The 55,415-nt window shown below is 71.1% G+C and carries 67 protein-coding genes and 1 pseudogene (1 of these 68 running past the window's edge); 25 read left to right on the top strand and 43 right to left on the bottom strand.

The genetic code is table 11. The features are described 5' to 3' along the window. From ABZ659_RS01500 to ABZ659_RS01710, 43 genes and pseudogenes are all read right to left on the bottom strand, one after another. A pseudogene (locus tag ABZ659_RS01500) lies at nt 1-419 on the bottom strand (hypothetical protein); the annotation flags it as partial. 259 nt (nt 420-678) lie between these two features. After that, nucleotides 679-1,137, bottom strand: a complete 459-nt coding sequence (locus ABZ659_RS01505) for a hypothetical protein (RefSeq protein ID WP_345961609.1) — start codon at nt 1,135-1,137, stop codon at nt 679-681. Further along, complete coding sequence (gene trpA / locus ABZ659_RS01510; RefSeq protein ID WP_360212799.1) at nt 1,130-1,966, bottom strand: tryptophan synthase subunit alpha; 837 nt, start codon at nt 1,964-1,966, stop codon at nt 1,130-1,132. Before trpA ends, ABZ659_RS01505 begins: the two co-directional genes overlap by 8 nt. Continuing rightward, nucleotides 1,963-2,502 (bottom strand): hypothetical protein, encoded by a 540-nt coding sequence (locus tag ABZ659_RS01515; protein ID WP_360212293.1) that lies wholly within the window; start codon nt 2,500-2,502, stop codon nt 1,963-1,965. The genes trpA and ABZ659_RS01515 overlap by 4 nt, the downstream gene beginning before the upstream one ends. Before the next feature lie 58 nt (nt 2,503-2,560). Continuing rightward, on the bottom strand, nt 2,561-3,319 hold the full coding sequence (locus ABZ659_RS01520) for a hypothetical protein (RefSeq protein ID WP_360212295.1): 759 nt from the start codon (nt 3,317-3,319) through the stop codon (nt 2,561-2,563). 31 nt (nt 3,320-3,350) lie between these two features. Next, nucleotides 3,351-4,103 (bottom strand): DUF317 domain-containing protein, encoded by a 753-nt coding sequence (locus tag ABZ659_RS01525; RefSeq protein ID WP_360212297.1) that lies wholly within the window; start codon nt 4,101-4,103, stop codon nt 3,351-3,353. A gap of 164 nt (nt 4,104-4,267) precedes the next feature. Beyond that, entirely contained in the window at nt 4,268-5,026 is a 759-nt protein-coding gene (locus ABZ659_RS01530) for a hypothetical protein (RefSeq protein WP_360212299.1), read from the bottom strand. After that, nucleotides 5,023-5,658: a hypothetical protein gene (locus ABZ659_RS01535; protein ID WP_360212301.1), complete on the bottom strand. Its 636-nt coding sequence runs from the start codon at nt 5,656-5,658 to the stop codon at nt 5,023-5,025. The genes ABZ659_RS01530 and ABZ659_RS01535 overlap by 4 nt, the downstream gene beginning before the upstream one ends. Then, nucleotides 5,655-6,113 (bottom strand): XF1762 family protein, encoded by a 459-nt coding sequence (locus tag ABZ659_RS01540; RefSeq protein WP_360212303.1) that lies wholly within the window; start codon nt 6,111-6,113, stop codon nt 5,655-5,657. Before ABZ659_RS01540 ends, ABZ659_RS01535 begins: the two co-directional genes overlap by 4 nt. Beyond that, nucleotides 6,110-7,900 carry a TraM recognition domain-containing protein gene (locus tag ABZ659_RS01545; RefSeq protein WP_360212305.1) on the bottom strand — a complete coding sequence of 597 codons (1,791 nt, stop codon included), beginning with the start codon at nt 7,898-7,900 and terminating at the stop codon, nt 6,110-6,112. The genes ABZ659_RS01540 and ABZ659_RS01545 overlap by 4 nt, the downstream gene beginning before the upstream one ends. A 32-nt stretch (nt 7,901-7,932) precedes the next feature. Further along, on the bottom strand, nt 7,933-8,709 hold the full coding sequence (locus ABZ659_RS01550) for a DUF317 domain-containing protein (protein ID WP_360212307.1): 777 nt from the start codon (nt 8,707-8,709) through the stop codon (nt 7,933-7,935). 2 nt (nt 8,710-8,711) lie between these two features. Then, nucleotides 8,712-9,071: a hypothetical protein gene (locus ABZ659_RS01555; protein ID WP_360212309.1), complete on the bottom strand. Its 360-nt coding sequence runs from the start codon at nt 9,069-9,071 to the stop codon at nt 8,712-8,714. Between the two features lie 239 nt (nt 9,072-9,310). Beyond that, nucleotides 9,311-10,132, bottom strand: coding sequence for a DUF317 domain-containing protein (locus tag ABZ659_RS01560; protein ID WP_360212311.1), 822 nt, complete (start codon nt 10,130-10,132; stop codon nt 9,311-9,313). Next, entirely contained in the window at nt 10,123-10,476 is a 354-nt protein-coding gene (locus ABZ659_RS01565; RefSeq protein WP_164379520.1) for a hypothetical protein, read from the bottom strand. The genes ABZ659_RS01560 and ABZ659_RS01565 overlap by 10 nt, the downstream gene beginning before the upstream one ends. 26 nt (nt 10,477-10,502) lie before the next feature. After that, nucleotides 10,503-11,306, bottom strand: a complete 804-nt coding sequence (locus ABZ659_RS01570) for a DUF317 domain-containing protein (RefSeq protein WP_360212313.1) — start codon at nt 11,304-11,306, stop codon at nt 10,503-10,505. Then, nucleotides 11,303-11,686 carry a hypothetical protein gene (locus ABZ659_RS01575; RefSeq protein WP_052836952.1) on the bottom strand — a complete coding sequence of 128 codons (384 nt, stop codon included), beginning with the start codon at nt 11,684-11,686 and terminating at the stop codon, nt 11,303-11,305. Before ABZ659_RS01575 ends, ABZ659_RS01570 begins: the two co-directional genes overlap by 4 nt. A 276-nt stretch (nt 11,687-11,962) precedes the next feature. Further along, nucleotides 11,963-12,370: a hypothetical protein gene (locus tag ABZ659_RS01580; protein ID WP_054100340.1), complete on the bottom strand. Its 408-nt coding sequence runs from the start codon at nt 12,368-12,370 to the stop codon at nt 11,963-11,965. 17 nt (nt 12,371-12,387) lie between these two features. Further along, nucleotides 12,388-13,047: a hypothetical protein gene (locus ABZ659_RS01585; protein ID WP_360212318.1), complete on the bottom strand. Its 660-nt coding sequence runs from the start codon at nt 13,045-13,047 to the stop codon at nt 12,388-12,390. Further along, the gene (locus ABZ659_RS01590; protein ID WP_360212320.1) at nt 13,044-13,802 is read right to left on the bottom strand and encodes a hypothetical protein; all 759 of its coding nucleotides are present in this window, start codon (nt 13,800-13,802) and stop codon (nt 13,044-13,046) included. Before ABZ659_RS01590 ends, ABZ659_RS01585 begins: the two co-directional genes overlap by 4 nt. Nucleotides 13,803-13,827: 25 nt before the next feature. Continuing rightward, nucleotides 13,828-14,532 (bottom strand): hypothetical protein, encoded by a 705-nt coding sequence (locus ABZ659_RS01595; RefSeq protein WP_360212322.1) that lies wholly within the window; start codon nt 14,530-14,532, stop codon nt 13,828-13,830. A gap of 13 nt (nt 14,533-14,545) precedes the next feature. After that, nucleotides 14,546-15,394 carry a relaxase/mobilization nuclease gene (locus ABZ659_RS01600; protein ID WP_360212801.1) on the bottom strand — a complete coding sequence of 283 codons (849 nt, stop codon included), beginning with the start codon at nt 15,392-15,394 and terminating at the stop codon, nt 14,546-14,548. Then, nucleotides 15,391-16,191: a hypothetical protein gene (locus ABZ659_RS01605; RefSeq protein WP_360212324.1), complete on the bottom strand. Its 801-nt coding sequence runs from the start codon at nt 16,189-16,191 to the stop codon at nt 15,391-15,393. Before ABZ659_RS01605 ends, ABZ659_RS01600 begins: the two co-directional genes overlap by 4 nt. Beyond that, nucleotides 16,188-16,625: a hypothetical protein gene (locus tag ABZ659_RS01610; protein ID WP_193458587.1), complete on the bottom strand. Its 438-nt coding sequence runs from the start codon at nt 16,623-16,625 to the stop codon at nt 16,188-16,190. Before ABZ659_RS01610 ends, ABZ659_RS01605 begins: the two co-directional genes overlap by 4 nt. A gap of 100 nt (nt 16,626-16,725) precedes the next feature. Then, nucleotides 16,726-17,199 (bottom strand): hypothetical protein, encoded by a 474-nt coding sequence (locus tag ABZ659_RS01615; protein WP_360212326.1) that lies wholly within the window; start codon nt 17,197-17,199, stop codon nt 16,726-16,728. A 190-nt stretch (nt 17,200-17,389) separates the two neighbouring features. Then, nucleotides 17,390-19,180: a hypothetical protein gene (locus ABZ659_RS01620; protein WP_360212328.1), complete on the bottom strand. Its 1,791-nt coding sequence runs from the start codon at nt 19,178-19,180 to the stop codon at nt 17,390-17,392. Further along, nucleotides 19,177-20,319 (bottom strand): AAA family ATPase, encoded by a 1,143-nt coding sequence (locus ABZ659_RS01625; RefSeq protein ID WP_360212803.1) that lies wholly within the window; start codon nt 20,317-20,319, stop codon nt 19,177-19,179. The genes ABZ659_RS01620 and ABZ659_RS01625 overlap by 4 nt, the downstream gene beginning before the upstream one ends. A gap of 191 nt (nt 20,320-20,510) precedes the next feature. Continuing rightward, nucleotides 20,511-20,732 (bottom strand): hypothetical protein, encoded by a 222-nt coding sequence (locus tag ABZ659_RS01630; RefSeq protein WP_054100348.1) that lies wholly within the window; start codon nt 20,730-20,732, stop codon nt 20,511-20,513. Between the two features lie 37 nt (nt 20,733-20,769). Next, nucleotides 20,770-21,960 (bottom strand): hypothetical protein, encoded by a 1,191-nt coding sequence (locus tag ABZ659_RS01635; RefSeq protein WP_360212330.1) that lies wholly within the window; start codon nt 21,958-21,960, stop codon nt 20,770-20,772. After that, nucleotides 21,957-22,415, bottom strand: coding sequence for a hypothetical protein (locus ABZ659_RS01640; protein ID WP_360212332.1), 459 nt, complete (start codon nt 22,413-22,415; stop codon nt 21,957-21,959). Before ABZ659_RS01640 ends, ABZ659_RS01635 begins: the two co-directional genes overlap by 4 nt. A gap of 37 nt (nt 22,416-22,452) precedes the next feature. After that, complete coding sequence (locus tag ABZ659_RS01645) at nt 22,453-23,559, bottom strand: hypothetical protein (RefSeq protein WP_360212334.1); 1,107 nt, start codon at nt 23,557-23,559, stop codon at nt 22,453-22,455. Continuing rightward, the gene (locus ABZ659_RS01650) at nt 23,552-24,232 is read right to left on the bottom strand and encodes a glycosyltransferase (protein ID WP_360212805.1); all 681 of its coding nucleotides are present in this window, start codon (nt 24,230-24,232) and stop codon (nt 23,552-23,554) included. The genes ABZ659_RS01645 and ABZ659_RS01650 overlap by 8 nt, the downstream gene beginning before the upstream one ends. Before the next feature lie 12 nt (nt 24,233-24,244). Then, complete coding sequence (locus ABZ659_RS01655; protein WP_360212336.1) at nt 24,245-25,489, bottom strand: IS110 family transposase; 1,245 nt, start codon at nt 25,487-25,489, stop codon at nt 24,245-24,247. 616 nt (nt 25,490-26,105) lie between these two features. Beyond that, nucleotides 26,106-26,606 (bottom strand): hypothetical protein, encoded by a 501-nt coding sequence (locus ABZ659_RS01660; protein ID WP_360212807.1) that lies wholly within the window; start codon nt 26,604-26,606, stop codon nt 26,106-26,108. A gap of 139 nt (nt 26,607-26,745) precedes the next feature. Further along, entirely contained in the window at nt 26,746-27,822 is a 1,077-nt protein-coding gene (locus ABZ659_RS01665; protein WP_360212338.1) for a hypothetical protein, read from the bottom strand. A gap of 10 nt (nt 27,823-27,832) precedes the next feature. Next, the gene (locus ABZ659_RS01670; protein ID WP_332056875.1) at nt 27,833-28,399 is read right to left on the bottom strand and encodes a hypothetical protein; all 567 of its coding nucleotides are present in this window, start codon (nt 28,397-28,399) and stop codon (nt 27,833-27,835) included. A 184-nt stretch (nt 28,400-28,583) separates the two neighbouring features. After that, complete coding sequence (locus tag ABZ659_RS01675) at nt 28,584-29,201, bottom strand: hypothetical protein (protein ID WP_360212340.1); 618 nt, start codon at nt 29,199-29,201, stop codon at nt 28,584-28,586. A gap of 603 nt (nt 29,202-29,804) precedes the next feature. After that, nucleotides 29,805-31,319 carry an ATP-binding protein gene (locus tag ABZ659_RS01680; RefSeq protein WP_360212342.1) on the bottom strand — a complete coding sequence of 505 codons (1,515 nt, stop codon included), beginning with the start codon at nt 31,317-31,319 and terminating at the stop codon, nt 29,805-29,807. Between the two features lie 28 nt (nt 31,320-31,347). Continuing rightward, the gene (locus tag ABZ659_RS01685) at nt 31,348-31,809 is read right to left on the bottom strand and encodes a DUF6238 family protein (protein ID WP_054100368.1); all 462 of its coding nucleotides are present in this window, start codon (nt 31,807-31,809) and stop codon (nt 31,348-31,350) included. Between the two features lie 91 nt (nt 31,810-31,900). Further along, the gene (locus ABZ659_RS01690; RefSeq protein WP_360212344.1) at nt 31,901-33,373 is read right to left on the bottom strand and encodes an SCO6880 family protein; all 1,473 of its coding nucleotides are present in this window, start codon (nt 33,371-33,373) and stop codon (nt 31,901-31,903) included. A gap of 81 nt (nt 33,374-33,454) precedes the next feature. Then, complete coding sequence (locus tag ABZ659_RS01695) at nt 33,455-34,837, bottom strand: ATP-binding protein (protein ID WP_358481247.1); 1,383 nt, start codon at nt 34,835-34,837, stop codon at nt 33,455-33,457. A 36-nt stretch (nt 34,838-34,873) separates the two neighbouring features. Further along, the gene (locus ABZ659_RS01700; protein WP_127433486.1) at nt 34,874-35,566 is read right to left on the bottom strand and encodes a hypothetical protein; all 693 of its coding nucleotides are present in this window, start codon (nt 35,564-35,566) and stop codon (nt 34,874-34,876) included. Continuing rightward, nucleotides 35,566-35,880: a DUF6112 family protein gene (locus tag ABZ659_RS01705; protein WP_054100372.1), complete on the bottom strand. Its 315-nt coding sequence runs from the start codon at nt 35,878-35,880 to the stop codon at nt 35,566-35,568. Before ABZ659_RS01705 ends, ABZ659_RS01700 begins: the two co-directional genes overlap by 1 nt. A 138-nt stretch (nt 35,881-36,018) precedes the next feature. Continuing rightward, nucleotides 36,019-37,140: an NlpC/P60 family protein gene (locus ABZ659_RS01710; RefSeq protein WP_360212347.1), complete on the bottom strand. Its 1,122-nt coding sequence runs from the start codon at nt 37,138-37,140 to the stop codon at nt 36,019-36,021. A 513-nt stretch (nt 37,141-37,653) separates the two neighbouring features. On the opposite strand from ABZ659_RS01710, the gene ABZ659_RS01715 reads away from it, so the two are divergent. The 25 genes from ABZ659_RS01715 to ABZ659_RS01835 form a co-directional block, all read left to right on the top strand. After that, complete coding sequence (locus tag ABZ659_RS01715; RefSeq protein ID WP_054100374.1) at nt 37,654-38,409, top strand: site-specific DNA-methyltransferase; 756 nt, start codon at nt 37,654-37,656, stop codon at nt 38,407-38,409. A 251-nt stretch (nt 38,410-38,660) separates the two neighbouring features. Next, entirely contained in the window at nt 38,661-39,212 is a 552-nt protein-coding gene (locus ABZ659_RS01720) for a DUF4913 domain-containing protein (protein ID WP_179342576.1), read from the top strand. Beyond that, the gene (locus tag ABZ659_RS01725) at nt 39,209-39,694 is read left to right on the top strand and encodes a hypothetical protein (protein WP_054100375.1); all 486 of its coding nucleotides are present in this window, start codon (nt 39,209-39,211) and stop codon (nt 39,692-39,694) included. The genes ABZ659_RS01720 and ABZ659_RS01725 overlap by 4 nt, the downstream gene beginning before the upstream one ends. An 18-nt stretch (nt 39,695-39,712) precedes the next feature. Beyond that, complete coding sequence (locus tag ABZ659_RS01730) at nt 39,713-40,411, top strand: hypothetical protein (protein WP_360212350.1); 699 nt, start codon at nt 39,713-39,715, stop codon at nt 40,409-40,411. A 25-nt stretch (nt 40,412-40,436) separates the two neighbouring features. Next, a complete protein-coding gene (locus ABZ659_RS01735) occupies nt 40,437-41,180 on the top strand; it encodes a hypothetical protein (protein ID WP_360212352.1) in 744 nt (247 codons plus the stop codon). Between the two features lie 147 nt (nt 41,181-41,327). Next, nucleotides 41,328-41,681 carry an SH3 domain-containing protein gene (locus tag ABZ659_RS01740; RefSeq protein ID WP_233534681.1) on the top strand — a complete coding sequence of 118 codons (354 nt, stop codon included), beginning with the start codon at nt 41,328-41,330 and terminating at the stop codon, nt 41,679-41,681. A 100-nt stretch (nt 41,682-41,781) separates the two neighbouring features. Further along, nucleotides 41,782-42,264, top strand: a complete 483-nt coding sequence (locus ABZ659_RS01745) for a hypothetical protein (RefSeq protein ID WP_360212354.1) — start codon at nt 41,782-41,784, stop codon at nt 42,262-42,264. Next, nucleotides 42,261-42,704: a hypothetical protein gene (locus ABZ659_RS01750; protein WP_360212356.1), complete on the top strand. Its 444-nt coding sequence runs from the start codon at nt 42,261-42,263 to the stop codon at nt 42,702-42,704. Before ABZ659_RS01745 ends, ABZ659_RS01750 begins: the two co-directional genes overlap by 4 nt. A 10-nt stretch (nt 42,705-42,714) precedes the next feature. Further along, nucleotides 42,715-43,128, top strand: coding sequence for a hypothetical protein (locus ABZ659_RS01755; RefSeq protein ID WP_358311683.1), 414 nt, complete (start codon nt 42,715-42,717; stop codon nt 43,126-43,128). Nucleotides 43,129-43,175: 47 nt separating this feature from the next. Next, entirely contained in the window at nt 43,176-44,018 is an 843-nt protein-coding gene (locus ABZ659_RS01760) for a winged helix-turn-helix transcriptional regulator (protein ID WP_054100380.1), read from the top strand. Next, complete coding sequence (locus ABZ659_RS01765) at nt 44,015-44,530, top strand: regulator (RefSeq protein ID WP_127436006.1); 516 nt, start codon at nt 44,015-44,017, stop codon at nt 44,528-44,530. The genes ABZ659_RS01760 and ABZ659_RS01765 overlap by 4 nt, the downstream gene beginning before the upstream one ends. Continuing rightward, the gene (locus ABZ659_RS01770) at nt 44,527-45,762 is read left to right on the top strand and encodes an MFS transporter (RefSeq protein ID WP_360212359.1); all 1,236 of its coding nucleotides are present in this window, start codon (nt 44,527-44,529) and stop codon (nt 45,760-45,762) included. The genes ABZ659_RS01765 and ABZ659_RS01770 overlap by 4 nt, the downstream gene beginning before the upstream one ends. A gap of 29 nt (nt 45,763-45,791) precedes the next feature. After that, the gene (locus tag ABZ659_RS01775) at nt 45,792-46,094 is read left to right on the top strand and encodes a hypothetical protein (protein WP_054100383.1); all 303 of its coding nucleotides are present in this window, start codon (nt 45,792-45,794) and stop codon (nt 46,092-46,094) included. Nucleotides 46,095-46,145: 51 nt separating this feature from the next. Further along, nucleotides 46,146-47,390, top strand: coding sequence for an ATP-grasp domain-containing protein (locus tag ABZ659_RS01780; RefSeq protein WP_360212361.1), 1,245 nt, complete (start codon nt 46,146-46,148; stop codon nt 47,388-47,390). Continuing rightward, nucleotides 47,387-48,538, top strand: coding sequence for an MFS transporter (locus ABZ659_RS01785; protein WP_360212363.1), 1,152 nt, complete (start codon nt 47,387-47,389; stop codon nt 48,536-48,538). Before ABZ659_RS01780 ends, ABZ659_RS01785 begins: the two co-directional genes overlap by 4 nt. Next, on the top strand, nt 48,535-49,164 hold the full coding sequence (locus ABZ659_RS01790) for an HAD family phosphatase (protein ID WP_360212365.1): 630 nt from the start codon (nt 48,535-48,537) through the stop codon (nt 49,162-49,164). The genes ABZ659_RS01785 and ABZ659_RS01790 overlap by 4 nt, the downstream gene beginning before the upstream one ends. A gap of 27 nt (nt 49,165-49,191) precedes the next feature. Further along, entirely contained in the window at nt 49,192-50,058 is an 867-nt protein-coding gene (locus ABZ659_RS01795) for a DUF317 domain-containing protein (RefSeq protein WP_360212367.1), read from the top strand. A 28-nt stretch (nt 50,059-50,086) separates the two neighbouring features. Further along, a complete protein-coding gene (locus ABZ659_RS01800) occupies nt 50,087-50,575 on the top strand; it encodes a hypothetical protein (protein ID WP_054100684.1) in 489 nt (162 codons plus the stop codon). Nucleotides 50,576-50,622: 47 nt separating this feature from the next. Continuing rightward, nucleotides 50,623-51,423 (top strand): DUF317 domain-containing protein, encoded by an 801-nt coding sequence (locus ABZ659_RS01805; RefSeq protein WP_360212369.1) that lies wholly within the window; start codon nt 50,623-50,625, stop codon nt 51,421-51,423. A 33-nt stretch (nt 51,424-51,456) separates the two neighbouring features. Beyond that, complete coding sequence (locus ABZ659_RS01810; protein ID WP_360212371.1) at nt 51,457-52,479, top strand: SpaA isopeptide-forming pilin-related protein; 1,023 nt, start codon at nt 51,457-51,459, stop codon at nt 52,477-52,479. A 131-nt stretch (nt 52,480-52,610) separates the two neighbouring features. Beyond that, nucleotides 52,611-52,955: a DUF6233 domain-containing protein gene (locus ABZ659_RS01815; protein ID WP_054100391.1), complete on the top strand. Its 345-nt coding sequence runs from the start codon at nt 52,611-52,613 to the stop codon at nt 52,953-52,955. A gap of 78 nt (nt 52,956-53,033) precedes the next feature. Beyond that, a complete protein-coding gene (locus tag ABZ659_RS01820; protein ID WP_360212810.1) occupies nt 53,034-53,432 on the top strand; it encodes a hypothetical protein in 399 nt (132 codons plus the stop codon). 54 nt (nt 53,433-53,486) lie between these two features. Next, the gene (locus tag ABZ659_RS01825) at nt 53,487-54,638 is read left to right on the top strand and encodes a site-specific integrase (protein ID WP_360212373.1); all 1,152 of its coding nucleotides are present in this window, start codon (nt 53,487-53,489) and stop codon (nt 54,636-54,638) included. Further along, nucleotides 54,635-54,961, top strand: a complete 327-nt coding sequence (locus tag ABZ659_RS01830) for a helix-turn-helix transcriptional regulator (protein WP_360212375.1) — start codon at nt 54,635-54,637, stop codon at nt 54,959-54,961. Before ABZ659_RS01825 ends, ABZ659_RS01830 begins: the two co-directional genes overlap by 4 nt. A 179-nt stretch (nt 54,962-55,140) precedes the next feature. Beyond that, nucleotides 55,141-55,415, top strand: partial view of a hypothetical protein gene (locus ABZ659_RS01835; protein WP_360212377.1) — the 5' portion only. Its footprint extends 1,228 nt past the window's final position; the window shows 275 of its 1,503 coding nt (coding positions 1-275); its start codon is at nt 55,141-55,143; its stop codon lies off the right edge, out of view.

Genomic DNA, 55,415 nt, shown 5'->3' on the forward strand with positions numbered 1-55,415 from the left:
TCCCTGATACGCCGCCACTGCGCATTTCCATGGAACGGGCATCCCAGGCAACTCGACTTCGGGGTATCGGCGAGACCGAGGGAAGTCAGGTAGCGCGCGCAGTCGGCCCTGCTCCAGGACATGTCCAGAAGGGGATGCCGGTTACGCATGTACTTGACGTCCGCGTCCTTCGCGCGGTGGAATTCATCCGTGGAGATTCCTACCCACTGCTCGACGAAAACGCCCTTCGGGATGCGTGCCGGATAGGGGTAGCCGAGCAGTTCGCGGACCTTCTGCTTGATTGGCTTAACCTTATATTCGCCGGTGCACTGCCGCCGGGTCATCCCAGGTCGCCCGTCCTTGTTGAGGATGTGGAGCGGCATGGATGCGAACCGGTGATCCGGGTTCAGGGCGTCGTCGCGGATATTTCCGGCCGACACGCGCAGTACGGGTATCCCGGCGGGGGCGGCTATCTCTTCTTCCAGGCGGTCAAGGTGTGCATAAACCGCTGCGGGTTCCCATCCGGTGTCGGCGAAAATCGCATAGTCGACCCTGGGGAGAATGCCCTCGGCTGACAGGGCAAGGAGCGTGCTGGATTGAACTCCCGCACCGAGGGAGAGGGCGCGGAATCGGGGCTGATCTGAAATGGTCTGTCCTGGGTTTAGGGAAAGGGGAGGGAGTACTCGAATCGCGGTCGCGTCAGCGGCAGGGGGATTGCGGCCGGTCGCGGGATACGGCGTCGCAGAGGGCGGGGATGCGGTCGACGAGGTCGGTGGCCGACTCGATGAACTGCTGCGGTGTCGGCCCGATCAGAACCACCCGCCGTGATGTGGCGGCGGCCTGGCGGCGCTGGTTCTCCACGGCGCGGGCAAGAGCAGCCGTCAGTTCGGCGGCGGCGTCCTGGGCGGCCTTGGCGATCTGCGCGACGCGGTGAAGGAGCAGCAGGTCCGGAGGGGAGGGCCGCGTCGTCTGGCGGCTGAGGGTGAGAAACAGCCGCAAAGCGGTGCCGGCGAGGTCCTGGGCGTCAGTGAGGCGCGCGGCCAGTGTGGATGCGGATGCGCCTCGTTCGGCGGGCAGGAAATGCAGGGCCTGGTGCAGCGAGGCCGCGTCGGACGAGATGCGGGCGAGGACCGGGGCCGGGGCGGCGGGGTCAGGCACGGGTCTCCGTGGTGGCGTGCGGGTTCAGGGTTTGGGCGAACGCGGTAGTGATTGCCGGGGCCTGCTCGGGGGCGGTCATCAGGGCGCGGACGACGGGGGTGCCGATGACGACGGCGTCCACCAGTGGCGCGACGCGTTCCGCGAGGGCCGGGGTGGAGATCCCCACGCCCGATACGACGGGCAGGGGACTCGCGGCGCGCAGGCGTGTCGTGAAGTCGGCGAGAGCGGGCACGTCGAGCGGGCCGCGGTAGCCGGTGGGGGCGGTGCTGGCGGGTGCGTAGAGCCATCCCGATGCGCCGGCGGCCACGGTGGCGAGGCCGGTGTCAGTGAGGTGGCGGGGGACGAGGCGTGGGGTGGAGAGGTTCGTGGCCTTCGCTGCGGCCTGCCAGCGCTCTGCCTGGTTGTCGGGCAGGTCGACGACCATGGCGCCGGCGGCACCCGCGTCAGCGAGCAGCCGGGCCAGGCGTTCGGGGCCGTGCCGGCTGACGGGGTCCCAGTAGGTCATAACGACGGTCGGCCGAAGGCCAGCGGCGTGCTCGATCCCGCGCAGGGCGCGGGTGAGGAGGTGCCCGCGGCTCAGGGCGCGGCGGTAGGCGGCTTGGATGATGGGCCCGTCGAGGCCGGCGTCATGGTGGGCGAGGCCGATCTCGAACAGGTCGGCGCCGGCTCGGGCGATCTGGTCGAGCTGATGACGCTCGGCGCGGGCCGGATGCAGTCCGGCGGGGACGAACACGCCGAGCGCGCAGCGGGGTTGGGCGAGGAGAGCTTGGAGGGAGTCGGTGGTGGCCAGGAGATGTCTTTCTCGGAGAGCGCTGTCGCGGCAGGTCAGCGGTGGCGTGGGGCCGGTGAAGGCGGGGAGGTTACGAGGGTGGTGGCGCTCTGGCCCTGGGCGGCCCGGGCGCGGGGCGTGGTGTCCGTGGTGGGCTGGTGGCTGAAGGCGGGGGCCACGCGGTCGAGGGCCTGGGCGATCTGCTGGGCCTGGTCGTGAGCAGTAGCGAGCTGCTCGGCGACATCGGTGGGGAACCGGTCCCACTGGGCTCGGTACTGGTAGCGCTGGATGATCTCGGCGGCGTTGCGCAGCTGCTCGGCGACCTGCCGCAGGACGGCGGTTTTCTGTTCCGGGACGGTCGCGGTGTGTGTGGCTTGCAGAAGCGCGTCCAGGGCGGTGGGCAGCGACTCGTCGGGCGTGGGAAGGCCGTAGAGGGCGGCGTGCAGTGCTTGGGCGTAGACCGTCACGGGTCCGCCCCGACCGCGGCTGCGGTACTCGATGGGGGCTTGCCGGCGGGCGCCGAAGTTGACGGTCACGTCCCGGGGAGCGGCACCGGGGTGGAGCTGGTCGGCGAGGGCACGGGCGAGATCATGCACGGTGGGGGTGTCGGACGTGGAAGCTCCTCGGATGGCGGTGCCGGATGCGTTGGGGTGGTCAGCGGGTGCGGCGAGGGGCCGATGGTGTGGTTCGTGGACCGGTGGCGGGAGCTGAGCGGCGGCGGGTGCTGGCGGGGATGTCGGCTGGTGTGGGGATGCCCAGGTGGACACGCGCGCTGAGACCGTGGGTGTACGCGTGTGCCTCGGCAGCGGTGACGGCGCTGAGCAGTTGGCGCTCGTCCAGCCCGTCCCGAGTGCGGTAGGACGCGCCGTCTGCTGTGGGGACGAAGCCGTGTTGCTCCAGCAGCAACCGGGCGGCGGTGGTCGAGGCAGTCACGGCAACCGTGCCGTCCCTGACCTGGAAGTGCAGGTCTGGGCCGCCTGCCGGCTGGTCGGGACTCCAGCGGGTGGTCCAGGAAAGGTCGACGAGGTCGTGGGTGTGGGCCAAGAGCCCGTACATCGCCACGCCGGCGCGCTCGTGTACGTCCTGCGCGATGCCTGGAGGCAGCAGGTGGAGCCTGCGGCCGTGGTGTTCACGAGGGAGGAAGTCGGCGTCGGTGAGCAGCCGGTCGGCGTCGCGGATGGGGCGGTTGAGGATGACGAAGGTGTGGCCGTCGTCGGTGGACCCGATGAATACGTCGGGGATGCCCAGGAGTGACACGGTGGTCCAAGGGATTCGGAAGTGCAGGCCGGGAGAAATGGCAGTGCGCTCGCGGCAACGGACGGGTACGTGCAGCCGAGTCAGGGCGTCGTTGTGCCGGGTGAAGTAGCCGGCGAGGAGCAGGAGGTGCTCGGCCGGCCCAGTCGGCTCGTTCATCTGGGGATGACGGGTTTCGGTGAGGCCGGTGTCAGCGGCGGTGTACGACGCGGCCGAGCTGGGCGCCGGCGTGGTGGACGTGTGGGTTCACGGCGGCTCGGTGCACGGGGGTGATGAGCGCGTCGTCCAGGTTCTGCACGAGGTAGGGGACGTCACGGAAGGTGCGCTCGACTGGGGTGGTCGTCGCGAGGTGGGTGAAGAACTGGGCGACGAGCCGCTCGGGGGTGTCCTGGGTGAAGGAGGCGTCCCAGTGGGTGTCGAAGCCGTCGTACACGTGGTGCCGGAAGCGCCACGGGGTGTCTTCCGCCGGAGTGTGCTGCAGGTGGCAGTGGCCGTCGGGCGAGGTGAACGTGTCGTCCTCGCGGTGCCAGTGGTTCAGTTCGGCGATCTGTGCGAGGGGGGTGGTGGTGAGCGGGATCCGGTCGATGTGCCGGTCGTCGCCGAGCAGCTGGGGCAGAGCCTGGGTGACGGCGGCGATGGCCTCGATCGGGGTCTGCCGGGTGAAGCGGGCTTCCCAGTACGGCTCGTGGTGCGCGAGGGACCACCAGTGGCCGTGGGGATGCCGGGAGTTGAAGTTGACGAACAGGCTGCCGTCGGGGCTGTGGACGCTGATGCGTCCGCTTGCGCGATCGTGCTCGCTCGGCCAGCCGAAGAGGTGGACCAGCGGGCCGATCGCATCGGCGAGCCGGTCGATGCCCGCTCCCGCCAGATAACGCGGGGAGACCAGGACCCGGTCCTGGGGCGCGAAGGGCCTAACCGCCGGGCCTTGTACCGCAGGCGGCAATGGGCCAGGACTGATCGGGTGCAGCGCGTCGGTGCCGGTGTGCAGGAGACGTCTGGGACGCGTGCGGGCGGGGCCTCGTATCCGTCCACCCGGGCGCGGGGTGGATCCGGGTGTTGGGCGCGGTTGTGCGAGGTCATGGGCTGCTGTGGGCTCCGATGGGTCAGTTAACGGCTGCGGGCGGCCGTCTTCGCAGCGGTGGGTGCGGGCGCGGGCGTCGTGCCGGGCGCCCTGCGAGTGGGCGGGCTGCTGATGGCTGTGGCCAGCGCGGTGGTGCCGGCGGGAGTGAGGCGGACTCGGTCCTGGAGCGGGCCGCCCACATAGGCGGCAGGCGCGGACTTCGGAACGCGCTCCGCGAGCCCCTTTGCCTCCAACGCCCGCAGTGTGCCCAGGAGCACGCGCTCGTCGCGGTAGTGGACGTTTTGCCGTCCCAGGGAGCTGGTGACCACCACGTTCCCGCAGGCGATCTCCCACAGGGCGGTGTGGTGAGCGGCGGTCAGGGTGTGCTCAGGACCGTCGCCTGCTACCGTCCCCCCGCGGCGTCGGATTTCGTAGGCGAGGGTGTTGGCGCAGCCCATCGCGGCTTCGGGTGCCAAGGCGGTCAGAGTGCGTGCCATCGGGAACTGCTGGTCCGCGGAGGCACTGCTCAGGAAGGCGAGCTGCTCAAGGCGGACCACTGCGTCCGACAGGTCGGGACTGCGGAAGAGGCGTACGTCGGTGACCGCTTTGAGGGCGGTGCGGGTCGCAGAAGCGAGTCGCTGGGCAGAGGCGGCGTGGGCGTTGGGCTCGGATGGCGGATGGGCCCGCAGGAGACGGTCGAGCATGTCGTTGTGCTGCACGTACTTGTCTGCGAGCAGCAGCAGGCGCTCAACCGGCGTCGGCGGGGCGGCCACGTCGAACAGGAAGCCCTCGGGCGGCGTCGTCATCCGCGGCGCCGGGCAGCGAGCACGGGCGGTGTGGAGGGCGCCTTCTGCGGGCTGGGCCTTTGGGCCTCGGCGATGAGTTGCCGGTCTTCAGCGCGCGCCGAGAATGAGGCGAGGCGTCGGGAGAGCCGTCGCGCTACGGCGCGATAAGTGGTGGCCGCTTGCTGCATCTCGACACCGGCACGGCGAAGCTGATCACGGCTGGTCGCCGGGGTGGGATCGGCGTCCTCGTACAGCAGGATCTCGGTGCGGTGATGGATGGCGAGGTTGCACAGGGTGGCGGCCAGTGAGATCTGGGAGCAGGCGCCGGCGAGGAGCGCCAGGTTGTCGGCCCCGTCCTTCAATGCGGGGTACTGGCTGACCGACAGGTCGTGCACCTGCCGCGTGCACTTCATCGCAAGCTCGTGCACCCGCAGGCTCAGGGGTGCGATCTCTCGGACGGGCTTGGCGATCTCGCCCTCCCGGATGCGTGCCGCCTCCACGGACAGCTCCTTCAGGGCGGGGGCCACCTCGCCGAGAAGGCGGGTGTGTTCGGTCAGGTCGACGGTGTGCAGGACAACTCCGGGAGGACGCGGGGCGGTACGGGGCAAGGTGAGATGTTCGGTCCGTTGCTGTGCAGGAACGGGCTCGGTCACAGGGCTTCCCACAGCAGGCGGGTGACGTGGTCGTTGCCGTGGCCGGCTCGTGGGCGGGACGGGGTGTGCCATCCGGCGCGGGGCGGCCGGCTGGCGATCACGCGCCACCCGGCGCCGCGCAGTGATGCGCCGCTCTCGCCGTCCTGCGTGTAGGTGACCAGCCGTCGGTAGCCGAGGGCCTTCGCCGCCCGCCACGCGGCGCCGCAGAGCAGTGAGTTGGCGTTGCGGGCGCCGTCGCTGGCGGTCCGGGTGACTTCGAGGGTGGCGCCGTCGTCCAGGTGACGGGCCACCGGCCGGCCGACGATGGCCACGGCGCGCAGCTTGCCGGTCCCGTCGGCGGCGCCGACCGCGAAGATCTGTCCTGCGGGCGGCGGGTGGTGACGGTGCCAGGCGCGCACGAAGTCCTTCGCCTCACGGGAGCGGACCGGCACCAGGTACAGCGGTATGTCGCTCACGCGGCCGTCCCGAAGTCGGACTGTGTCGGCGCGTGCTTCGCGACGGCGCGAGCCGTGATCGCCTTCGACGCGCGGGCGGACGCCGCGGACAGTTCCCCGGCTCCTGGCTCTCGGTACCACGGTCGCAGGTCGAGCATGGCGGCGCGCATGCCGGTGGCGAAGCACAGGGCGGTGCCCTTGGGCAGGGCGCGGATCGCGTCGGCGGGCAGGATCCGTTCCTGCCGCATCGACACCGACGTGCTCTTGCCGGACTCCGAGTGCGACGTCGATGTGGTCTCGACGTCGTGGTCGCCGATCAAGCGGGAGAGCTTGTCCGCGAAGTCGGGGTCGTCGATGCCGGAGCCGATGACCTTGACGGTCGAGGCGGACCACATGGCGTCCATGCCCGCGTCTCCCCAGACCTTCTGGCCCTGGCGGTAGGACTGGAGGATGGTGATCGGGATGATTCCGCGGGAGCCGAGGTGGGAGTACAGGTCCGGCAGGTCGCTGATCTTGCACACGTTGGCGGCCTCGTCGAGGATCGCCAGCATGGGCGGGTCCAGGCGTCCGCCGGCCCGTTCGGCCTGGGCGGTGGCCGCGCGCATGACGGAGTCCGCGCACGCGGCGATCAGCGCCGAGGCCCCGCCTCCCCCGTCCTTGCTCAGCAGGAACAGCGTGTCGGTGGAGGTGACGAACTCCGACGGGCGGAACTCGGGAACGTCCTTCTGCGGGGTGACCCAGGCGGCGATCTCGTTGTTCAGCAGTGCGGCGGCGTACTGGCGGGCAGTCTCGTAGATGCCGTCGCGCGTCTCCGGGGGTCCCTCGACGGTGCCCTTGAGCTGTGCTGCGACGGCGGCGAAGTCGTGGTCGCGGAGGATGTCGAGCGGGGTGCGGTCGGCGGGGAAGGCGAGCCACTGCATGATGTCGGTGATGGGCCGCTCATCGAGCGCTGCGGCCAGCAGCAGTTGGGACAGGATGTTGCTGCCGGCCTTGGACCAGAAGTCGCCCTGCTGGGAGGCGTCCACCGAGGCGGCGAGGAAATGTCCGGCGAGCCGGTTCGCCCCGTCCAGGGTTGTCGCGCTGGCGAGGGGGTTCCACCACATCTCGCGTGCGGCATGCGCGATCTGCTGCGGATCCATGGTCCACACCTGCCCGACGCGGGAGCGGGCCTCGTATGTGGCAGTGAATGCGTCGCCTGCGGCCTTGTTCGAGGTCAGCAGGACGGGGCCGGGCGCGGCGAGCATCGAGGGGATGGCGAGCGAAGTCGTCTTGCCCGAGCGGGGCGCCATGATGGCGACGGCCACATCCTCGTAGCCCATGCGCACCTCGTGCCGGGTGTTCTGCAGATTGCCCAGGAGGATGCCGGTGTCGCGGGCTTCGATGTGCTTGGCGTCCTTCAGGCTCGGGCGCAGCGAGCGGGCCTTGTCGGTGATCGCCTTGGCCATCAAGGGCTCGATGTCCCTGGCCTTGGCCATGCCGGTGATCTTCTTCCGGCCGCCGCCGCGGTTCTTGCGCCGGACCCACAGCGCGACCGCCGTCACCCCGAGAGCCAGGAGAAGCAGAACGGGAACGATGCGTGCCCCGATGAGCAGGGCGTTCTCCCCGGCCTCGGGCCAGACCTGCTCGGGGTGGAGCAAGGCGTTGGTCGGCTGGTAGGGGGCCCAGCTGCCTCCGGCGAGGGAGGCGGTGAGGTTGCCGCACAGCCAGGCCAGGTGGGACAGGGGGACGACGACGGCGAGCACGCCGAGCAGGAGGCGCAGGACGAGGTCGTATCCGTCGGTGTTGCTGCTGGAGGAGGAGGGGGGCAAGGGCTAGGTGCTTCCAGGCGGGGACGGAGGGATCAGCGCAGGCGGTGGCGCTCGGCCTGCGGCCGTTGCGGAGGAGGCGTACTCGTCGCCGGCGGGCCGGATCGGCGTGCGGCGAGGGAGCGGACGCGTTCTTCCAGGGCGCCGGCGACCTGCTGGGCGGGTACTTCCCGGTGCGAGAGGGTGATGAGGTCCGGGTTGCGAGTCGGGAGGCTGGAGGGGCCTGCGGTGCGCGCCACCGGTCGGGGGTCGGTGAGCGCGGCGGTGAACGCGGTGATCAGGTGCGGTGGGGTGTGCTCGCTGAAGTGGGCTTGCCACAGGAGAGCCCGGAAGTCGCGGAGGGCGGTGTCGACCCACCAGGCCCCGGTTGTCTCGTCGGCCTCGACGCGGACGGTGCCGTCGGGTGAGGCCAGCCGGTGGTGGCTGTAGGCCGGAGACCAGCCCGCTTTCAGAAGCGGCTCCTGCGGATCCCAGTTGTCTCCTTGATCGGCAGTGGGATCAGTCAGCACGTCGGTGAACGCAGCGATCATCTCGACGGGGGTGCGGGCATCGAAGCTGGCGAACCAGGCGGGCCGGTCCGGCGCGGCGGCGTGCTGCAGAGTCCACCACCGTCCGTCGGGGTCAGGCTCCAGCCGCAGGAGTGCCTTCTGGTCGGGGCTGGAAAGCAGGACGCGGGGCATCAGGGGGTCGTGACCGTAGCTCCAGCTGCAGGCACGGTGGAGGGGGACGGTGACCCAGGCGGGGTCACCGCCGCCGGCCAGGTGGCGCGGGGCGATGTAGTCGATGTCGACGTTGACGGGGACCTCGGGCATGGTCACCGCCCCCTCGCGCCGTGTCCGCTGCGCCGGGACGTCAGGGCGGGAAGCTGCGGGCGCTTCGGCCGGGACGGTGCTCGGCGTGCGGCGGCCTGGATGTCGAGGACGACGCGGCCGTGGCAGGCCCAGTCGTCCAGGTAGCTCCAGCACTCCGCGTGATGCTCGTCCAGCGCGTCGACATACGCTGCGCTGCCCGGTCCGGTGCCCTCGGGGAGCTGGGCCCTGGTCTCTTGCCACCGGGCGTCTAGGGCGTCGAGGTGGCTCAGTGCCTCCTCCAGGATGGTCAGCTGCCCGGGCCAGCTGTCCCGCGTGAGGTGTGCGGGCAGGTGCAGGAGCTGGAGCCGGGCGGTGGCCAGCAATTGGCGGGCACCGGGGCGGGTACTGGCGAACGCTGCGGCGGTGTCTGCGTCACGGACGGCGGCCCGGCGGCCGTAGGCGTCCTGGTCGAAGGGCCAGCCGTCCAGGTCCGTGTTGAACGCGGTGAAGGCGTCCCAGGACGCCAGGATCCGTTCACTGTGGCGCAGGTAGCGGTTGAGGCGCCGCAGCGAGGTGCGGCGGCCGTGGTTCGTGGTGCGGGAGATGAGAGCATCCTTTGAGGTCAGCGGCGGGCGGCCGGCTGGACGGCCGTCGTGGGCGCCGGGGGTGTCGCGGGGGCGGTCTGCTGACGGCGCACGGCGCGGGCCTGTGCGCGGAGCGTCTTCACCCGGGCGGTGTGCGCGTCGACTACCTGCTGCGGGCGCAGCGGGCTCGGCTCCCGGACGGCGCTGTAGTGGGCGGTGCGGTCGAACATGCCGCGCTGCAGCGGGCTCTGGTCGGCCAGCGCGCCCAGGAAGGCACCGACGAGGCGATCGGGAACGTGCTCGTCGAGGAAGGCGTGCCAGATCCGCGGGCCCGGGAATGATTCGTCGCTACTTGTCCTGACCTCGATGTGCCAGGACGGCCGTTCATGGAACTCACTCGTGGGGCGGTGTTCGATGCGGCACAGCGAGTTCGGAGAGAGCACTGTCTTGGCATCGTCGTGCTGCCAGCCTGCGCTGGTCACGGGCTGCCAGGGGTCCGGTTGCGATGAGGGCGGTGTGATGAGGGCGTCGGTGAGGCCGGCGAGGACCTCGGCCGGCACGAGTTCACCGAACTCGGCGTACCAGCCGTGTTCGTTGTCGCCGTGGGCGGCCCGCAGCCGCCACCAGGCGGAGGTGGCGGTCTGCGGGTCGAACTGCAGGCGGTAGCGGTGATCGGGGCTGGCCATCACGATCTCGGCGCTGAGCGGGTCGGAGACCGTGGCCCATCCGGCCGCGGCCAGGCCGTGGGTGACGTGACGGGCGTCGCCCGGGCCGGCGAGGTGGCGGGGGCTGGTGTCGAAGGGGATCTGCCCGGCGTGCTGGTCGGCGAAGGCGTCGAGCTGGCGCTCGCTCACCGGCACCGGCTGCACCCCTGCTCGCTCTCGGCGTCGTCGTACAGCGCGCGCAGTTCGTCCAGGACGTAGTGGAGGGTGTGCTGGTCGGTCTGTTCCCAGGCGGCGGAGCGCAGCTCGGCGATCAGGAGGTTGACGTGCGCGGTGCGTGGGATGGCCTGGTGTTCCTGGATGGTGCGGGCGAGGGCACGCAGGGTGTCGGCGAGCTGGACGGGCAGGCCCGTGTACTCGTCGAGGAGCGGCTCAACGAGGGCGAGGGCTTCATCGGGGTCGGGATTCTCGCGCAGGTACTCGGTGACGTCCGACAGCGTTTCGGTCAGGGCGCGCAGGGTTTCCGGGGTGGGGGCAGGCATCGGGCTCCTTCAGATGGGGATGGAGGTCAGCGGCGGGTCCGGGCACCGCCGGCCGGGGCGTAGGGCCGGGCGGTGGTGCGGGGCCGGGCGCTTCGGGCGCTGTTGCGGGCCCAGGTGGCGGCGCGGGCAGCTGTAATCCGGGCCTGCTGCCAGGCGCTGAGCTGGGAGGGCTTGACGGAGACCGACCAGGTCCGGATCTGGGCGCTGTGCGGGACACGTCCGCGTGGGCGCATCACCGGGTCCGGGCCGGCAAGTTCGGTGGAGAAGGCTTGGATCAGGTGCATCGGCGTGTTCGGCGTGAAGTGGGCAGTCCAGCCGTTGCCCTGCTTGTCCTGCGCTCCGGTCCACCACATCGCCGAGCCATCGACGCCCTGGCGGTACTGCATCCACGCGGTGCCGTCGGGGCTGCTCGCCGAATAGTCTTGGCCCTCGAACCGCGTGTGCCAGTTCTGCTCCTGCAGAGGTGCCCAGACGTTGGGGGCGTGTGCGGAGCGGGGGCGGGTGAGGGCGTCGGTAAGACCGGCGACGATCTCCACCGGCGTCTGCCGGCCCAGGTGCGCAGACCATTCACCGGTCGCGCCGCCTGCCCGGCCGTGGATGGTCCATCCGCCCGGCAGGATGTAGGGGTCGTAAGCGACGCGGACGGTGCGGTCCGGGCTCTCCATGAGCAGCGGGCCGCCCTTATTGGACTTCTCCCGCCAGCCCGAGGCGCGCAGGAACTCCGAGACGTGCCGGACGTCACCGCCGCCTGCCAGGGCACGGGGCTGGACCAGGTAGTGCTGCTCGGCCTGCTCGCCCGGCCCCCAGCCCTGCCACTGCTTCTTCTTCACCGGCGCCGCCGTACGACGAGCGGGGCAGGAGCCGGAGGCTTCGCCGCGCTGGTGGCCGGTCGAGTACCGAGGTGCTGGAGGAGGTCCTGGTGCTCGTCCAGGTCCAGGCTGATGTCGTGCAGTTCGTTGGCGGCACGGCCCAAGGCGAGCCATACCTCCGCTGGCAGGGCGCCTCGTTCTGCCTCGCTCTTGGCGAAGTGGCTGCCGGTGATGACGAGGTGAGTGACGCCGCCGAGGACTCCGTTGTCCGGGTCGAGGACACGGGCGATGACCTGCGCTGCCTGGGGCGGGGGAAGCTGAGAGAGGTGGTCGGAGAGCTGGCCGAGCTGGCGAGTGATCTCGTCGGCCAGTCTCACCGGGTAGGGCGCGGGGTGGGACATGCTCCTCCGGGTGCGTGGACGGTCAGTGGTGGTGGCGCTGCCCGACGCGTTGCGCTTCGGTGGGGACGGCTTCCGGGCGGGCGCCGGCCATTGGGGAGGCTCGGTCGGGGCCGGCCGTGATGCAGGCGCGTAGATAGCGGCGGAACAGGGCGGTTGCGAGCCGGGGTTTGAGCCGATGGCTGATCGGTGCGGGTGTGCGTTGTGCTACGGGTTTCTCCGTGGAGTTGGGAGGCGGGGAGGTGGGCGGCCCCAGCGTGGTGCCGGGGCCGCCCGGGCTTACGGGGTGCGGCGGGCCGGTGCGGGGCGCGAGGGGGAACTGGCGGGCGCCGGTTGCTGCGGGGCGGGGCGGGCCGCGCGCGCCCGGAGGCGGTGCACGGCCTGCTGGTAGAGGGCCTCGTCGAAGACCTCGGGGTCGCAGTTGACCGTGTATCCGGCCAGGAGCAGGGCGGGGATGGCGCGGTTCGCCAGGTGTTTCTGCTCCTCGGCACCGAGGTGGTCGGGCACGGTGTGCCAGATGTAGAGCGGCTCGCCTGTGGGGTATTCGTGGCGTTCGAGGCCGAGCTGTTCCAGCAGGTCGTGGAGGCCGGCGGGGGCGCCGGTGGGGGTGTCGGCGTGGATGGTGGTCGTCAGGGCCTTGATGTAGATCTCGACGTCTGTGCCGTACTCGTCGGCCAGATTGGCCATACGTTTCTTCTCCGGGGTCAGCGGCGGCGGGAAACCGGGGACTGTGCACAGCCCGCTGCCGGTGTCGGGGCCGGTGCGGTCGCTGGCCGCTGCGCCGGGCGGGCGGCGTGGTTGCGGGCGCGCAGGATGACGCGGGCGGCTTCGCTCAGGGAGTTGGCCGTGCTGCCGAGCCGTGCGATGGGCTCGGGTTCATCGCCGGGCGCGGCGCCGTGGAGATCGCTGGCGGAGATCCAGGCGCGGACGATCACTTCTCTGGTCAGGGGCAGCAGCCCGTGCACGGGGGCCGCGACCTCGGTCAGGACCTCGGCCACCTCGCTGCTGGTCTCGGCGGCCGAGACCCGCTCGGCGAGTTGGGTGAGGTAGCGCATGGCTGCGTCACGGTCGCCGTCGGGGGTGGCCAGCATGTTCAGGGCGGGGTCGAGGTGGACGCTGTGGTCGGCGGCGAGCAGGGCGTGCGAGGCGGTGGTCGCCTTCAGGCGCTGCTGCTCGATGGGCAGGCCGTGCGGAAGACGGTGGTAGTCACCGCGGGGTCCGGGAGAGGTGAGGAAGCCGCCGGTCCGCTGAAGGATGTCTGCTGCTTGCTCGGTGCCGCCGATGGCCACGACCAGGCCGGTACGGGGGTCCTTGGTGATGGTGACGTACTCCAGGACCCAGAAGTCGGGCTCCGTCTGGTTCATCGCGTCCTGGCGGTGGGTGTGCGGGCGCCGGCGGGGGCCGGCGGCATGGAGGCCGGGGCGGAGGTGGGCGCGTGGCGTCCGGCGGGGTGCTGGAGGGCGGTGCCGATGCCGAGCGCGTCGAGCTGCGGGCCGATCTCGCGCAGCGCGCGGGCCTGGGCCTGGGTGTCGTCGCCACTCAGGCGGTAGATGCCGCTGTGCGGGTCCTGGATGAAGCCGTGGGCGGCGAGGATGGTGCCGGCCCTGTCGTCGGCGGGGGCGGTGGCGACGCTGCCGTCCGGCTGCCAGGTCAGGACGATCCGGTCCGGCTGGGAGGGCTGGATGCCGTCCAGGGCGTTGTGCCGGACCTGTGCGAGCGCACGGTCGTAGCGGACGAGGAGATCGCCGGCGACCTGCTCGGCACTCAGGAACGGGTCGTCGGTCAGGGCGATGCCGTTGGGCTCGGGGACGCCGCGGTACGCCTCGTCCGGCAGGGCGTGCGGGGCGACGGCGGCGAGGAGGAAGCCGTCGCGTCCGTCGTGCCGGTCCAGGAGGATGAGCTGGGCGCCGTCGGGGCGGCTGAGGACGGCTGCCTGCTGCAGGGGGTGTTCGGCCAGGGAGGCGGCGACCAGGTCCAGGTCCCAGATGCGGTCGGTGAGTTCGACGAGGTCGTCCTTGGCGTCGCCCGTCAGGTGGGTGCTGGTCCAGGTGTCGGGGAGTTCGCCGGCGAGGACGTCGGCGTAAGACGCAAGGCGCTCGGATATGTCGTGGTCGTGCATGGTGTCCTTGGGCAGTTGAAGGGGCTCAGCGGCGCAGGCGGGTGGCACCGACGGGTGGCGGTGCCGGGGACGGCAGTGCACGCGGCGGGGGCGGGCAGGCGCACACCGCGGAGCGTTCGGGCTCATGGTCGGGAACCTGCTCGGTGCAGGCGCGGCGGCCGGGGTGAGGGGCGTGCCGGTCGGCCAGCCGTCCGCGGGTGTGCGCGAGGTCGGAGCGGATGACGCGGACGTATGCGTCGGCGAGGTAACGCAGGCGCCCGGCGGTGTACGGATCGCTCGCGTCGCCGAGCCCGTCGAAGAACTCCGCCAGGGCGCCGAGGGTTTCCTCGAACCCAGCGAGGATGCCGTCGTGTGGCGCGGTGAGTTCGGTGAGTATGTCGGCTGCCTCGGCGGTGTCGGTGGCCTCGCGCAGGCGTTCGGCGAGGTGGGAGACCGAGGCGCCGAGCGTGGGATAGGCCGCGGGGCGGGCGTCCGTGTCGAAGCGCTCGTCGCAGTCGACGTGGTACCCGACAGCCCGCAGGCGCCCTACGGCATCGATGGCGAGACGGGACTCCTCGTCCTCGGTCAGGCCGGCGGGTGCGCGGTGGTAGCTCTCGTGGAGGCGGACGACCGCGACGAATCCCGCGCGCTGGAGAAGGCTGTGCGCCTCAGCGTCGCCCCCGCAGGCGAGGAGTTCGCCGGAGTGCGGGTCACGGCGGATGTCCAGCAAGCGGCCGGTAGTGCGGGGCAAAGAGACGTTTCTCCTACAAAGATCGGTGGGCGGTGCGCCGGGCCGCGGCCGGTGCGGCGGCGGCCCGGGGCTGGGCCAGATGGGCCGCAGTGGCGTCCAGGTCCTGCTGAATCGCATGAAGGCGGCGGGCGATCAGCTCCAGACGGTGCGCCGTGTCCGTGCCGGCAGCCCCCGGTTGCCGGGCGATCCGGTACGCGGTGTGCTCGACCAGACCGCGGACCGTGGCCAGCGGGCCGGCCTGTTCGTCGGCGAGCTGCGCGAGGACGCCCGCGAGCTGCGCCGACGCGGTCGGGACCGTACGGGCAGCGGACCACTGCGTGGTGCCGGTGCGGACGGGGATCAGGTTCAGGTCCTGCTCGATGCGGCGCGCTTCGTCCGCAAGCCGTCGCAGGATGTCGGCGGGAGGGGTGCGCCAGGTGCCGTCGAGGTGGATCAGGTTGGCGATCAGATCCAGACGTCCGGGCTGGCCCTGGACAGCGATCCACCGCCACCCGTGCTCTGCGGCGCCGGGCACCTCGATACCAGCGGCCCGCGCGAACCGGTGGGCGGTTTCCGACCACTCGGGACCTGTCAGCTCCCGGTCGTCCGGATGGAGCCGGACGTCGAGATGGAGGATCGCGTGCCGGTCGTCGTCCGGGCTGGCAGCGAACGGATGCTCCAGGTACGGGTCTTCGAGGTGCTCGGCCCACTCAACGGACGTCCAGGTCCTCTGCTCGTCGTCCGGGGTGTAGTAGTCCAGGCCCGGCCAGTGGGCGACCACGGTGTACTCCGTCAGGCCCTCGTTCGGGGAAAGGGGCCGCCCGAGCGCCTCGGCCAGCGGCTCGCGCGGCGAGTGGGCCCTTGGGTGCAGGCGGGGGATTATGACGGCACCCCGCTCGACGTGCGGGTGGGTGACCGGTGCTGATGAAGGTCGCGGGCTGCACAGAGCAGCGAGCGCTCGCGGACCAGGTCGGCGTGGACCGAGATGTCTCCTGGCGGAAGACAGTCGATCGCCCTGTCGATGGCGCTCAGCCCCTCGTCGTACCGGCCCAGCCGGCGCAGGGCACCCGCCACGCGGAAGAGGACGATCGGGTCGGTGCCGGTGCCGGTGCCGGTGGCGAGGGCGGGCCGGGAGCTGAGGGCCAGGAGACGCTCCGCACCCTGGTTCAGGTCCTGGCCGAGCCACAGTCCGTGCAGCAGGACGTGCAGGGTCTTGGTGTGCTCCTTGGCCTCGGTGAGGACTTCGTCCATGACCGTCAGGCCCTCGGGGCGGGACTGGCCCAGCAGCGCGAAGGCGTACAGGGCGCGGGTGTAGCAGTCCAGCGGCTGACGTGCGGTCTGCGCGAGCTGTTCGACGAGGCGCTGGAGGGTGGGGCAGCGGAAGTCGAACCGCAGGGCGCTCAGGTACAGATGCGCCAAGGTGCGGGTGGTGATCGGATCGCGGTTCGTTGCGAGGACATCCTCCGGGGACAGCAGGCCCAGGACGCTGCGGCCGGCTGACCGTGCCGCCCAGGCGGCGTCCGCGCACACCTCGGCTGAGGTTTTCCAGTCGGCTCGGATGCCGTGGAGGTCTTCGGCCAGGTGCAGCGGCCAGGACGGATCGTCCGCAGTTGCGGTGGCTCGGGCCCTGGCCTTGTGGAGCGCAGCGGCACGGTCGGGGCGGTTCGTGGGGGGAGTCACCGGCCGCCCCTGGTGTCTGCGGTGTGCACGAGCTGGCCCAGGGCGGTGGTGGTGTACCAGCAGCAGTCGATCAGCTCGTCGCGGCCGGCGAACCGCGTAAGGAGGGCGTCTTCCATGGCCCGCAGGTAGATCAGGCAGTCCGGGCAGCGGCGCGAGAGGTGCACGAGGTAGCGGGGGTGAGCGGTGACGTAGGACTGGGCACCCCCGGTGGGGTCACGCAGTCGCCATCCGTCCTCGTCGGTGGGGGTGTGCCAGGAGGGGGCGACGATGCGCATGGAGTCTCCCCACAGTTCTCCGCCGGCCACCCCCTTGAGGACGACGACAGTGTCTCCGGCCTGAAAGTGGGCGTGAGTGATATCTCGGGTGGGAGTGAGCGGGTCGGGGGTGCGGGCGGTGACGGGGGTGGGCTGATGGTCCCAGGACGGAGGGAGCACGCGGTTCCTTCCACGCGATGGCTGGCGGGGTGGGAGCATCAATAGTCCGGAGGAACGCCGGTTTGGCTAACCGGCGTTTCCCGGCTATGTTGCCCCGCCGTCAGCGGAACGGATTCTCCGTCCCGCGGTCCGCCTCGGTGACTGCGTCGAGGAGTTCGAGCAGGTCAGTGCCTTCGGCGTCACGCTGGTCGATCCACCAACCGGCACGGGTTATGGAGCGGGCCTTCTCCTCCAGCTCCGCCCAATCCGCCTCGTCCCAACTGCCCTCGACGACCAGGGCGGTGTGCGCGGCCATCATCAGCTGATGGCGGGAGCGCTCACCCCAGTCCAGGGCCTTGGCCGGGCCCTCCAGCTGCGGCATGTCGAACTGCTTGGCCCAGGTGGCGGCTGCCTCTAGCTCCTCGGCGCGCTTCTCCGCGAGCCACTTTTCCTTGGACTCGGAGTCGGCGTCGCGCGCCGCCTTCCAGCAGTCGGTGCAGTCCTTCGACGCGAGCCAACGGGCGAAGCCGGCCCGCTTGTCGGCGGGGCGGTTGGACAGGTCGTGATCTACCCGGTGGGAGCAGGCGTGCTCCACGGTCCAGTGCGTACTTACCCCCGGGGAATTCCGTTTGATGGGCGTTACGTTCGAGGTCGGGCTGCTGGTCTGGGGCTTCAAATCGAGTGCCTTTCGTTGACGGTTGGGGTTGCACGAGTCATGCGGTGGACGGGGGTGGTCTGGAGTGCTTGGCGGTGGTCTCGGGGACGCTTCCGCCTTCTGCGTCGTCTCAGCGGGTCCTGCGGATGGCGTCTGTGGCCGCCTTGGCGATGGCGGCGGGAGCGCTGGAGGGCTGGGGCAGGTGCAGCAAGGTGGTCCCGGGCAAGTGGCGGGATTCCGCGGTGAGGGTGAGCTGGAGTACGGCGCAGCCGGCGGTCGTGAGCTGCTTGACGCGGGTGACGGCTTGAGCGGTTTCGTCGCTGCCGTAGTGGGCGTCGGTGACGATCACGAGGAGGCGGCCGGCGCCGGGGCGGCTGAGTTCGAGGCCGTGGTCGAGTGCGTCGATGGCGTGGGCGAGGTTGTGGTGGCCGCCGGTGGCATCGAACGTCGTCACGCGCTCTGGTGCTCGGTGGGTGGGGCGGGTCAGTGCGGTCAGGTGCCTGTCGTAGGCGATGGTGGCGGTACGGGAGTCGGGGTCGGTCAGGGCTGCGGCGCGTGCCACGATCCAGGCAGCGGAGGCGACGGGCTTGCAGGCGGCACGCATGGAGCCGGAGACGTCGACGGCGATCCCCACACGCAGCGGTGGGGTGGGGGAGTTCCGGCGGCGGGTGTGGGTGAACGGTTCCGCGGTGGGGACCGACCCGGCCGCGCGCTGAGCGTCGCGGGCGAGGGCCGCGCGCATGTTGAGGCGGCCGGGCGGGGTGGGGCTGGTGGTCCGTTCCTCGGTCCGCTCGCGGTAGGCGGCGGCACGCAGGGCGCGGCTCAGGCGCGCGGCGGCACTCTGCTCGGCGGCGGTGGGCCTGCGGGTGCCGGTGACGGGGTTGCCGGAGGGTGCCGGTGTGCCGTCGGGGTGGACGGTGGTGCTACGGGCGTTGAAGACCGACTTGGCGGTGGCGGCGGCTTTGCGTCGCTGGCGGGCCCGCTGGGCGCGGTCCTGAGCCTGCGCTTTGGAGCGCGACGCCATGGCGTTGGCCGCTGCGTCCTGTGCCGCGAGGTCGGCCGCGTCGGTGGCTGCCGCGTGGTCCATGACGACCCCCACGGCGCCGGTCAGCAGATCGGAGAGGCCCTCCGGCACGGGCAGGGCGGGGGCCGCGGCATCCAGAGCGTCGCACCATTCTTGACCGTGCGCGAGCATGGTCGTGGCGTCGTGGTCGGCGCACTGGTGAGCTGCGGTCCAGATGCGGGTGAGGGAGGCCAGCAGGTCGGCGCCCAGCACCTTTTCGCACAGATCGGCGACAGCCCGGGTCTCGCCGGCGTCCAGGATGCCGACGTCCCGGCGGCCGAGGATCAGGGCGGCCACGGCGGCGGCCTGCTCGATGCCCTGGAAGGTGGGGTGCGCGATGTCGGGCATGACCAGGGTTCGGGCGCTGGTGCGCAGGTACGTGCGGTCCGTGGGCCGCGTGATCAGGTGCGCGCCTTCGACGCGGCTCTCCTCCAGCAGGAGCGCGGCCTCGACGACGCGGGGGTTGGCTCCGGCAGGCTGTGTCCAGACGGAGTGGGCGGCGTGCGCGGCCTCGTGGACGAATACGCCCCAGGCGGCGGGATACCGGTCCTCGTCGCCCACGATCCGCGGATGGATCTCGTGGGGCTTCAGGGGGGCGAACAGGCGGGCGTCGAACTCGACCTCGCCCAGCGTGGGGAAGTAGGCGGCCGGTGCGCCGCTGCGCGTGCCGGGGCGGCAGGTGACGAGGAGGTCCTGGCGGCCGGAGAGGGCGACCAGCCGGTCGCCGAGTTCGGCTCCCACGCGCAGCCACGCGGCCGGGGAGGAGCGGGGTTGGGCGGGCGGTGCGCCGTCGTCGTCCCAGCGCGCGAGGTCGGCGTCGTCGTCCGGCATGGACTGGATGTGGTGGTGGGCGCTCATCGCGGGCGGCCCCGGTGTGCGGAGCCGGTGCTGCCCGGAGGCTGCCGGGCGGCTGAGGCGGGGAGCTGCTTGCCGAGGGTGAGAGGTGCGATCTTCTTGATGCCGACAGCCTTCGTGACGGCGTCGGCGACGGCGTCGCGATCCTCCACAGGAGCGATGCCGACGAGGTTCGCGAGCGCGGCTTTGGTGCCGAGGACGGCCTCGGTCTTCTGGTAGCTGAGCAGTTCTCGCAGTTGGGGGGCCCAGCCCAGCTCGCCGAGTTCGACCTGCTGGGCGAGGTGTCGGGCGACCCGGACCACCCGGGCATCGATCCTCAAGGCCAGGGCGAGGTCGTAGTCCGTGCCGATCTGGATCTGCACGCTGAACCGGCTCGCGAGCGCCTCCGTCAACACCGCCCCGTGGACGCCGGGATTGTGGCCCGCCACCACGTAGAAGCCCGGCTCGGCCTTGATGGTCTCGCCCTTGTGGGCCTTGACCTGGATCTGCCTGCGACCGTCCATCGCGGGATACAGCGCCGCCAGGACCTTCGGTGAGATCAAGGTGGCATCGTCGATCAGCAGGGCGCGGCCCTCGGTCATCGCGGTGACCAGCGGACCGTACTGGAAGACGTAGGCTCCCGCGTCGTCCTGTGTGTACTCGCCGATCAAGTCGCCGACCGTGGTGTCGCCGTCACCGGCGACGGTGAGCAGGTCCGGGAACGCCGCCTCGACCAGACTCGTCTTGCCGGTGCCCGGAGGGCCGTAGAGCAGCACGGGCACGTCGGCGTCGCGCAAGCGGTTCAACGCCTCGACGTCGGGCAGATCGGCCAGCTCCCGGGGGTGGTAGAGCTGGCCCCCCGCGCGGCGGATCGGGCCGGTCTGCTTGGGCGCGGCTGCTGCGGTGTAGGTCGTACGGGTCGTGGCCGCCTGGGCGCGGGGAGAGTGGGTGCCCGGTGGGCTGATCACAGCCCTCTGCGCGGCTGCGGCAGTTTTCGCGTTCGCGCGGAACTGCGGTTGTCCGGTCCCGCTTTGGTCGGCCTCGCCGCGTCGCACCAGGGTGAGGGCGGCGTTGCGGACGGCGCCGTGGGAGTGGCCCAGCTGCCTGGCCATGTCCCCGATGGTCAGCCTGTCCGCCGGCCGGTCGGCCAGCAGTCGGGCCACCTTGGCCCGTAGTTCGCCGCCCTTGGTGCGCGCTGGTCTGGTAGGCCCGGGTGTGGTCAAAACGAGAACCCTTCAACAGGTGTGGGTGGGGGCGGGGTGGGCGATGCGCTAAAGAGGCCGGCCGCTCTCGGAGGGGATCACGGGCTGTGCCGACATCGGCGAGCGGGCCAACCGGGGCGTACCGTCGGCGCTCACCGGCCGGCCGAGGGCTCGGTCCAGGGGCACGGGACGGCCGGCGACGAGCAGCTGGCTGGTTGCCGGGCAGCCCCGTGCGCCTGCTCCGTACCGGGTTCCGTCGCTCGGCAGGCGCAGCCGGGCGTTTCTTCGAAGCCGTCCTGGAGCAGGATCCGCCGGGCGGCGGCGTTGTAGCCGGTGGTGGTGATCTCGCCGGTGATGGTGTGCCGGATCGGCATGAACGGCTCTGCTGCTGCTTCGGGCAATGCGGATCTCCTAACGGTGGCGGGCGGTCGTGCTGGCGCGGGGCGGCGGCGCCGGCGGTGTGGTGTCCACGGCCGGGCGAGGGCGGGCGCGCAGCACGGGGGTGCGGTGCGGAGGCAGGACGGTGACGGTCGCACCGAGGTCCTCGGCTGCCTCTTCGACTTCGCGGGTGAGGAACTCGATCTGCCGGCCCAGCGCGGAGAGGCGGGCGGCGATCTGGCGGCCCTGCACGGTCTCCAGGGCGCTGGCGAACTGGCTGGTCGTCTCCAGAAGTTCTTGCAGGCGGACCATCGGGCCGGCGGCGTAGCCGCGCTGGACAGTTCCCAGGAGAGCGCTCGAGGCGTCACCGGCACTGTGGCCTTCGACGACGTCGCGGATGAGGTCCTGCAGGGACAGCTCCGGGGCCGGAGCCGGACGGTTGAACCGGGAGATGTCCGAGCGCAGCACGCCGGGCGGAACCGGAGCGGGCAGGGCCTTGCCCGCCTCGTACTCGTGGGCGAAGTGCCCGATCACCTGCCAGCCCGGTACGCCCGGGTCGCCGCGCAGCGCGACCACGGTGGAGTCGTCGTCCTCGACCAGGTAAGCGAGGGTGATCGGCTGTCCGTCGGCGGCATACCACGACTCGGTCAGCTCCAGCGCACCACGTTTCTGTGCGGCCCGGGCCCTGTCGGTCCACAGCTGCTGTTCCTCGTCGGTCAGCGGAGCCTGGTGGTGCCGGCCGTCGCGCTGGTCGGCGAGGTTGCTGGCGATCGGGCTGTGGTCCGCCCAGGCAGTGAGGTGCGGCCACAGAGCCGCGTGCTGAGCACGTTCGGCTGGAGAGCCGGGCGCGGCCGGCCGGCCGAGGGCCCGGCGGATCTCGGCGGCGGACGATGCCAGGCCGTCCAGGACGGCCCGCCACCCGGTCAGGTGCCGGGCGGGCGGCAACTCGTCGAGCGCGAGTCGGGCGGCATCGAGGAGAGCCTCGGCGTGCGGGGCGAGGTGGGTGACGTACGCCTCCACCGCCGCCTTGTCACGGTGGGCTCGTGCGGCTGCGGCGGCGTCTGCGTGGACGGTGCGGCCGTGGCGGTCGCGTGTCATGTCGAGGGCGGCATCGGTCTCGCAGTCGATGACGGCCATCCGCAGCCGGAAGTCGCGTGCCTTGCTGGCCAGTGCGGACGCCGTCGGCAAAGGACTGTCGGGGGCCGGGCTGTTCGCGGGTGTCATCGGGACCGCCCGCCGGCTGCGGCCGTCAGGTGGACGGTGGGAGCGTAGGTGGGCTTCGGCGGGATCGGCCGGGCCGACGGCGGGGAGGTGGTGGGCGGGGTGGAGCGCTGCGTCGTTCGGCCGGCGGCGGCCTGGGCGAGCCTGCTGCGGCGCTCCTGGAGCCCGTGGGGCCGGACAGGGCGCGGCGGACCGGCGGAGAGGGCCGGATTGAGGCGGATGTCGGCCTGCACGGTGTAACCGTGGCGGCGCAGGTCGTGGACGGCCTGGCGGGTGCGGCGGACTCCGTCGCGCTCGGGCTCGCTGAGGCGGTACAGCCCGGGTTCACCGGGAACGGGCTCGAACTGCTCGCGCTCCAGGAACCAGTGGGCGAGGTGCTGGGGAATCGAGGAAGTGAAGGAGGCGACGAAGCCGTGTTCCTTGTGGTCGCCGAAGGAGAAGTGGGTGCCGGGTTGCAAAGGGGCGGGAATCTCCAGACTTGTCGGGGTGGAACGGTCAGTGGCTGCGGTACGCCGGCCGGGCCTCGGGGAGGGGGCGGGCTGGGGCTGTGACGGGGAGGGCCGGGCGGCGGTGGGGTGCGCTCAGGCGGGCCTGGCGCAAGAACGCGTCGCCGTCGGTGAGCCACGTCTCGATCGCCGGCCACGCGCGTGCTCGGCGCTCCTGCTCCGGTACGGCATCACCGTGGACGATCTCGTCGAGCAGGGCTTCGGCATCGCTCACGGCGTCGGCCAGACGGGAGAGGGCTGAGGCGTCGTCGGGCCACGGGCTGTTCGCGGGCCGGCACCGGTCGAGCAGCGTCGGGGCGTGGTCGACGACGGTCAGGAAACGGCGCCAGGCGTGGTCGAGGAACAGCTCCGTCGAGGCGCCGAGGGCGGCGGCGCTCAGCGGGGTGGCGTCGCTGTAGCTGCCGGAGGCGTTCATGGCCTGCCAGGCGTCGTGCTCGGAGCGGATGTCTGCGAGCACGCAGGCGATGGCCGCCGTCTGGCGGGCATGGACGGCCTGCTCGTAGGCGGGAAGGTACCGGTCGGTGAGGGCCTGGGCAGCCCGCCCGGGAAACGGCGGCAGGACGATGCTGGGCGGAGCGTGGGGATCGCCATAGCCTCCTTCGAGCCCTTCCGGCGAGAAGGCGCCCACCAGGTAACCGAGATGATGGCCGGGCCGCTCGACGAACAACAGTGTGGTGCCCTGCGCCGCGTCGGTGAGGACCGCGGCGTAAGGGATCCGCTCGCTCTGGACGGCGCGGCCGAGGTCGCCGCTGTCCCAGATCCACGGGACCAGGTCCTCCTGCCAAGCCGGGTGCGCATAGATCTCGACCGAGGCGTGCCACTGGCCGGGCAGCAGGCGCGCGAGGTCACGGGCGGCGTCGCCGATGTACCGCCGGCTGCTCGTGTGCACGCTGGCGCGGTGCCGCTTCGCGCACGTGACCAGATCGACCACGGTGGTCTGGGTGCCGCCCGCGGGCAGGTGCCACACGCCGTCGTCGTCCCGCTGGAAGCCACTCTCCGCGAGGGCGGTGTGCGCCCACGGATACTGCTCGCCCGAGGCAATGGCGACGATCCCCGACTCCCGGCTGTGCGACAGGATGATCTGAGCCTCAGCCACGGACCAGGTCCTCGCCACCGTGCAGGACGGCGCGCAGGCTGCGCCCGTACGCCCAGGCGTGCTCCCGGGCCGCCGCCTCCAGCTGGTCATATCCGACCTGGGCCGTCATCTGCCCGGGGTGCTTGCGGTACCGGTACACAGGGACCGGCAGCAGGATCCCGGGTGCCAGCGAGGTCACGCCGAGGGCCGCGCAGTAGTCCTCGCCCTGGACGAGGCCGCCCATGGGGGCGGCGCGCACGAGGTCGGTGCGGGCGAGGATCGTGGTCGGCCCGATGGGGATGGTGTCCGCAGGCGATTTCCAGTACGTCCACACCTCCCCGGCCTGGTGCCGGCCGGGCGGCGTGGGGCAGCGCCAGAGGGTGGTCGAGCCGTCGGGATGCTGGTCCTGGCTCCAGCCGGCGCACCAGCCGACGCCGGTCGACTCCAGGATGTCTAGCCGCACGGACATCGCGTCGTCCGTGAACTCGTCATCGTCATCCGCCCAGTTGACGTAGCGGGTACGGACGTGGGTGAGAGCGAGGTTGCGGGCGCAGGCGGCGCCGACCGGCCGGGGCAGGGCCAGCGTGCGGACCCGGGGATCCTGCGCGAGCGGGGCCGGCAGGCGGTCCGGCGAGGCGCCGTCGAGCGCGATCACGGCCTCCCACGGTACGGACTGCCGGGTGAGACACCTCAGGCGCTCAACGTGTCAAGCAGCTGCGGCGAGAGCGGTCGGAAAGGCCGTGTGTTCCTCGAACAGCGTGTGGTGCTGGAGGCAGTAGTAGAGCTGGCCGAGCATGCGGTTGAAGAGGTTGCGCTGGGCGGCAGCGTGCCAGTCCCCGCGGTCATAGCGGCGGCGCCGGTAGTGCGCCTTGGCGCCGGGCGAGGCGGTGATCGCGGCGAAGGCCCAGAGGTAGCCGGCGTGGTTGAGCCGGTCATTCTTCACCCACCGCCGGGTGATGCTCGACTTCTTGCCGGAGGCCCTGGTGATAGGTGATGCGCCTGCGTATGCCTTCAGACCGCGGGCGTCCGCGAAGCGGGCCTTGTCGTCTCCGATCTCGGCGAGCAACCGGGCGCCGAGCTGGACGCCGAGACCGGGGAAGCTGAGGATGATCTCAGCGTCCGGGTGCTGAGGGAAAGCTTCTTCGACCGCCTCAGCGAGGTCGTCGGCAGCCGTGCAGGCGGCCTCCAGCTGGACCAAGAGCGCGAGCATTTGCTTGCCCAGCGCGTCCTCGACCAGGGGCGGCTGATGAGCATAGTCGGCGCGGAAGACGCCACGGAGCCGCTCGGCCTCGGCCGTGATGCCCCGCTTGCGGCCGGCCCGCTTGAGCGCGGCCTCCAGCTGCGGGCGGGTCAGCCGCGCGGCCCGGGTCGGCGTCGGGGCCGCCTTCAGAAGCTCCCGGGCTTCCGGTCGGCACAGACCGTTGCGCCAGGGCTCGAAGGCCGCCAGGGCGGCCGCGTAATACTCCCGCAGCAGCGAGCGGAGCTGGTTGGACAGCTGCTGGCGGTTCCAGAGTGAGTCTTGCTGAGCACGGGCGAGGACGGCAACGGCCCGGCCGAGGTCGCTGTCATCAGGCAGCGGCCGGTGGGCGTGCATGTCGGTGCGCAGGATGTTCGCGAGGACCAGGGCGTCGCCGGGGTCGGACTTCTTGCGCGAGACCGAGTGCCGGTCGCGGTAGCGGGCGGCGGCCATCGGGTTGATCGCGAACACTTGCCGCTTGCCGGCCCTCAGCACGGCCACGAGCAGGCCCCGCGAGGTCTCGATCGCGACCGGGATCGGGTTCTCCTCACTGTCGCCGTACTCGACCAGCAAGTCCAGCAGGATCTTGTAGCCCGTGGCGTCGTCGGTAATGTGCCGCTTGGCCAGTAACTGACCGCTGTCGTCGACCAGGGCGACGTCATGTGTCCGCTCGGCCCAGTCGATGCCGCAGTAGATCAAGATGTTCCTCCCCATGGTGCAGTTTCTGCAGGTCACGAGCTCATGCGGGACCACGCAGCGACCTAATCCCAGGGCTCAGCGCAAGGGCCGGCCCGCCACCTCAGTAGCTGTTCGTGGCACCAGCTCGCCCCACGGGCCTCGGTCTATCCGGGAGCTCAGACAGCTCGGGTTTCACAAGAGGTCACCGTGCAGCGGACTCGCACCGCCAACACCAACGAGTGATCAAGGTGTGAGTGTTGACGCTCGACGGTCCTGGGCGGCGCTGATCTACCTATAGGCATCGGGGCCAGGCGACCTTGAGGCGTACACCCAAAACCGACGAACATCAACATCCACACTGTGGTGACAGGTGTCGCCTCGACACCCGCCCGACCGCCACCACCGCAAGCACCAGGCCGTCGCACCGCTCTGCAGGAAGGCATGGCCTGCCGGGCTGAAACAAGGTGTCAACGTCCCGGTACTCGAACAGATCCGAAGAGCCGGAGCTTCACGGACCCGTTGTTACAAGGGGATTAGGCTGGCGTGCATGGCGGTCAGGTAGTCGAGGCGGTCGTCGCGCAGGCGGGTGGCGATGACGACCGTAATCAGGGGAGCGGGCAGGGAAGTCTCCGGCAATGAGAGGCGGTGAGGGTCAGCGGCGGGCAGCCGTGAGGGGCCCGGTCGGCGCTGCACCGGCAGCGGGGCGCGCGGTGCGCGAGGTGTTGGGCGTCCGGCGTGTGGTGATGGCGGGCCAGTGCGCCGGGTGGTCGCTGAAGGGGGTGCTGGGGTCGGTGTCCCAGGCCACGAGAGGACCCGCGCCTGTGTGAGCCATGCTGATCACTTCGATGCCCTGCGGATGCAGGATGTAGCCCCACTGCATGCCCAGTTCGCCGGCGGTGGTGGCGGTGACCGTCATGCGCACCGGGGGTGAGCCGTCCGGAGTGATCAGGTGATCGAGGGTCCGGCTGGGCCAGTGTTCGCCGCCGGTCAGCGCGGCCACGAGCGTGGGCGGGGCGCCGTCGAGGAGATCGGTGCCGAGTTCGTCCCAGCCGACGGCGATGTCGTCGATGAGGTGCTGGGCCATGGCCTCGATGTCGCGTTCGAACTTGTACTGGTAGGCGGCCAGGAGGAGCGGGAGGTGGTGGCTGGGCACGCCGTCGAACTGGACGTGGATGCCGCTGTACCCCGTGCCGGCGGTGGGGCGGGCGATGAAGGAGTGTGTGGACAGGGAGTTCTCCGGAGCGAGCAAGGGGGGGATGTGCGGCGGCCGTCGAAGTGGCGGGCGGGTGCGGCTACGCGCGGTGTGACCAGGAGGGGACCGGGGGGCCGGAGGCGTCGGTGCGGGCGCAGGTGTAGCCGATCAGGCGGGAGGGCTCGGCCTTCGCGGGGACAGTGGCGGCGTCGTTGCACACGAACGTGTACTGGATGGACATGCGGGGCACGTCGTGGAGCCAGGCCCGGTCTTCCTTGCCGGGGTTGATCTGCAGGCCGGAGTGCGCGACGGCGTCGGTCTGGGTGTGCGCGTGGGAGAAGAGGACCAGCGCGCCGCCGTCTTCCGTCTTGAGGGCGTAGGCGTCCGTGAAGCGGTTGTCGGCTTCGTCGAAGACGCTGGTTCCCTTGTCGCCGAAGCGTGTTGCGGCATCGCTGTGGACCTTGACTTGCCGCTTGCTGGCCTTGGTCGGCGCGAACACCTTGCTTCCGGTGTTCGCGCCTCCGGTGGTGAAGTTGTCCAGCACGGCAGTACGCAGCAGGTCGGCGTCGGCGGCCAGCTGCTTGTTGTCGTTGGCGGCGACGGCGGTCGCGTATCCCTCGCGGTCCAGGGCGACGTCGGGCAGCTTCTGGCTGTCGAGATCGACGACGGACACCATCTCCCAGCGCTTGTGGTGGGGCTGTTCGGCGAACACGGCCAGGCGAGAGGGGGCCTTGCCCTTCTCGCTGCAGAGGGCGGCAGCGAACCAGCGGTCCTGTCCGTCGGCCAGGCGGGGGATGTACAGCTTGGCGCTGGCGAGGTCGTAGGACCAGCGCTCGTACGGCTCGCGGTCCTTGGCGGGGAGTCCTTCGGTCTCGGTGTAGTCCGAGACGGACATCGCGTACAGGGGTCCGTCCTCGACGGTGTCGAGGAGGCGCCGGTCGCGGTCCGCATTGGCCTCGTTGTTGATCTTGGAATAGCGGGTGATGACGTCGCGGGCCTGAGCAGCGCTGAGAGCGGGCGCAGGCTTCGGGGCGGTGCTGGCGCTGGGCGTCTGCCGGGCCTGGGCTGGGCCGTCTTCGTCGGAGCAGCCAGTGAGGGCCAGGGTGAGGCAGGCGGCGCCGATGATCAGCGGCAGAGTACGGCGGGCGGTGCGGATGGAGGCTCCAAGGGTTCGCAAGGGGAAGAAGTCAGGGCGTGCGTCTGGCCGGTGGGGCGGCTTTCGGCGATGCCGGCGGGAGGACCCGTGGCGGGAGGGGTGACGGCTGGGCTGGGGGAACGTGTGAGTTTTCGTGGGGCAAGACGGGGTGCGGTAGCAGCCCCAGTTGGGCGAGGCGGTGGTCGATCGCCTCGATCAGAGGTTGGGCGCTGCCGCCGTGGCGGGCTTCGGGCCGCTGGGGAGCACCGGGATCGTTGGAGGGCGCCGAGTCGTAGATGACCTCGAACAGCGTCTGGTCGTCGGGGTGCTCGCGAGTGGCGATCCAGCCCTCCGGCTCTCCGGGCGGTCGCTCGGAGGGCGGGTCGTGCGGCGGACTGATGACCAGGTAGCTGTCGTCGGGGAGCGAGACGCGCACGTTGTAGGTGCTGAGGCCGAATTCGATGTCGCACTGCAGCCCGCGTGCCCGAAGCGGCGTGATGACGTGTGCGTGGCGACGCCACAGCTCCTGCCACCACGGCGTGTGCACGTTGCGGTGGTCGGGCAGCGGTGCGAGCGGTACCTGGCCGGGTTCTGGAGTGGTCGTTTCGTCAGCGGCCATGGCTCCTCCTGCGGCTGCCGCCGCTTGCGGCCCGGAGGTAGGCGTGCGGGTCGTCGGGGCGTGGGGGAGAGGTCAAAGGGTGTGCTCCTTCCTGCCGGCGGGCAGAGCGGGGACGGCTGTGGCGTCGGGGTGATCCGGAGTGCAGTGGGTCAGGGCGCGCACGGGCACGGCCGATGGAGAAGAGCTAACGGCGAGGCGCGGGGCCGGCGGAGGGGGGAGCGGGCGGCAGGCTCGCGGTAGCTCCACGCGAGGCGTCGGCCGACGCTGTGGGGGCGGGGGCCGGGTCATAGGCGGCGCGCAGCCTGTTCAGACCGGCTTCGTCGGCGAGAGCGAGGGCGGACAGCGCCCGGCTGGCCGCTGTCATCAGCAGGTGCGAAGGTGATCCCTTGGCCGCGTCGCGGTTTTCCTGCTTCCACCGGGCGGCGGCGACGAGGTAGTCGCTCAGGGCGCGCAGTGCGGGTTCGGCGGCGTCCAGGACGTGGTCGGTGACCGCGTCGATCTCCGCCGGGGTCCGGGCTGCGGCGAGGGCGTCCAGGTACGGGGTGAGGTCGGGCGCTGGCCAGGGCTGGTCGGGTAGGGGGTACGCGGCGCGGAAGGGCTGTGCGTCGCGTTGTGCCCACCGCTTCAAGTCGCCGCGGGTGGCGAGGTTGTACCGGGCGGCTTGGATCTGGTCGGCGTCGCGGCCGACGTTGTCGTAGAGCTCGAAGTCTGGGTCGCGGGGGATGATGCAGGAGTCCTTCGGGGCTGGTGCGGGCTGCGGGTCGTTGCGGGCGGACTGCACCGGGGTGGCGATCTGTTGCACGAGCAGCTCACGGCTCTGGTGCGGTCAGCGGTGGAGACCGCCAGGCCGGGACGGCGGTGGTTCCGGCGGTCCCTCCCGGCGGGTCAGAGGCGCAAGGAAGCGCTGGACGCCGAGGTGGTCGTCGAGTTCCTTGGCTGCGTCGCGGAGGGATTCCGAGGCACGCCGCAGAAAGGCTCGCGCTGAGGCGTGGTCGATGACCATGCGATTCGTGAGGTAGTGCCGGTCGGTGGGGTTGGTGCAGGGTCAGGGCGGCCTCTGCGGTCTCAGTGAAGTGCGGGGCTGCGTGGCTGGAGATGGTCGCGGCCGTGGCGAGTCGCTTCAGGACGGTCCGGCCGGTCCGGGTGGTGTGGTGAGGGCTCCGGGCGAAGGCGTCGGCCAGGCGGAGGACCTCGCGTGAGAGGTCCTGCGCATCGGTGGCGTGCTGGAGCAGCGCGGTGTAGGACGGCGCGACCGGAACGTGCCCGTTCTCGTCGAGCAGCTCCCACCGCTGGGCGGCGTCGTGCAGTTTGTCCTTCATGGCGTTGAGGGCGCCGATAAGGTGGAGCGCGTCGTCGCGCGGTATCAGGGCGCGTTGGAAATCGGGCTTCACGGGCCTTTTGCTCCTCAGTGCATACGGGCGTCGGTGTCGAAGAGCGCCAGTTCGTGGCTGTGCAGGAGGTGCTGCACGATGAAGCTCCGACCTGCGACTTTCCACAGTCCGCGCCCTCGGTTGAGGTGGGCGATGGCGTCCATCTCGACGGAGGTCAGGCCGAGCAGGGAGGCTGCGGCGTGAAGCTGGTCGGTCTCCTGGCGGTAGATGATCCGGGTGGAGCAGTCCGCCAGGAGGCCCTCGGCCAGGGCGCGGCCCTGTGATCCGGCGTCGCCGGCGGTGAGCAGGTCGGACAGCCGGTGGATCACCATGAGGTTGGCGATGCCGAGGCCGCGGGAGAGTTTCCATTGGGCTTGCATGCGCTGGAGCAGGCCGACGTGCCGCATCAGGCGCCATGCCTCGTCGTACACGATCCAGCGTCGGCCGCCGCCGGGGTCGGAGAGGGCGGATTCCATCCAGGCGCTCGCGCAGGTCATCGCGAGGACGAGGGCGGTGTCGTCTCCTGATCCGCCGAGGCGGGACAGGTCGATGGTGAGCATCGGCGCGTTGGGGTCGAAGCTCACGGTGGAGGGGGCGTCGAACATGCCGGCCAGGTCGCCGTGGACCAGGCGCCGCATGGCGTGGGCCAGGTCGCGGGCTGCGTCGCCGAGTTGGCCCGACATCATCCCGGCGGCCTCATCGAGGTCGGTCGGGTTGTTGAGGGTGGCGGCGATGTCGCCGAGAAGCGGGGTGCGGTGTGTGTCGGCGGCGCGGGTGACGACGGCGTCGAGGGCGACGTCCAGGGCGGTGTGCTCCATGGGCATCAGGTCCCGGCCCAGTACGGTCCGGGCCAGGGAGCCGAGCAGGAGCAGGCGCCGCTTGCGGATCTCGCCGACCCAGTCGGCCTCGGCCACGCTGTCCGGGCGCGGGGCTGCGTCCAGGGGGTTCAGGCGTCCGGGCAGTCCGGGCCCGAGGGCGACGGACCGGCCGCCGAGGGCTTCGGCCACCGGAGTCCACTCGCCCTTCGGGTCGCACGGGACGTAGACGCGGTACCCGAAGGCGACCGACCGCAGCGCGAAAGACTTGGCCAGCGCGCTCTTGCCCTGGCCGATCACGCCGGCGAGCAGCAGGTTCGGGTTGGTGAACCCCTCGACCTTGCCGTACAGCGCGAACGGGTCGAAGACGAATGACGCCTCGGCGTGGACGTCGCGGCCGATGTAGATGCCCTCGGCGCCGAGTCCGCCTTCGGCGAGGAAGGGATAGGCGCCGGCCGCGACGGCGGTGGTCATGCGGTGGGCCGGAAGTTTCAGCCGGTTCCCGCGGGCGGAGGCGGGACCGGGGCGTCCGCTCGGTGGGTAGAGCGGGACGGGCATCTGCTGCTCGGGGCGGGTGCTTTCGCTCTGGTGGGCGCTGGCTTCGGCACGGGCTTTGGCGGCGGCCTCGGCGAGCTGGCGGCGGGCGGCCTTGCGGCTGGCGCGGTCGGTGCCGTGGGGGGTGAACAGCGGGCTGGCGGACGCGCGGCGGGCGCGACGGGCGGGCCGGTGGCTCATCGGGGGCCCTCGATTCTGCGGGTGGTGCTCATCGCGCGCAGGCGGTGGTGTGCGGGCGGAGGTCGGTGGGGGTGGTCTTGCGGCGGACGACGTGTCCGGCGGCGAGGTGGCGTTGGCAGATCGTCAGCACGGGCGGGCCCTCGGGGAGCCGTTCCGGATGACAGGCGCTCGTCGCGGTGGTGGCCTCGGTCGTGCCGGGCAGCAGATGGAAGGCGGCGTGGACTTCGGTGGTGGCTTGCCAGAGCCTGGTGTGGGCGGTGGCCAGGTGGCGTCCGGCGGCCGGGTGAGGGGGCCGGGTGTGGTCGGCGAGCAGGTCCAGAAGCTGGAGCAGAGCGGTGAGGTGGGCGTGCAGTACGTCGATGTGCGGACGGTCCACGGGCCTGGGCGGGTCTGCGTCCGACGGCGCCAGGGCTCGTGCGTGGTGGCGGATGCCGGCGCTCGCGGCGCGGAGGTAGGGGTGCGCGTCGTCGGGGCGCGGGGGAGAGGTCAAAGGTGGTGGTCCTTCCTGCCGGTCGGCAGGGCGGCGACGGGAGTCCCGTCGCGGGTGATCCGGAGGGCAGTGGGCCAGGGCACGCTCTGGTTCACAGGGCGGTGCGGGCGAGCGGGAGCGCGGAGAGGGCGAAGGCGTCCGACTGCTGGTAGTTGAGCCTGCGGAGATCGACGCCGGAGGTGACGGCGTGGGTCTCGATCTGTGCGCAGGCGGCGTCCAGGAGCGCGTCGGTCTCGGCGGTGACGGTGACCAGGCCGGTCAGTGCCACGTCCGCGTGCCCGGCGATGAGCTGGCGTTCGCGGGTCTTGACGTCGGCGTACTCGACGGAATCCTCTTCGGAGTCGACCTGCCCGCGGCGGGCGCGCTCGTTGGCGTCGGCGATGATCGCGGCCTTCTTGCGCTGGACGTCCCGCAGTGCCGACTCGAGCCCCTGCGGCACGTAGATAAGGGAGAGGCTGCGGCGCACACCGGCCGTGAACATGATCCCGTGCAGGAACCCTGCCCCCATCTCGGTCCTCGGCCAGTTCTCCACCCAGTACGTCGCGTGCCGCGCGCTGTCGGTGGCGAGGCGGTCGTACTCCTCGAACTGCACGACGGGCCCGGCGGCTGCGGGGTCGGCCTCGGCACGGCCGGTCTCGGACCATTGCTGGAGCGCGGCGAGCGCCTTGGGGTCGTAGGCGGTGCGGATGACGGCGGCGATCTCCCGCGCGCTCAGCCAGCCGGTGACCATCAGGCCGGCGTTGCGGGCGGCCTGGGCGATGGAGGCGGTGGTCTGCTGCATGACGGTGAACGCACCGGGCAGCCCTCCGCCGGCCTGATTGATCAGGCGCCGGGCGGCTTTGAGGTCGAGGGAGATGGCGAGGTAGGTCTCGTGCGGAGCGGCGGCCGGGCCGGCCGAGGCGACCAGTTCGGAGTAGACCTGCCCAGCGACGGGAGCTTGGGGTTGCCCGTTCTGGGTCCAGTGGCGGGTGAGCGTGTCACCGCTGTCGGGCACGGTGCGCTCCAGTACCTGGACGGTGGCGACGTGCCCAGTGCGGGCGATGCCGGCGAGGGCGCGTCCCCAGCTGGTGACGTTGTGGTTCTGGGTGGCGGGGTCGAGGAGGGCGAAGGCGCGGCTGGTGACGCGGGCGATGGCGGTCAGGGTTTGCTGGTGCGGGTCGTGGACGGCCGCAGCCTGGTTGGCGGAGTCGCCGGGGGTGACCACCTTCAGGGAGGCGGCGGTGCCGGGAAGGTGGAGGACGCCGTCCTGCCTTGGTCGGGTGACGGGCCGGGCGAGCCAGAGGGTCTGGCCGGTGCGGCGGCGGTGCGTGTACCGGGTGACGATCGGTGCCCAGTCGATGAGGGAGCGGCCGTGGCGGCGGATGGCGACGAGTGCGCCGGATGCCGCCCACAGCGGTGCCAGGGCAACGGCGCCGAGTAGCCCGGTGGAGATCACCGTCATTAGCAGCAGGGCCAGTGAACAGGAGACGAGAACGAGTTGGGGCAGGGAGAGGCCGAGGAGGATGCCGCGGCGGCTCCGGTGGGGGAACTTCACCGTGACCGGAGCAACAGAGAGGTCAGTCATGGGGGCGGGTCCTGGAGGCGCGGGTGGAGGCCGGGGGCGGGAGGTGGTGTGCACGTCCCGCCCCCGGGTGTCGGGCAGGGGTCAGAGGCCGGTCGGAGGCGGCGGCGGTGCCGACCCGCTCGACGCGGCGTCCTGTGAGCCGGAGGACGGGGGTGCGCCCTGTGGAGGCGGTGTCGTTGTCGGCGGAGTGGTCTGCCATCCGCCGCCCTGGCCGGACGCGGCATTCGCGCCGGATCCGCCAGAACCTGGGGTGCCTCCCACCTGGCCGCTGGTGTCGTCGGACACGCTGGTCGGCGCGGGCTGGACGGCTTTCTCCAGGCCGGACTTGACGGCATCGCCGCCGGGCGAGCCTCCCGTACCACCGCCCTGCGAACCGTCCTTGCCTTCGCCGCCGGTCGGGTCGGTGGCGACGTCGCCGGGGAATCCGCCGCCGTCGGGGCCTTGCGGTGCGGCACTCCCCATGGCGGCAGCGCCACCTGCTCCGGCTGCGGCGCCACCGGTTCCGGCGGTGGCTGCGGCTGCGGCGGCCTTGCGGGCGGCCTTCTCGGCGTGGGCCTTGGCGATCTGGGCCCCGGCGCCACCGGCACGGTGGATGGACTCGCCGTCGGTGCCGTCGGCTGCCCAGTGCACGAATTTGAAGACGGCGTACGGGCACAACAGCACCAGGACCATGATCACGATGCCGGACATGACGTCGGCGAGCGCGGCGATGCCGTCATTGGCTTCGGTCTTGCCCATGGCGGCGATACCGAGGACGAAGATGACGGTCATCAGGAGCTTGGAGACGACGAGGGTGGCGGTGGCTTCGATCCAGCCCTTGCGCCAGCGCCGGGCGACTTCCCAGCCGCCGCCGGCGGAGGCGAAGACCGCGAGGGTGACCATGACGAGGATGCCGACCTTGCGGACCATCATCACGCACCAGTAGAGGAAGGCGCCGATGGCGGCGCCGAGCCCGGTGACGACCGGGACGAGCCAGCCGAGACCGGACAGCGCCCCGATTTGGCTGACCTTCACCACGCGGCGCACGGCCGATTCGATGTTCAGGTGTGCGGCTTTGAACAGGCCGTCGCTGACGGCGTCCACGACCTCGATGGCGACTGTGGTCAGGGCGATGGCGCAGAAGGCGAACAGGACTCCGGACGCGGTGCCCGTGAATGCTTGGGTAAGGGCTTGCCCGTCGCGTCTGATGGCGGCCCGGACCAGTTGCGCGCAGAAGGTGGCGACCAGCAGGACCAGGCCCAGCGGCAACAGCATTTCGTAGTTGTCGCGGAACCACCCGGCGTTCAGATCGACCTTGGTGGTGGTGTTGACGGCTTCGGCGGCCAGGTCGGCTGCGGCGGCTGCCAGTTCACCGGCGGACTTCGCCATCCAGTCACCGATGGCTTTGCCCGGGTCCGAGGCGAAGTCCACCGCGTCGCCGACGGCGCACAGTTTGTCCGCCAGGGGGAAATCACAGAAACCCACGAGGAGTTATTCCTCCTTTCGTGTCTCAGGCGCGGGTCACTGCGTGACGCTCGGTGCGATGGCGGCCAGGGTGCAGTCGTGGTTCGGGCGGCACTGGACGGCCAGGGTCACGGCGCGTTCCTCGGCTCCGCCGCCGCCCTTCTTCCAGCTGAGGGTCTGCTTGCCGTTGACGGTGACGACGTAGATGTACGCCTCGGTGATCGCGGACGGATCCTCGGCCAGGGCCTGTTTGAACGCGCCGGGGTAGTGGCCTTCGGTGATGTGGGCGGTGGCGTGCTGGTCTTGGTCGGCCATCCGTGACCACAGCACGGGGTCGGGGACCTGGCCAGCGACCGAGGTCCAGTCGGCGTACTTGGTCTCGGTGGTCATCCAGGCGCGCATGCCGGCGAGTTGCTGGTCGCGGCTGGTGTCGCGGGTGTCGTAGGACCAGAGCATCTGGGCCGCTGCCTTGGCGTAGGCGACCGGCTCGGCGATCTGCGGCGGCTTGGGCACCGACCCGGACCCGGAGGAAGGCTTGGGAGCAGCCTCGGAGTGGGACGGGCCGCCCGTGGGAGCCGGTGGCGCGGCATCGGGAGTCTGCTGGCCGTTGCCACCGCCGGTCAGCAGGGCAACGACCCCGGCGAGGGCAAGTAGAACGGCGACAACGGTGGCGCCGATCGCGATGCGCTGGTTCGTCGACCAGCCCGAGCCGTACGAGGACAGCGAAGAGGAGGGGAAGCGTTTCCGCATCAGTGGACCTGCGATCCCAGGCCGGAGAAGAAGGCCACGATGCCGTTCGCGGCACCCAGACCGAGGGCGGCGCCGGCGGCGACGACGGCGCCCTTCTTCCCGTTGGCCTCGGCCTGGTGTCCACCGGTGTGGTGGCCCCAGGCCCATACGCCTAGCGAGACGGCGAGGGCGCCGACGACGGCGATGATCCCGAACATGTTGATGCTGTTGACCACGTTCTTCAGCACGGCGAGGCCAGGCAGCCCGCCGCCTTTGGGCGTGATTCCTGGGTCGTAGGCGAGCTGGATGACGCGGTCTGCGAGAGGGACGGACATAGGTGGTGCGAGGCTCCTTGCTTACGCGGGCCCGGCGAGGCCCAACGGGAAGGTGAAAGCGGAGGGAGAGGCGAGCGAAGGGCACGGAAGTGGCCGCGTCAGCCCGGCCCGCCCGGGCTGACACCGGGCGGGGCGGCGTCAGAGGACGCGGCGGACGGCGAGAATGTCCCAGTCCTTGATCGGGGTGATCCGGACCGGCTTGGTGGTGCGCGGCGCCTCGATCACGAGGCCCTCGCCCATGTACATGCCGACGTGCTCGGGCCGTGCGGCGGTACCGCGGCTGAAGATCAGGTCGCCGGGCTTGAGGTGAGCGGGCGAGACAGCCTTGCCTTCGTTGACCTGCGTGTACGTGGTGCGGGTGAGCGTGATGCCAGCATGGGCGTACGCCTGCTGCATCAGGCTGGAGCAGTCGCAGCGGCCCATGGGGTCGGGGCCGTGCGCGTTGGTGCAGGATCCGCCCCACTGGTAGAGCGTGCCGAGCTGGTGCATCGCCCACTCGATGGCCTTACGGGCCTTCGGGTCGGCGTCCTTGGGGATCGAGTAGCCCTTGGGGACGCTCCCTTCGGGGATGCGGCCGAAGCCGGAACCGTCCTGGCCCGGCGCGCAGCCGGTCGTACTGGTCGACGGCTTCTCGTCCTTGTCATCCGTGGCATCCCCGGCGCCGGGGAAGGTCTTGATGATGGCGGCCTGCAGCGCGGTGGCCAGGTTCTCCCACTGCGCGTACGCGTCCGGCAGGCCGGATTTCTGCACGGCTTGCGCGGCCTGGGTGACGGTCATCTGCTGCCAGCCGTCCACCTTGAGCAGGTGCTTGTAGAACTGCTCGCTCGCGTAGGTTGGGTCGCGGATCTGCTGGGCGCTGCCCCACCCCTGGGACGGACGCTGCTGGAAGAGACCGAGGGAGTCGCGGTCCCCGTAGCCCAGGTTGCGCAGCCGGCTCTCCTGCATCGCCGTGGCGAGCGCGATGATCTGGCCCTTCTTGGGAACGTCGAGCGAGAGGCCGGCGGCCACGATCGTCGCCGCGTTGGGGACCTGCTCGGCGGGCAGGTCCAGGCCCTCAATGTCAACGTCCTTGCCGGACGCGCCGTCGAGGATCTTGATGACCTGCTCGGCGACCTTGTCGCTGTCGATGTCGGTCAGGCAGTTGCTGAAGGAGCTGCTGCTCTGTACGGCTTCGGCGGAGGAGGCGAGCATCATGCCGGTGCCGGCGAGCAGGATCGGGGAGAGGAAGACGACGCCGATGCCGGCGGCGAGTGCCTTCAACCCGAGCGGACCGCTCGCCGGTCAGCGGGTTCGGGCATGGATGGGTGGTCAGACGTCATGAACGAGTCCTTCGGGATGTGGTGTCCGGCGTGTCGCGTTCGCGAGGCGTGGTGGAAGGGCGCGGCAGCCGGGGTGGGCGATCGGAGGCGGGCCGGTGCGGGGGAGTTGCCGCTCGCTCCGCGCGGCCGTGCTGTGAGCTAGGTGTGCCGGGGCAGGGGTATCTCCGTGAGGTGTGGCGAGGATGTAGCCAGCGGCGGTGTGCGCCGGGCGGTTCAAAAACAGTAGGTGCGGATCGGCGGTTGGCCAAAAAGCTCGGCGTGAGGTGCCGGAAACCGGTACATCGGTAAGGGTTTCTTGGTCGTCGGCGGATTCGCCTCTACAGTTTTTTGACTCCCCCTCGCCCTCCTCGGTCTGCGGCCACGGGCTTCTGCATGCCTGCTTTCGGCCCGCGAGGACTCCTGTGTGAGGCGGGGTTTCCCTCCGCGATTTCCGCACCCGAATAGGGGTTCCTCTTTGCCTTTTTCCCTGCACCAGGGCGACGCTCTGGCCGTTCTCTCCGGCCTACCGGACGGCTGCGTCGACTCCGTCATCACCGACCCGCCGTACAACAGCGGCGGCCGGACCGCGAAGGAGCGCACCACCCGCTCCGCGAAGCAGAAGTACACCTCCGCCGATGCCAAGAACGACCTTGCCGACTTCACCGGCGAGAACATGGACCAGCGCTCCTACGGCTTCTGGTTGACGCAGATCATGACCGAAGCGCACCGGCTGACGAAGACCGGCGGGACCGCCCTGCTGTTCACCGACTGGCGCCAGCTCCCCACGACGACGGACGCGATCCAGGCGGCCGGGTGGCTGTGGCGGGGTGTGCTGGCCTGGCACAAGCCGCAGGCCAGGCCCCAGAAGGGCCGGTTCACCCAGAACTGCGAATTCATCGTCTGGGCGTCCAAGGGGCCGATCGACGGCTCCCGGAACCCGGTCTACCTACCGGGTATGTACTCGGCTTCGCAGCCCTCGGGGTCCAAGCGCCAGCACATCACGCAGAAGCCGGTGGAGGTGATGCGCGAGCTGGTCAAGATCAGCCCCGAAGGCGGCACGGTCCTCGACTTCTGCGCCGGCTCCGGCTCCACGGGCGTCGCCGCCCTGCTGGAAGGCCGGGACTTCATCGGCGTGGAGAAGACCGAGCACTACGCGTCGATCGCGGCCGACCGGCTCACCGAGACGATCCGCGCCACCCTCACCAAGGACGACGTGGTTCTCGCAACCTGAGCCGCGTCCTCTCCTGCCGCCAAGGCAACCGGCTCCCTGCTGAGCCGCCGGCGGAGCACCGCCGGAGTGGACGTGCAATTTCACTGCCCGGTCCGTGCAAGGACGCCTTCGCCTTTCTCCCAACCCGTGTCTCGTAGGAGGCTGAACTTTCAATGTCCGAATCCGCAAGGCCGTCTGACGATGGGGAGCTGGAGCCGGTTCGTATTCCGGATCCGCAGTTGGAGGGAATCGAGGCGAGCGTGCGGCGGCTCATGGAGCAGTCGGCGCAACAGGCTCAGCAGCTCGACCACCTCGCATCCGCGCCGGCGCCGAGCGGGTCACCGTTCGCCGCGTTCGGTATGCCGGGACTCGGCGGGCCTCCGGCCGCCGTTCCGCCGGAGCCTCGCCCGATCCTGGAACTCGACGGGGAGGAACGGGAAGACGAACTCGACGCCCTCTCGGACTGGGTCGACGACTTCTTCCTCCCGGTCTACGGAGCGGAGGTCACCACCGCGGCACCTTGGTGCCTTCAGTGGCAGGAACACGACGACGTCGTGGCCTGGCTCCACGCCCTGTGGCTCGCCTACCAGCAGCACAAGGACCCCGAAGCCGGGCTCTCCGGCCTGTTCGTGTGGCACCGCGACTTCCTCACCCACGCCGTCGCCGCGATTCGCGCGCCGGGCGGACCGCTGTCGGCCTGCATGACCTCCCCCGACCGGCCCGCTCACCGTCTCCTGCCCGGCCCGCCGCCGTCCGTGCGCACCGAGACCGCGGCCACGGCGGATGGCGCCGGCACTGCCGAGCCGGGCGAGCCGACGCCATGACCGCGGGAGCGGGACAGCCCGCCTTCGGACTGAGCTTCGACCCTCGCGCGCTGACCGATCTCCTTCAGGCCCCCAGCGATATCCGCGACCTCACCCTCGCCTACCTGCAGGAAGTCGTGAACGCCCAGCGCTTCGGACAGCGCCTCGACGGCGACTTGGAGGGATTCCGGAAGCTGTTCGTGGACCGCCGCAAGGACTGGCGCGTCGTCTACGGCGTCCGCCCGGCGCCCGCGGAATCCGCCCACCCCAAGGAGATCCACGTCGTCGCGGTACGGCCGCGTGCGGGCAACGACGTCTACGACGAGGTCGGCCGCCGCCTGGGGATGACCCGCCGGCCGCTGAGCGCTCGGACGCACGCGGCCCGCTCGCGTTCCCCGCAGCTGACCACCCGTCCTCCCAAGCCCCGGCCCGGTCCGCCGCCTGCCGCACTGCCTGGCCTGCCCCGTCCCGCACCCAACCCCGCACACCATCCCACCCGCTGAACGCACGGAGCGCCGCCCATGCCCCCTCAACCCGCGCCGACACCCACCCGGCGTGCGGTCACGCAGCTCGACCACCGCCTCGAAGCGGTCACCGGCCACGACATCGACACCCTGTGGACCTACCGCGACCGCGGCGCCCTCGACGAGCCACACACCCAGCTGGTCGACCGGCACCGCACCCTGGCCAACGCCCAGATCGGCGTCACCTTCTACCTCAAGCTGCTCAACCGTCTCACGAGCGGTGAGTTCCCTGTCGACGGTGCCCTCTTCGTACGCATCGACCGCACCGTGGACCAGCTAGAGGAAGCCGCCAACGCGCGCGACGCCGCCGCCCAAGAGGTGCTCGCCGCCCTGGAGGCCATCGAGGCCGCCGCCGCAGCATCGACGCCCGACGAAGGACGACTCTCGACCGACGACCGGGCGGCACTGCTCGCCATCGCCGGCGGTGCCAAGCTCCACGAACACCTGCTGACAGGCCGACTGTCCGTGACCGCCTCCTCCGGCACCCGCATCCCCTATCCCCAGATGCAGCAGCTGGAACGCGCCGGCCTCACCGTCCGGGACACCAGCCACCCTGTGCACGCCGGCCAGCCCGTCTCCCTCACCGACGCCGGACGAGCCGCACTGCTGGACGCCCGCCGGACTCCTGCAACGCATGCGCCGACGAGCCCGGCTCGCCCCGGCGCCCCGCCGTCCACTCCAGCGAAGCGGCGCTGAACTGCACCGATCCACCGAAAGGCTCTTGTTGTCCCCCACCGAACCGGCGCCGGCCCGGAAGACCATCCCCCACGTCGACTTCGAGCTGGACGACCTCGACTCCGACGAGGAGAGGTACCTCGACTTCTACCGCAAGGTCGCTGTCCACGAGGACATGCTCGTCCCCCTCGCCGAACACCACGACGGCCCGAACAGCTACTACGTGCTGTTCGACCGCACCGCCACCTGGGTACGCCCCGGCATGCCCCAGGTGCTCGCCGTGCATCTGCAACGGGACCACGAAAAAGGCATGTTCAGCTTCGAGCACACTCAGCTGCCGCTGCCTGCGATGGCGCAGTCCTGGCTCATCCACCGCGGCTGCCCGCCCGACGCCATCGGCCTCCACCCCGAACTGGGCCCGCCACCGGCGGACGAGGCCACGCGAGCACTGGAGCGACGCCTCGTCGGCGACGGCGACCACTACGCCATGGGCTACTCCTACACCAGCGACGACCCGGACGACATGGTCATCGGCGTGGTACTGCGTGCACAGGACGAGCAAGTCCCCAGCCCGTTCCGCGTGGTGGTCGAGGAGGTCGATACCGAGACGTGGACGCACACCCTGCGGGAGGGCGGCTTCGACACGGCCGGTGAGGCCCTGCAGTGGTGCGACGACCGCCTCACCGGCAAGGCCGGGCCGCTCCCGCCGATCCGCCCGGCAGCCACCCCCAGCCGCCCGGCAGGTGTAGCGAAGGCCCCTGCCCCACACCCGCCCGGCCGCTCTCGCTGAGCGCAGTTCCAGTCGCGGGCGGCGCAACATAGCCGACGATCGCCGGTTAGCCAAACCGCCGATTCTCCGGACTCTTATACAGCCGCCGGGACAACTCCTGCGGCCACTTCCCCGCATTCCCTGTGCCTTCACGGAGGTTTCTTCCGCATGCGCTCCACCCGAATCGCCATATCCGCGGCGATGCTCGGCACGCTCGCGCTGCCGGCGCTGTCCGCCACGCCCGCCAGCGCCGCGACCGTACCCACCGCAGCAACCGCCACCCCTGCCGTGAGCTGCCACAACCTGCCGCCGCTCCCGTACGCGGTGCACACCAAGGCCGTGACCATCCGGTCCAAGGCCAGCTCGAAGTCCACCGCGCTCGGTGTGCTCTACAAGAGCCACAAGTTCAGCGTGTCCAAGAAGAGCGGCAACTGGCTCTACATCACGGACAAGACGACCGGCGTCAAGGGCTGGGTCTCCGGCACCTACGTCTACCGCGACGTCCGCATGTGTCTGGACTGACTGACCGGATCCAGCACGTCCCGCCCAGCGGCGGGGGCATCGAGTACAGCCGCCCCTCACATTCCGCAGGCACCGGCCCATCCAGAACAGGAGATCCCTTTTGACCGACGGCATATCCGATGAGTCTGCGGATGTCGTGGGCGTACTCACCGAACGGATCGAGGCCCGCTTCGACATGGGCATGGACCAGTTGAAGGCCGCAGTCGCCGCCGCTCCGACCGCGAACCCCAACGCCACCGACGTCGTCAAGTGGCACGGCCTTCTCGTCGAGGCCCAGTCCGTGCTGGAGCGCGCAGAGGAAGACCTCCTCGCCGCCCTTGAGACCCAGCCCAGCGAGGTCGACGACCCGACGATGGGCCTCGCCCATCGGGTGAACGCCGCCGTCACCACCCGCGACGGCCGGGCCATGGTCGTGCGGTGGCTCCTCGACCCGGACGCCCCGGGAAAGAAGGACCTCGCCGCAGAGCGCCTGGCCCGCCTCCGGCCCCGAAGCGGCCCGGCGGTGCAGACCAGCGTCCCCAACCGGCCGTCAGGGACACTCGCACCGGCGTCGGCGTGGCGGCCGGCGAGGTCCGCCCGATGAGCCGGGACAAGGCCAGCACCATGGACACCGACCTGCAGAAGGTCTTCGGGAACCCGGTACCCGAGCTGTACGAGGCTGCTGCCGGCCACGATGCCTCACCCGAGCTAGCCCGTGCCCTGGAGCTGCGCTCGTTCCTGGCGCTCACCGAGGAGCAGGTCGCCCGCGTCCGCGACCGCGTCCATGCCGACATGGACCCCGAGCGGGACATGGGCGAACTGTCGGCGGACAAGCTCCGCTTCGACACGCAGTGGCTGGAAGCAGCACTGGAGGCCCGCGACGGCTACCGCGCAGCCCTCGGCGAGCTGCTGCGCACCATGCCCCCGCCTGCAAAGCAAACCCGGCCCGCTCGCACGGCACAGCTCAAGGCCACCGCCACCCTGCCCCTGTCTGCCGCCCCGGCACCCCAGCGTGCCGGGGCGGCCCGGGCCCGCCGACCGTGAAAGCCCCCGATTGCCCCACCTCACGTCCACCGACATAGCCGACCGGATCGAGGACCTGTACGGCGCACCGCTCGCCGACCTCGAAGCCCATGCAGAGGAACAGCCACCCGGCATGCTGTCCGCCCTGCTCGGCATGCACGGCGCCCTCGCCCTGGCCGAGCGCAGCATCGACTTCCACCGCGACCAGTTGGCCCGGCTCGTCCACCCCGAGCGGCAGATCGGCCCGCACGAGGTGTCCCACCTCCTCGACGGCACCCGCCGGCTCGCCGAAGCCGTCGCCGTCCGCGAGGCCCAGGCCACATCGGTCGCAGCCGTCCTGCAGAGCCTGGCCCGCGTCCCGGCCCCGACGTCTGCCTCTCCGACTCCCGCGCCGCCTGCTCCGGCCGCGCCCCTTATGGCGCAGAGCGCGGCGCACAGCCGCTGACCCGACCCCCAGGCGATTCCCCCTTCTTTCACCCAGGAGTTCCTCCCTTGGCCATCACTGCTCTGCCCCCCGATGCCGACGCCGACATCGCCCGGGTCACCGAGGCCCTCGCCATGATCACCCCGCGCTGGAACGTGAGGATCCTGCTGGCCCTCTCCGGCCCGCCGCTGCGCTACAGCGAGCTGGCGACCAAGGTGTCCTGGCTGCAGAACGGCCAGCTCCACCCCAAGTTGAAGTCGTTGTGCGACGCCGGTCTCGTCGAGCGCACCGAACACACCGCACGGCACGTTACCTACGGCCACACCGAGCGAGCCGCTGCCCTGCTGCCGATCCTGCCGATGATCGTCACCTGGGCCGAAGAGCACCTGGAGAAGGCGGAGCGCCCGCTGGCCGCGATCGAGCAGATCGAAGACAGCCTCACCCTGCTCACCCGGCGCCATGCCGCCGCCATCCTGTGGGTGCTCAAGTCGCGTAAGGAGGTCAGTGGCCGGGTTCTGGCCCGGATCGTGATGCCCAGCAGCGACTGGACCAACATCTATCCGCCGTTGCGCCAGCTCGTTGCCGACGGTCTGGCCGATACCGAGGGAAACGGCCGGCCCTACCGGCTGTCCGCCGCCGGCGACGCCCTGGGCCCCGTCCTCGGCACGCTGTCCGCCTGGTCCGCCGGGCAACCCCTCGACCAGGCAGCCAGCCACCCCGTCTGGGGGCAGCCGCAGGCCAAGAGCGCGCCGAGGCCGTGGGTCAGCAGCCCGTCACGGCCGGCGCCCGTGGCGCTTCCACCTGCTCGGGCGGTTGGGTCGTCCCCGGTGTGGCACCACCGCGACCTCTTCTCGCACGCTGCCACCGGCCGCCCGACGGCAGCCATCCCGGCGGGAGGCCCGCGCCGATGAGCACTTCCTTCCCCCCTGCCGAAGCGCGCCAGGTCATCGACCTGCTGGCCTCACGCTCCTTGATCCGTCTGGTCACCGAGATCGACGACAACGGCGCCATACCGCCGCGACGGCTCGCCGGCACCCTGCCCGACCTTTCCGCGCACCAACTGCGCAGTGCATCCGACACGGCCCGTGCCCACGGCCTCGTCCGGGTCGCGCCCGGCGCCGGTCTGGAACTCACGGACTCCGGGATGGAACTGGCCGACTTGTACGACGCGCTAGCCCGGTGGGCGCGGCGTCACTCGGCCCCCGCCGCCGTCTGCGAGTTCAGCAGCCGCATCCAGCACGTTCTCGGCCTGCTGGCACCCTCACTCACCCCCGGGAACGCCGACCGCCCCGCACCCCTGCCCGACGCGCACCCGATCAGCGCGGAGGCTGAGGCGGACCTAGCGCGCGTCCGCACGCACCTGATCCAGTGGCTGGCCGGCAACCCCCAGGTGACCAGGGCCGAGCCCGAGCGGGCCGCGTGAGCGCAGCGGTCACACCCCGGCACGCACGCCACACGGCCGGGCTGATGAGCAGCATTTACCTGCCGCGCACGGCGGACGCGTTGGCATTCGCGATGTCCACCTACGGCATCCCGTTGCTCGTTCTGGCCACGACTGGATCCGCCGTACTGACAGGGGCCGCCTTCGCCCTGGAGTGGATCCCGCGCCTGGCAGCGTTCGGGTGGGCCGGGTCGATCGTCGACCGACGCGGCGCCTCGGTGGTCTTCCACCTCGCCTCCCTGGGACGGGCGCTGGCTCTCGCCACCGGCGCTGTCCTGCTGTACCTCTACCCGTCCGGTGCTGCGGCGAGCGTGACGGTGATGGTGCTGGCGGCGGCGACCGGTGTGCTCACTGAGTTCAGCTACATCGCCGTCGAGACTGCAGGTGCCGCCGCCGGCCGCCGAGCGGGACCTCGGGCTCACCGTGTCCAGGCTGCCCTGCTCGGCATCGACCAGACGGCGACCTTGGCCGGACCGGCGCTCGCCGGCGTGCTGCTGCTCGCCGGGCCGCCGTCGATGCTCGCGGTGGTCACCGTGCTCTCGCTGCTTGCCGCGCTGCTCGCCCTGCGCACACCGCCCTCACCCGTGGCCCCGGCCCGCGCGCCGAAGGGGCGGCCCGGCGCCGGGCTCGTCACCGGGTGGCGCACCATCCGCGCGCTCCCCGCGCTCGGCTGGTTGGTGGCCGGGCTGACCCTGTCCAACCTGTCTATCGGCCTTCTCCAGGCAGCCGGTCCGGTGATCGTCGTCCAGCACTTCGGGCAGTCCACCACGGCCGTCGGCCTGGTGTGGTCCGCCGCAGCGGCGGCCACTTTGGTGGCCGTCACCGTCTGTCGGTTCGCGTTGGACCGCCTGGGCCTGTGGCCGGTGGGAGTCGCCTGCTCCGTCATCGCTTCGCTCGCCTGTCTCGCAGCCGCCCTGGCCCCCGACTACCTGTCCTACCTGGTCATGGTCGCGGTCCTGATGGCAGCCGATGGCGGCTTGGCGGTCGTCCTGCGCACCCTGCGCTCCCGCCTGATCCCCCCGGAGGCATTCGGCAGCACCCTGTCGGCCACCATCCTCATCCTCCTGCTGCCCTTCCCCCTCGCCGGCGTGCTCACCGCGCTCACCCCGCCCGACGCGCTGGGCCACGTCATCACCGCCTGTGCCGCCCTGCAAACCCTCGGCCTGTTCTGCGCCTTCGCCCGCCTGCGCACCGACCCTGCCCTGCGCGCCTGACCCGGCTGTCCCGCCCGTGGAGGACCCCTATGACCATCGCCGCCCTCGGGTCGCACCGAGCGACCGGCCGCACCATCACCGAGCAGTTCCACGCCTTCGACGCCCGCAACCCGCACGTGTACCGATCCCTCGAACGCATGGCCGCCCGCCGCCTGGCCGCCGGCGCCACCCGGATCAGCCTCAAGGACCTCTTCGAAGACCTGCGACGCCAACTCCCGTACGGCGTCGCCGGGCTGAACAACAACTTCACCGCTCTCTACGCCCGTCGCCTCATCGACGACCACCCCCACTGGTCCCACGCGTTCGAGCTGCGCCGGCGCCGCGCCGCCTGAGACACCCCCCTTCTTCCTGCCCTGCCGTCCCTCGATACGGAGAATTCCCTCTTGCCCGCTCGCCCTGTTGTACTTGTCGTCGCTCCCGGAGATGAGAACTACCGCGGCTACTGCCTTGAGCAGGTCGCCGACGCCTACGACGTCGTGCTGCTCACCGGCACCGAACCCTCGTGGGAGAAGCCGCACATCACCGATCACGCCGTCGTGGACCCAAGCGATCCTGCCGCGCTGCTGGCGGGGGGCCGGGCCCTGGCCGCACGCCACGACCTCGCCGGTGTCATGACCTGGGACGAGTGGAGCGTGGTCCCGACCGCCCGCCTCGCCCGCCAGCTCGGCTTGCCCACCACCGCACCCGAAGTGATGCAGGGGTGCCGCAACAAGGCCACCGCTCGGTCGCTGTTCGCCCGCCACGGCGTGCCCTCGGCCGCTTCGGTGAGCGTGCGTACCCGGCAGGAGGCCGAAGCCGCCGCCGAACGGATCGGCTATCCCGTGGTGCTGAAGCCTGCCTCACACGCGGGTGCCATCGGCGTGCTCCGCGTCGATGACCGCGACCAGCTCACGGTCGCCTACCGGGCGGCCGAACGGACGGCCGGTCAGGGCACCGAGAGCACCAGCGTCCTCGTCGAGGAGTTCCTCGACGGGCCGGAGATCTCCGTGGAGTGTGTCACCTACCGCGGCGCCACCACGGTGGTGGCGGTCAACCGCAAGACCATCAGCCCTCCGCCGCACTTCGAGCAGCTGGCCCACAGTGTGGACGCCGACGACCCGCTCCGGGAGACCGTCGCGCCGGCCGCCCGGGCGGCGATCAACGCCCTCGGCATCACCGACGGCGTCAGCCACATAGAGATGCGCCTCGTCGACGGCAGGCCCCGCCTCATCGAGGTCAACGCTCGCCTGGCCGGAGACATGATCGGCCACCTCGTGCGTCTCGCCACCGGCATCGACCTGGTCCGTGCCGCCGCCGACATCGCCTGCGACCGTGCCCCCGACCTCACGCCCACCAGGTCCTCGGCCGCCGCCATCCGGCTCCTCTATCCGGACACCTCCGGCACCCTCACCCACCTCACCTATGACGGGCCCCGTCCGACGTGGCTGGACCGGCTGCACTACCAGTGCCGCCCCGGTGACCAGCTCCTCCTCCCCGCCGACGGAGGTAACCTGTACACCGGCCGGATCGGCTACCTCATCACCACCGCCACCACCGGCCAGCAGGCGCGTGCACGCGCCGACCAGGCTGCTCGTGCCGTCACCGCGGTCCTCGACCGGACCTCCGGCCCCCGTAGCGCTGCGGCGTGAACGCGGTGTCTGCGGCTGACCGGCATAGCCGGGCATTGCTGACCGGCTATTTCCTCGGCCTGGGGGCCATCATGGCGGTGTGGGGCGCCCGGATGCCCGCCGTGCAGCAGGCTGCCCACCTCGGCACCGCAGGGCTGGCCCTGGTCCTGCTGGCCGCCGCCGTCGGCATGGTCGCTGGACTGCAGCTCGGAGGCCGCTACGCCCGCCCGGCGCGGCTACCAGCCCAGCTCACCAGTGGGTCCATCGCCCTGGCCGGGTGCCTCGTCCTGGTGGGGCAAGGCGAGAGCCTGTCCGCGTTGCTGGCGGCGGCTCTCGCGTTCGGTCTCGCGCACGGCGTCCTCGATGTAGCCGCCAGCACTGCGGCCGTCCGCTGCCAGAACGCGTTCGGCCGGCCCATCATGTCTGGTCTTCACGCCGCATACTCCCTCGGCGCCCTCGCCGGCGCCGCCCTGGCCGCCCTCACCGCCCAGGCCCCGCACAGCACACTCTTCACCGCAACAGGCGCCCTCCTGGCCGGGGCCGCTGTCGCAGCGGTGCCGGTCACCCGAAGCCTGAGCGGCGCAGAGCGACCCGCAATGCGCGCTGGCGCCGGGAAGCTGCCCCTGCTTTCGTCGCCGGGGAAGCTCTGGCTTCTGGCCGCGCTGGCCGCTGCGAGCTTGCTGGGCGAGGGAGCCGCCGCTGACTGGGCCGCCGTGCACCTGCACACCCTGGGCGCCCCGACGGCCGCGAGCGCCACCGCGTTCGCACTGTACAGCGCGGCCATGGCGGCCGGACGGCTGACCGGTGACCGGCTCACCGCTGCCTTCGGCGCCCCGACAGTCGTACGGGCAGGAGCCCTTCTCGCCACGGCCGGACTCACCATCGGCGTCATCGGGAACAGCACCCCACTGGCGCTGACGGGCTGGGCGGTCTTCGGACTCGGCCTGTCCACCACCGTCCCCTCGCTCATCACCGCGGCCGGCGCCGGAGGCGCCAAGGCCGTGGCCACGGTCACCGCCACCGGCTACCTCGGCCTCCTCGCCGGCCCGGCCCTTATCGGAGCCCTGGCCAGCGCCACCACCCTGCCCACGGCCCTGCTGCTGCCCGCCCTCCTCGCAGCCGCCGTCGCCGCCCTCGCCCACCGCGCCCTGGAGAACACCACCCCTTGACACCCACCACTGCCCACGCGGGCCTGGACGCCGTCATCCTCGACTACAACGGCGTCATCGGCCTGCAACCCACCACCGACCAGTGGCTCGGCCTGGCCCGCACCGCCCTGTGGCCCGAGGACGACCTCCCCGCCTTCCAGCACGCCTTCTGGAACGCCCGCACCGCCTACGACGCAGGCCACCTCAGCGACCTCGCGTACTGGGCCACGGTCCTCGGCCACCACCCCGGCGCCCGCAGGCTGCGTGGACTCCGCGACGCCGATACCGACATGTGGACGTCCATCGACGATCACGTCACCGATGTTCTCCACCAGGCCCACGAGTCCGGGCTGCCGCTGGTCTTGCTGTCGAACGCACCCCGCCACCTCAGCGATGTCCTCGACCGCCGCCCGTGGCGCCGCCTGATGACCCACGCCTTCTACTCGGCCCGGCTCCAGGTCTGCAAACCCGACCCGGCCGCCTACCAGCACGCGATGAACGCCACCGGCGCCGCAGACCCCGACCGCGTCCTCTTCGTGGACGACCGAGACGACAACTGCCATGCAGCCCGCCACCTGGGCCTGCGCACCCTGCACTACACCGGCCACCCCACCGACCTCGCAGCCGCCCTGCAGCCCCCGAACTGACCCGCTTCCTCCCCCCCCCAGGATTCAGTGCCCCACGACGACCACGACACCATCGACGGCGACGTCTACGTCTCCCCACGCCACCTGGCCCGCTCCACCGCGGTCAGCGACCCCGGCCTCGACCCGCTGCGCAACCTCGGCTGGGATCTGCACCACGACCACCTCGGCAACGCCTACCTCACGGCCCCCGACGGCAAGGTCCGCCTCGGCTACCTCCCCGAAGGCGACGACGACGGCCTGTGGCGCATCAACGCCTACAAGGACGCCTTCGGCCCACCGGCCTGGGGCGTCTGCTTCAACGACAGCGCGCCCGCGGAGTTCGTCACTGCATTCACCACCGCCCTCGCCGAGGCGTACCGGCAGGGCCCAGACCGCTACCTTGCCCGCCCGCTTGCCGGAAGCACCGACCGTGACCCGTTCCAGGCCGTTGACCCGCTCATCAACCGAGGCTGGTGCTTCGACCGCCCGGATCTGAGGACCTTCGCCATCACCGCACCCGACGGGCTCGCCACGCTGGAATACACCACCGGCGACCTCGACCCGGCGATCGAGCTGGAAACCCGCGACGCGCGCTGGCACCTGTGGGCCGGCACCTCCTCAGCTCGGCCCTACTGGTACGCCACGGCCAGCACCGACACCCCCGCAGCCCTTCTGCGAGCTGTGACCGAGGCCGTGGCCGACCCTGCACCCCTGCCTCGATGGCGGGACGACACTTCCAGCTACGTCAAGGACCACGCCCAGACTTCCCCGATCCACCCGCCCTCTCCGCCGACGCCCACCCCGCTCGACGTCCGGCGGGCCGCAGCGTCCCGCCGCCCGGCCGCGCTTCCCGCGGCCAGCGTTCCGCGCTGGAGCACCACCAGCCGACATGCCCTGCCCGGCCAACGCCGCTGACTCCACTCAACTCCGACCGGAGACCCTCGTGTCCCTGCAGGCTCCCGAGTTCTTCACCGAGCTGTGCCTTCCTTTCCACGAGCACGCCGTCGTGGGCAACACCTACTACGCCGCCCCCGTGCCGGGCACGCCGCTGCGTTTGCGGATTGACTTCACCCGCACCATCCACGCGGACACCTACGGCGGGCTGCGTGTCGCAGTCGTCCACCCGGAACGCGGGGAGATCGACGCGGTGGCACTCAGCTTCGTGGACCACGGAACCTTCCACCGCCGCGACGAAGCCACCAACACCCCTCCGAACACCAAGCAGTACGGCACCTTCGGCACCTACCACCGCCCCGGCCGCCCTCCGTGGGACGGAGCCGTCACCACCGGGCTGCGCGACGCCATCGAGCAGTACACGGCCGTCTGGTTCCCCGGCGCCTGGGCCGCCTCCGCGCCCAAGCGTGCGGCCGGCCCCACGCCGCGCAGCACTCCAGCTCCGCCGACCGCCCCCGCCGGGGCCCGCACCCGCTGAGCCTCGTCCCGATCCCCGCACCACCTACTCAGCAGGAGCATCTCCTCGTGTTGCCCGACCCACCACGCGACCCCTTCAACAATCTCGACCCTGCCCAGACCGTGAGAGTTCTCCCGCGTCACCTCGCCGGTCCCGGCCAGGCAGACCTGGAGACGATCTGGGCCTTCCCCTTCGACGACGGATGGCACCTTCACCAGGGACTCGAAGGGATGGTGTTCGCCATCAGCCCCTGCGCCCGGCTGTGGACCCGCTTCGCTCCCAAGCCCGAGGAGCGAGGCGCAGACACGTGGACCATCGGCATGGACCGTGCCCCCTTCGGCCCGCGGGCCTGGGAGATCACCTTCGACGCCACCACCCCCGCCGAACTCCTGCGCGACGTCCACACCGAACTGCTCGACCTGTACCTCGAAGACCGCCACAGCGACAAGAACCACCTGGTCGAGGATCCGACGGCCCCGCACGAGGTGTACACGCCGCTCCTCACCCACGGCTGGAGCCACAGCGTCAAAACGGACGGTACGCAGACCTTTCTGCCACCAGAGAGCCTTGGCGGTGTGCGTCACCGGTACGCCACCACTGGGTCCGACGGTCCGGTCTGGCGGGCCTGGGGCGGATACCCGAGCGAGCCGCACTGGCAGGCCCAGTTCTCTGCCGGCGCGCCCACCACCCTCGCTGCGGCTTTCACCGCCTCGCTGATCTCCACCGAACCGCTGCATCGGGCCGTGAAGCAGATCCCGTTTCACACTCGTCGTCACCTCTACGTCGCACCGGCTGCAACCCCGCAGCCGCCCAGCCATCTGCCGCCCGCTCTGCCGTCCGCACCCCACCCCGCCAGCCGCGCCCGCTGACCTCCCCCGACCGATCAAGGAGTCCCCTTCCTCGTGCACGCACATCTCGTCCGATCCGCCGCCGCCATCGCCGTCGCCGCGGCCGGCACCCTCACCTGGGCACCGGCCGCGAGTGCCGAGCCCACCGAACCGACCCCCTCAGCCTCCGCCGCCGCCGAGACTCCGGCCGCGGACGCGGGCAGCGTCGAGATCACCACCAGGGACACAGCCGGAGACGCCCTGCCCGGCGCAGTGTTCCTGCTGCTCGACTCCGCCGGCCAGGAAGCCGGACCCGGGAAGACCGACGCACAGGGGAAGCTGACCTTCTCCGACCTCGCGCCCGGCGTCTACCGGCTCAAGGAGACGGCCTCCGGCAGCCCGCTGCACGAGGTCGTCGCCGACCAGGACGTCATCGTCACCCCGGGCGCGACCACCCGGTTGACGATCACCGATCCGTTCAAGGCCGCCAAGGTCCTCCTGCAGGCCAAGGACGACAAGACCGGCAAGCTCCTGCCCGGCGCGACCGTGAACATCGGCACCGGCAGCTCGACGCTGCTCACTCTGACCACGGGAGCTAAGGGCACGGCCTCCGGAGAGCTGCCCATGTCGAGCCGGAAGGCCCAGTTCTGGGTCAAGGAGATCAAAGCCCCTGCCGGCTACGACCTGTACAAGCCCACCAAGACGTTCACCGCTGGTCCCGGCGACCCGGTGACCGTGACCGTCACCAACGCCAAGACCACCACGACCCCGAAGCCCGAACCCTCGGGTAAGCCCACGCACACGCCCACCGACACCCCCTCCTCCAGCCCAGGCAAGCCGAACAGCGGTACGGACAGGGCCACGCCGTCCGCGTCGGATAGCGACACACCGGAAACCGACACCTCCGCCATCGCCGCCACCCCGGTCGGCGACTCCACACCGAAGACGCCGACGGGCTCTCTCGCTCACACCGGTGCCGACGCCACGCTGTGGCTGATCGGCGGCGCGGCCGTTCTGATCGCGGCCGGTGGAGGCGCCCTCGCCGTGGCACGCCGCAGTCGCACCGACAGCCACACAGAAGACAACACCGGGAGCTGACCGCACCCACCCTTCTTCACTACACGGAGCCCCCGCAGCCCCAGCTGGACACGCTGTTCGCGACCGCCAACAGCGTCCTCCTGGATGTGGGGGCCTCGGTGTTTGTGAACCGCCCCTCTATAATCGAACGTGTGAGCGATACCCCGTCCCGTCTGGAACTGCTGCAGTTCACGCGCCGCGTGGTCGAGCAGCAGGCGCGGGCGAGCCTTCGGCAGCTAGACCGGTGGATCGCCGACGAGGAGCGTCGCGAGGCCGAGCGACGGCAGGCCGAGGAGCGGCGACTGCCGCCCCCGGAGTGGCTGATCGAGCGGGGCCTTGACCGGAGCAGCCTGGTGGCGGTGCACACGGGGGACTGCTGGGACCCGGGTAAGCGCCAGATGCCGGCGACGCGGGAGCAGGCACGCGACGCGATACGTCAGCAGGTTCCGGCGTGCTCGAAGTGTCGGCCGGACACGCGGCTGGGCCTGCTGGAGTAGGCCGGCGCGCGGGCGGCCCGGGCGGCGTTTGAGGGTGGCGGGGTGGAGTTCCCTGTCGACGTCGCCCTGGCCGAGCTGGTGCCGCAACTGCCGACCGGGCCGCGCTGGTGGTATGAAGTGAAGCTCGACGGTCACCGGACAGTTTTGTGGCGGCTGGCTGAGACGGTTCGACTTCAAGCGCGGTCGGGTCGGGACGTGACGACGCCCTGGATGGATCTTGCCATGGCGGGGATGGCCCTGCCGCCTGGTGTCGTCCTGGACGGCGAGGCCGTCGTCGTGGTTGATGGGCGGGTGTCGTTCGAGGCCGCTCAGGCTCGGGCGGCTTCCTCGCCTGCACGGTCGCGGGAGCTGGCGGCGCGACACCCTGCGCTGCTCATAACTGGAGTACGCGCGAGTTCCTCATGGGGCCCCGAGGGCGCGATCGATGGATGTCAGCAGGTAGGAGACCGTTGTTCGAGGCATCCCCCAACGGTGTGAGGTTCTCGCAGTTACTCGCAGATTCCAGGAGTGGCGCTCGTAATCTGCGGATCTATGGGGGATCTCGAAACTCGCACCCCGACATCGGGGCAGCCGCCGGACGGGCTGGCCGAGGTCTTCTCCCTGCACACCCATCGAACTGGCCGCGCCGGGCAGCAGGACGAGCGGTCGTACTTCTTCGACACGCTGGCGGAGTACCAGTGGGCGCGTGACGCGGCCGGGCTGATGCCGTCCTCGATCGACCAGCTGGTCAAACCGGTACTGGAAATCTGCGAGCACTACGACCTCGTGCCGTGGCAGCTCACTCCGACGCTGCTCGACCGCTACTTCGCAGGGCCCGGGAAGCGTGCACGGCCGACGGTCCGCACGAAGATCAACAAGATCGATGCGTACTTCGCGTTCCTGGAACAGCGCTACGCCGGTGAGATCCATCGCCGGTTCGGCACCGCGGTGGAGTCGCCGGTCGATCCGTTCAACCGGCCACGTCATCGTGGTGACTTCGGGCTGCGGGTGCCTCCCTCGCAGCGGGCGATGCGCGAGTTCTTCGCCGCGTGGCGCGATGCGCTGCCGCTGGCCCGCAAGCCGGCGGTCGCGTGCCGGGACTATGTGATGGCCAAGCTCGACTACCTGTCCGGGGTGAGGGCGTCCGAGTTGTGCGGGGTCGGTCTGTGCGATGTGCACTGGGAGTTGGGCAAGTGGGGCCGGTTCGTCGTACAGGGCAAGGGTGCCCGCGGCTCCGGGCCCCGGCCGCGCGAGGCGTTCATGTTCCAGGAGGGCCGCGAGCTCTTGTGGTGGTACGTGGAGGAGGTCCGCGGCCTCTTCCACGACGACCCGGAGCATCCGCTGGCACCGCTGTTTCCCTCCGAGCGGCTGCCGGTGGAGCTCGCGGCGGCGAACATCCCGGTCGCTGCGGCGATCACGCCGGGGACCTTCCGCCGGAACCTCAAGGCGGCCTCGCTGCTGTACCTGCCGGGGCCGGTGGGCGAGTTGTACCCGCATCTGCTGCGGCACGCCTGCGCCACCCACAACTATGAGCGCGGGATGACGCTGTGGGAGGTACAGCGGCTTCTTGGACATACCTGGACGACTACGACGGTGAACTATCTGGCGACGGCTCAGGCGGATCCCGAGCACGCGGAGCGCTGGCGGCAGTCGGCCACGCGGGCCGGGCAGCGTCTGGTCGCGGATATGGGGAGTTTGCGGTGAAGTGGAATCTGCGCTGGGCGGCCGCCAAGTGCGACATCTGGCGACCTGTCGATCTGCAGGCGGCGTTCGCGACGGTGGGCTTCACTCCGTCGCTGAGCAAGGTCGCGGCCTTGTGGGGTGGGACCCCGGTGACAGTGCGCCTGGACGACCTGGACAAGATCTGCGCGGCGCTTCAGTGCACGGTGGCGGACCTGATGGAGGCCGAACCGGTGGCTGCCGCCGAGGGCATGGAGGAACCGCAGCGCGCGGTCGGCGGCGAGGCAGGGGTGGTGCGGCCGGTGCCACGGCGCGACGGGCGGCGTCAGCTGCGGCCGCCGAACTGACCGAGGTGATCATGGTCGTTCGGCAGTGTGCTGGGTGCCTGGACTGGGGGGTGCACCGGCTGAGTGATGGTCTGTGCTGGGGCTGTGCGGGCTGGCGCAAGTCCCACCCGGACTCGGCCATGTGTTCCCGGTGCGCCCGCCGCGACCGGGTGGACGCAGATCGGTTGTGCCGTCCCTGCGTGATGGCGGTACGCGAGGAGATCGCGGCCGGGTTCGAGGCCGTCTTCCCGGGCACCACGCAGCTGCGGGTGTACGTGCTCGGGCTCGGGCAACAGGAGAGTCGAAACCTCCCGCGGCCGCGCGGCGCCGCCACCCCGTACCTGAAGCCGCGCCAGATCCAGCGGCCGGTCGACGACCCGAGGATCTGTCCCGCCGTGATGCCGGGTCAGCAGACGTTGTTCCCGGTGCGGCGGCGCCTGGAGCGCGAGCAGGCGCGCCGGATCAGCGGCCGGCT

Source organism: Streptomyces sp. NPDC006997 (assembly GCF_040635175.1).
Classification (GTDB): Bacteria; Actinomycetota; Actinomycetes; order Streptomycetales; family Streptomycetaceae; genus Streptomyces.

Bases quoted from the DNA above. Each gene is read 5' to 3' on its own strand.
- ABZ659_RS01520 (WP_360212295.1), bottom strand. From the start codon at position 3,319: ATGAACGAGCCGACTGGGCCGGCCGAGCACCTCCTGCTCCTCGCCGGC.
- ABZ659_RS01530 (WP_360212299.1), bottom strand. From the start codon at position 5,026: ATGACGACGCCGCCCGAGGGCTTCCTGTTCGACGTGGCCGCCCCGCCG.
- ABZ659_RS01550 (WP_360212307.1), bottom strand. From the start codon at position 8,709: ATGCCCGAGGTCCCCGTCAACGTCGACATCGACTACATCGCCCCGCGC.
- ABZ659_RS01565 (WP_164379520.1), bottom strand. From the start codon at position 10,476: ATGCCTGCCCCCACCCCGGAAACCCTGCGCGCCCTGACCGAAACGCTG.
- ABZ659_RS01575 (WP_052836952.1), bottom strand. From the start codon at position 11,686: ATGTCCCACCCCGCGCCCTACCCGGTGAGACTGGCCGACGAGATCACT.
- ABZ659_RS01580 (WP_054100340.1), bottom strand. From the start codon at position 12,370: ATGGCCAATCTGGCCGACGAGTACGGCACAGACGTCGAGATCTACATC.
- ABZ659_RS01585 (WP_360212318.1), bottom strand. From the start codon at position 13,047: ATGAACCAGACGGAGCCCGACTTCTGGGTCCTGGAGTACGTCACCATC.
- ABZ659_RS01590 (WP_360212320.1), bottom strand. From the start codon at position 13,802: ATGCACGACCACGACATATCCGAGCGCCTTGCGTCTTACGCCGACGTC.
- ABZ659_RS01620 (WP_360212328.1), bottom strand. From the start codon at position 19,180: ATGAGCGCCCACCACCACATCCAGTCCATGCCGGACGACGACGCCGAC.
- ABZ659_RS01630 (WP_054100348.1), bottom strand. From the start codon at position 20,732: ATGCCGATCCGGCACACCATCACCGGCGAGATCACCACCACCGGCTAC.
- ABZ659_RS01635 (WP_360212330.1), bottom strand. From the start codon at position 21,960: ATGACACCCGCGAACAGCCCGGCCCCCGACAGTCCTTTGCCGACGGCG.
- ABZ659_RS01655 (WP_360212336.1), bottom strand. From the start codon at position 25,489: ATGGGGAGGAACATCTTGATCTACTGCGGCATCGACTGGGCCGAGCGG.
- ABZ659_RS01670 (WP_332056875.1), bottom strand. From the start codon at position 28,399: ATGGCCGCTGACGAAACGACCACTCCAGAACCCGGCCAGGTACCGCTC.
- ABZ659_RS01680 (WP_360212342.1), bottom strand. From the start codon at position 31,319: ATGAGCCACCGGCCCGCCCGTCGCGCCCGCCGCGCGTCCGCCAGCCCG.
- ABZ659_RS01690 (WP_360212344.1), bottom strand. From the start codon at position 33,373: ATGACTGACCTCTCTGTTGCTCCGGTCACGGTGAAGTTCCCCCACCGG.
- ABZ659_RS01700 (WP_127433486.1), bottom strand. From the start codon at position 35,566: ATGCGGAAACGCTTCCCCTCCTCTTCGCTGTCCTCGTACGGCTCGGGC.
- ABZ659_RS01705 (WP_054100372.1), bottom strand. From the start codon at position 35,880: ATGTCCGTCCCTCTCGCAGACCGCGTCATCCAGCTCGCCTACGACCCA.
- ABZ659_RS01720 (WP_179342576.1), top strand. From the start codon at position 38,661: ATGGAGCAGTCGGCGCAACAGGCTCAGCAGCTCGACCACCTCGCATCC.
- ABZ659_RS01725 (WP_054100375.1), top strand. From the start codon at position 39,209: ATGACCGCGGGAGCGGGACAGCCCGCCTTCGGACTGAGCTTCGACCCT.
- ABZ659_RS01730 (WP_360212350.1), top strand. From the start codon at position 39,713: ATGCCCCCTCAACCCGCGCCGACACCCACCCGGCGTGCGGTCACGCAG.
- ABZ659_RS01740 (WP_233534681.1), top strand. From the start codon at position 41,328: ATGCGCTCCACCCGAATCGCCATATCCGCGGCGATGCTCGGCACGCTC.
- ABZ659_RS01750 (WP_360212356.1), top strand. From the start codon at position 42,261: ATGAGCCGGGACAAGGCCAGCACCATGGACACCGACCTGCAGAAGGTC.
- ABZ659_RS01765 (WP_127436006.1), top strand. From the start codon at position 44,015: ATGAGCACTTCCTTCCCCCCTGCCGAAGCGCGCCAGGTCATCGACCTG.
- ABZ659_RS01775 (WP_054100383.1), top strand. From the start codon at position 45,792: ATGACCATCGCCGCCCTCGGGTCGCACCGAGCGACCGGCCGCACCATC.
- ABZ659_RS01825 (WP_360212373.1), top strand. From the start codon at position 53,487: ATGGGGGATCTCGAAACTCGCACCCCGACATCGGGGCAGCCGCCGGAC.